Raw genomic sequence first — 56,649 nt, 5'->3', positions numbered from 1 at the left:
CTGCCGGGGCCGAGAATCGAGTCCCGGGCATGGGCCCCGCCACCGAGGAAAGGCGTGAATCTGATCAAGCTGTCATACATCGTGGGCCTGCTGATGGGCTGGCTGCTGCTGGCTACCCTGGCGCAGGCCGACGCCACCCTGCCCGAGCGCGAGGCCGTGGCCCAGCGTATCCAGGCGCTGCAGCCGGACGAGGGGGATGTCCTGAGCGACGCGGCGCAGGTGGAGTTAGAGGCGCTGCAGGCCGCGGAAGTGGCGCTGGCGGCGCTGTCGCGCATCGAGGAGCGGCTGGCGGCGCTGGAGCGGCGCGTCGACGATGCCCCCGGTGAGCTGTTGCGCCTGGAGCGGGCGCTGATCGAGGAGCAGCGAGCGGCGCTGGAGTTGAGCGCCACCGATCTGCATGAGCTGCCGATTGCCGAGCTGGAGGCGCGCCAGCAGGAGGCGATCGTCGAGCTGCAGCAGCTGCAGGAGCAGCTGGCCGAGGTCAATGCCCAGCTGCTGGGGGCGCAGACCCTGCCGGAGCGCGCCCAGCAGGCCATTGCCGAGGCCATGCAGCGTGTCGAACAGGCGCGTCGCGCCCAGGATGAGCTGGAGGGGCAGGGGGTGGCGGCCGACGATGCGCGCCTGATCCGACGCCGTGCCGAACGCCGCCTGGCCGAGGAGGAGCTGCGTTTTCATCAGCTGGAGCTGAGCACCAATACCCGCCTGCGCGAGCTGGCCCAGCAGCGCCAGGAGCTGCTCAATCGCCAGGTGGCCACCCAGGAGGCGGTGCTGGCGACGCTGCAGAGCGTTATCGACCGTCAGCGCCGCCTGGCCTCCGAGCAGGCGATTGCCGATGCGGCGGTGGATGACCCGCTGATTGCCGCCGGACACCCGGTGGTGCTGCGTGCCCAGCAGATCAACCGCGACCTCAGCCTCGAACTGCTGCGCGCCACCGACCGCACCAATAGCCTGGTGCGCGAGGGCATCGAGGTACGCCGCCTGCTCGACCATGTGCGCCAGTTGGAGCGCAGCCTGACCGAGCAGATCGAGGCGGTGCGCGGCAGCATGCTGCTGTCGCGCATCCTGCGCGAGCAGCGCCAGTCGCTGCCTCAGGTCGCCCCGCGCCGCGACCTGCAGGAGGAGATCGCCGACCTGCGGCTGCGCCAGTTCGATCTGGGCCGGCAGCGCGACCTGCTGCGCCAGAGCGAGCGGCTGGCCAATCAGCGCCTGGAAGAGGCCGATGTGGAGGTGACCCCGGCGCTGGTGGATTCGCTGCTGCGGCTCTACCAGTCGCGCCGCGAGCTGGTCGACCAGCTGGAGCAGGTCTATGGCAGCCTGCTGACCGCGGCCATCGACCTGCAGCTCAACCAGCAGCAGCTGATGGAGACCTCCCGTGAGCTGCGCCACACCATCGACGAACAGCTGTTCTGGGTGGCCAATAGCCGCCCCCTGGGGCTGACCTGGCTGCAGCAGTTGCCGGCCAACCTGGTGCTGGAGTGGCGGGAGGGCGAGTGGCGGCGTGTCCTGCCGCACCACTGGCAGCCCCCCGATGCCGGCGCCCTGGCGGGGCTGCCGCCTCTGCTGGCGGCGCTGCTGCTGCTGGGGCTGCGACGGCGCATCAAGGCGCGCCTGGGGCTACTGCACGAGCAGATCGGCCGGCTCAAGAGCGATAGCCAGGGCCATACCCCCCAGGCGGTGGCGCTCAATGCCCTGCTGGCGATGCCGGGGCCGCTGGCGCTGGCGGCCGCCGGTACCGCCCTGGTGGCCGGGGGCGAGGCGCTTTCCGTGAGCCTGGGGCAGGCGCTGTGGCAGCTGGCGCTGGCCTGGGGGGTGATCGCCTGGGCACGTCGCCTGCTGGTGCGCGACGGCGTGGCCACCAAGCACTTCTACTGGTCCGCCGGCTATGTGGCCCGGCTGCGCTCCCTGCTGCGCTGGCTGGGCCTGGCGCTGGTGCCGGTGCTGGGCATTTCGGCGCTGGCCCGGGGAGCCGAGCTGCCGCTGGCTTCGCGTCCGGTGGCGCTGGGGCTGCTGCTGGCGGGGCTGCTGGCGATGAGCGTGATCATGGCGCGGCTGATTCTGGCCCATACGCCCTTCTTCGGGGTCAAGCTGTTCCGCCTGGTGCTGGGGCTGGCGCTGTCGCTGGTGCCGTTGGTGCTGGCGGGGCTGATCGTGGCCGGCTATGAATACACCGCCCTGAGCCTGGTGGGGCGCTTCACGATCACCCTCTATCTGCTTGGGCTGTGGATACTGGTCGAGGCTGCGGTGGTGCGCGGCCTGGCGGTGGCGGCGCGGCGCCTGGCCTTCAAGCGAGCCCTGGCGCGGCGCCGTGCCCAGGTGCTGGAGGGCGGCGAGGGCGGCCTGGAGGTGGTCGAGGAGCCACCGCTGGATATGGAGCAGATCAACCAGCAGTCGCTGCGCCTCTCCAAGCTGATTCTGCTGGTGGGCTTCGCGCTGCTGCTCTACCTGGTGTGGGCCGACCTGCTGGCGGTGCTAGGCTACCTGGAGCAGGTGACGGTCTGGGATGTGGCCGAGCGGCAGGAGGGCGTGGAGCTGGTGACCGGCGCGCTGTCGGTCTCCGATGTCGTTACCGCCCTGCTGATCATCGCCTTCACGGGGATGCTGGCCCGCAACCTGCCGGGGCTGCTGGAAGTGATGGTGCTGTCGCGCCTGGAGCTCAAGCAGGGCAGCGCCTATGCGATCAGCTCGCTGCTCTCTTACGTCATCGTCGGTACCGGCCTGGTGCTGGCGCTGGCCACCCTGGGCGTGGCCTGGAGCCAGCTGCAGTGGTTGGTAGCGGCGCTGGGCGTGGGCCTGGGATTTGGCCTGCAGGAGATCTTTGCCAACTTCGTCTCGGGGCTGATCATTCTCTTCGAGCGGCCGGTACGCATCGGCGACACCATTACCCTGGGCAACCTCACCGGCACGGTGAGCAAGATCCGTATCCGCGCCACCACGGTGATCGACTTCGACCGCAAGGAGATCATCATCCCCAACAAGACCTTCGTCACCGACCAGCTGATCAACTGGTCGCTCTCCGATACCGTGACCCGGGTGGTGCTGACCTTCGGCGTGGCCTATGGCTCGGATCACCGCCTGGTACACCGCCTGCTGCGCCAGGCCGCCGACGAGAACCCGCGGGTGCTGGCCGACCCCGAGCCCCAGGTGTTTTTCATGGACTACGGCGACAGCAGACTCGACTTCGAGCTGCGGGTCTTCGTCAACGCCCTGGGCGACCGGCTCTACGCCACCGACGAGATCAACTGCCGGGTGGGTGAGCTGTTCGCCGAGCACGAGGTGGATATCGCCTTCAACCAGTTGGATGTCTGGCTGCATCGTCCCGATGGGGGCAGGCAGAAGGTGGTGAGCGGGGCGCCACGAGCGGCGGTCGATCCCACTTATCCACCGCCCGGTGCCGCGGGGGACCCCGGCGACTTCGAGGTTGGCGACAGTGACGGGGGCGATGGCGGGCGCTGAGCCGAGCCAGCGCCTTAGAACTTCTTTCACAACCCTGCAGATGAGATGGGTTTGTCCGGGGGCAAGCCTTCGCGAGGGCGCTGTGAACCCTTCCCTGGGCGCTACATTTGCCATCCCTGGCAAATGACCCTCGCTACGCCTTGCCCCCGGCGCCCATCAGCGCTAGGCGTTTTGTTAGTCGCACTTAAGCTCTGTCTGAAAAGTCGGCGGCTGGCGCCTCGCGCACGGCGTGCAGCAGGAACTCCCGGTTGCCATCGCCGCCGCGCAGCGGGCTATCCTGCCAGTGCAGTACCGCCAGGCCCTGGGCCTGGCAGCAGGCGCGCAGGGTGGCTTCTACCTCGGCGTAGCGTGCCGGGTCGGTGACCAGGCCCCGGGCGTTGACGCCGCCTGGGCCCACCTCGAACTGCGGCTTGACCAGCGACAGCAGCTCGCCGCCGGGGCTGAGCAGGGCGGCGATCTCGGGCAGGATCAGCGCCTGGGAAATGAAGGAGACGTCCATCACGGCGAGATCGGGGCCCTCGGCCCCCTGGGCCACGAAGACCTCGCGCAGCCGCGGCTCGGCGGCCATGGCCCGGGCGTTGAGCCCCTCCAGGCAGGTGACCCGGGGGTCGTCGACCAGCGCCGGGTCGAGCTGGTCGTGGCCCACCTCCACGCCGATCACATGGCGGGCGCCGAAGCGCAGCGCGCAGTCGGTGAAGCCGCCGGTGGACTGGCCCACGTCGAGCACCAGGCGGCCGCTGAGATCGAGGCCCAGCGCCTCGATCAGCGCCTCCAGCTTGAGGCCGGCCCGGGAGACGTAGCGCTCCTCCGGGTCCTCCTCCACCGTCAGGGCGACGTCGTCGGGCAGCTTCTCGCCGGGCTTGGCGAGTATGCGGCCGGTATCGGCCAGCCGCACCCGGCCGTGGCGAATCAGCCGCTGGGCGCGGGTGCGTGAACGGGCCAGGCCCTGGGTAACGAGCAGCTGGTCGAGGCGGGGCATGACGACTCCTGCGCCGAGAAAGACGGGGCGTATTATGGCATAATCGATTGATTAGCCGGTTAATGAAAGGGCGGGGTGTGGATCGATCATCGGGTAGGGCGCTGGCGCGCTCGCTGGCCATCGGGGCCCTGGGCGGAGGGCTCTTCCAGGCGCTGGGACTGCCGCTGCCCTGGATGCTGGGGCCGCTGGTCACCAACCTGCTGGTCTCGGCCCGGGGCCTGGACGTGCGCGTGCCGGAGGGCCTGCGTGAGCTGTTTCTGGGCGTGCTGGGGCTGGTGCTGGGTAGCCAGGTCACCCCGCAGTTGGCTGAGCGGGTGGTCGACTGGCCGCTCTCCGCGGGGCTGCTGCTGGCCGGGGTGGCGGCATCCACCGCCGCGGCCGCGGCCTGGTACCGGCGCTGCGGCTTCGACTCGGTGAGCGCCTGGTTCGCCTCGGCGCCGGGGGCCATGACGGCGATGATCCTGATGGGCGAGAAGTGCGGGGGGGGACCCCAAGCGCATCGCCATCGCCCAGTCGCTGCGGATCATCCTGGTGGTGCTGTGGCTGCCGCCGCTGTTCTGGCTGTGGGAGGGCGCCCCCGGTGCCGCGCCCGACGCCGCCGCCCCGGCCACCCATCTGTGGATGCTGCTGGCGCTGCCGGTGTTGATCCCGCTGGGCAATCGACTTCGATTACCCAGCGCCTCGCTGCTGGCGCCGCTGCTGTTTGCCGCGCTGCTCTCTGGCTTCGATGTGGCCAGCCTGCGGCTGCCCGACTGGGGCATGAACCTGATGCTCTGGATACTGGGTAGCGCCATCGGCTCGCGCTTCCGGGGCCTCTCCCGGGCCCGCTTCTGGCGCTATCTGGGCGAGGCCGCGGTGGCGACTCTGCTGGCTTTGGCGGTGCTGGCGCTGTTTGCCGAGCTGATCCACCGGCTGGTCGGGGTGCCCCGTGACGTGGCGCTGCTGGCACTCGCCCCGGGCGGGATTGGCGAGATGGCGATTCTCGCCGTGGCCCTGGACATCAACCCGGTCTTCGTCGCCTTTCACCACCTGCTGCGCATGATCGCGCTGATGGTGGTCGCGCCATTCTGGGCGCGCTGGCTGCAGCGCGGTGCGGTGGGCAGCTGATATGCTGGGCGACTCCGCAATCATCCACGACTGACAGGCAGCGCCCACCGGGCGGACAAGGGAAGCAGGGGATGCTGGAACAGGCACTGGTTCAGATGTTGTTGCTGCTGGGCGCCACGGTGGCCGTGGTGCTGGTCTTCCAGCGGCTAAAGATTCCGCCGAGCCTGGGCTATCTGCTGGTGGGGGTGATGCTGGGCGCGCATACCGCCGGGCCGGTGGTAGCCGATGACAACATCCGGGTGATCGCCGAGTTCGGCATCGTTTTCCTGCTCTTCACCATTGGGCTGAGTTTCTCGCTGCCGCAGATCTATGCGCTGCGCCACACCATTCTCGGCCTGGGCACCGCCCAGGTGGCCTTGACCACCGCGGCGGTGGGGGGGCTGGCCTGGTGGCTGGGCCTCCCCGGGCCGGCGGCCTTCATGGTGGGGGCGGTATTTGCCCAGTCCTCCACCACCATCATCACCAAGCAGCTGATGGAACAAGGGGAGAGCCAGACCCGCCACGGGCGGCTGGGGACCACCATGTCGGTGTTCCAGGACATCACCGCGGTACCCTTCGTGGTGGTGATCCCGGTGCTGGGGGTGGCGGCTGCCCAGGAGGTCGCCGGTGCCCTGGGGCTGGCCCTTGCCAAGGCACTGCTGGCCTTCGTGGTCGTGCTGGTGTCGGGGCGGCTGCTGCTGCGTCCGCTGTTCCACCTGGTGGCCGAGCGGCGCTCCGCCGAGCTCTTCACTCTGACGGTGCTCTTCGTGTCGCTGGTCTCCGCCTGGACCACCAAAACCCTGGGGCTCTCCATGGCGTTCGGCGCCTTCCTGGCCGGCATGGTGCTGGGCGACACCGAGTTTCGCCATCAGGTGGAGTCGACCATTCGCCCCTTCCGGGATGTGCTGCTGGGACTTTTCTTCGTCAGCATCGGCATGCTGGTGGAGCCGGCGCTGATCCCCGAGATCTGGCGAGAGGCGCTGGTCGGCGCTGCGGCCCTGCTGGGGATCAAGCTGGTGCTGGTGACCCTGATCGTGCGCCTCTCCGGCGTGGAGCTGCAGACGGCGTTTCGCACCGGCCTGCTGCTGTCGGTGGGCGGGGAATTCGGCTTCGCGCTGCTGGCCATCGGTCTCGAGGGTGGGGTGATCGACAGCCATCCGGCCCAGGTGGTGCTCACCTCGGTGCTCTTCTCAATGATCCTGGCGCCCTTCTTGATCCGCTATAACCAGCCGCTAGCGGCCTGGCTGTTCGGGCGGGTGAAGCGCAAACCGGTCGAGACCGCGCCGGTGCCCCACGGACTGGAGGAGCAGGGGCACGTGGTGATTTGCGGGTTCGGACGAACCGGGCAGACGGTGGCGCGCTTCCTGGAGAGCGAAGGGGTCGCCTACGTGGCCCTGGACATGGACCCGTCTATCGTTCGTGAAGCGAGGCTGGCCGGCCAGCCGGTCTACTTCGGCGACTCGGCGGATCCCGCCATGCTGGAGAATGTCGGGATCGAGAGGGCCAGGTTGCTGATCGTCAGCCACGATGACCGCCCGGCGGCACTCAAGACGCTGCGTCATGCCGTTCAGCTCCAGCCCGGAATTCCGGCCGTGGTACGCACCCGCGACGAGGGGTCCGTTGCCGAACTGTCGGCGGCGGGGGCCAGTGAAGTCATTCCCGAAACCCTGGAAGCGAGCATGATCCTTACCTCCCATGCGCTCCAGGCCCTGGGTGTCCCGCTCCATCGGGTCACCCGTCACCTCCAGGAGCAGCGAACCAGTCACTACCAGATGCTGCGCGAGCTGTTCCGCGGCAGCCTGGACAACATTCAGGACCCTCGTCCGGCCGGGGAACAGGAGCGGCTGCACTCGGTGGTGCTCAGTGAGGGGAGCCCGGCCATCGGCCAGAACCTGGCGCAGCTGGATACCGAGCGAGACCAGGTGTCGGTAACGGCGCTGGTGCGTGACGATCATCGCCACCGCTACCCGGAAGAGAGCACGCAGGTACTGGCAGACGACGTGCTGGTGCTGCTGGGTACCCAGGACAACCTCGAAGCGGTTGAGCGACGGCTGACCGGGGCCGATACGCCGTCGCAGCCTGAGTGAGATTAGCTCAGCGGGTATTCCTTGCTGAGCGCCTTGATGTGCTCGCTGAGCCCCAGGGCCCGGTTGACGTCAAGCTCCAGGGCGATGCCGGTATCGAGGCTCTCGTCGAGTCCGCCGGCCTGGCTGACCGCCTCGAGCACCTCGCTCGAGCGGCGCGCCTCCACCAGAATCAGGAGCACGCTGCGTGCCGCCATGAACTCCAGGCCGAAGAAGGTCAGGTGGGGCCTGAGCCCCTGACCCTGGGCGTTGTTGATGATGGTGGCGCCGGTGGCGCCCGCCTTCCTGGCGGCGTTCAGCACCCTGTCGGTCTTGTCCTGGTCGACGAAAACCATTAGCAGCTTGAAGTCCATGGTCATCTCTCCGTGTCACTCGTGTCTCGAGCCGGCAGGCTCCCTGTTGCCTATTCTGGCAGAGCCTACCGCGAACGTCCTGACCGGCATCAAGGGGCGCTGCCGGGGCCTTCGTCGGCTTGTAGGTCGGTGGGGGGGATGCGGTCGGCGCCCCAGCTGCGATGGATGTAGCCGATCACCCGGTCGAGCTCCTCCTGGGTGATCTTGGCCAGTTCGCCGCGCTCCAGGGGGTCGTAGTGGAAGATGTAGAGGCGCGAAGCGAACTGCTCGAAGGGCAGCGAGGCCTCGCCGAAGCGCTCGCCGTTGCCGGCGGTGCTGACTCTTACGCCATCGCCCCAGTCCTGGCCGCTGTCGTTGTTGGGGTTGAAGAAGTAGACCCGCATCACCTCGGTGGGGTCCAGCGACACCCGCAGAATGGTGATGGCGTGCCAGCCGATGAAGCGTGCCGTGTTATCGGTGACGGCGATGCCCGCCGGCTGGGGGTGAATCAGCGGCTGGTTGCCGTTGTAGTAGGGGTGGTAGCTGGCATAGAAGTGGCGCAGGAAGTCATCCAACTCGTAGAGCTGGCCGGTGGCCACATCGACGTTGATGCGAAAGCCCCGCCCGGACCACCAGCCGTGGAATTCCGGGTTCACCCAGCGGTGGGGGTCGCCCTCGCGGCCGATGCAGCGGCGGCCCATCTCGGCATAGATGCGATCGAGATGCGGCACCACGATCAGCGACACCGGGTCGAGGTCCATGGGCAAGCTCTGGGCGACGCCGGAGACGCTCGCCATGGAGGAGAGCGGCATGCCCTCGAAGTGCATGATGATATCGTCGTCACGGGCCGCCCAGGCCACCATCTGCAGCAGGTAGTCCGGGTCGTTGTAGGCCCACATGGAGAGCGCCCGGGCCGACTGGCAAGTGGGGTTGTTGCCCTGGCCCACGCCCAGCGGCAGCCCGAGCATGCACAGCACGCCTTCCAGCAGCCGGGCTCGGGGTGAGATCTCCTCGCCGTAGGCCAGGTTGAGGCGGGCCTGGGACCACTCCGACAGGCCGAGCCCGAGCTGTCGCCACATGGCGGGAGCCACCGGCGGCTGATAGAGGATGCCGCGCTCCAGGGTAAGGGCCAGCCCGTAGGCGGCCTGGGCGGTGGCCGGATAGACCGCGCCGCGGATCAGCGCATGCACCAGCTCGCGGTAGCACAGCATGCAGTCACGGCCGGTAGAGGAGAGCCCCAGCGCCTCGGACAGCAGGTGGTCGCTGTAGTCCAGCAGGTGGCGCAGCAGCACCGGATGGTAGGGCGAGACCAGGCCGGTGTCGTGCATGGCCCGGGCGAAGCCGGTCGCCTCGCCCTGCAGGGCTGCGGTATCCATGCTCGACAGCCGCTCGCGGTAGACGTCGACTCCGGGGTCCTCGCGGCACGCCCGGGTGGGGCCGAACAGCGAGCTCACCAGGCGGTCGGCGCCCTGGCCGCTGCCCCCCAGGTCGATGTCGGGATTGGCCTGACAGAGCGCGATCTGGGTGACCATCTGCTTTATCGGTTCGACCTGGATCGGGCGCTGCTCGAGGATCCGCCAGATCTCCTCGATCAGCTTGTCGACGATGTGCTCGTAGCCGATGCGTTCGGCCAGGTGGTGGAACAGGTTGCGCGGAATCTGCGCCAGGCGCCCCTGGCTTTCGCGCTCGGCCTCGGTCGGGGCGCTGAACAGTAACCTGAGGTTCAGCGCCATTGTCTGGGTGAGATAGTGGTGGGACTGCTCCGGAGACACCAGCGGATGAAGGTAGTCGCCCTTGGCCACGGCGAGCAGGCGCAGCTCGCTCAGGGCCTCGATGACCACGGTATTGGCGTCGGCGCTCTGGAGGGCATGAGTGGTGAGGGAGGGCACCAGGTGCTGGGGGGTTTCCCAGTCGGAGCCGAGGAAGATCCCGGCCTCTTCCAGCTCTCTGGAGCGCAATTCGATCGCCGCTGCCCCGCCTTCCTGGAGCAGCACTCGCCTGGCGGTGTCCAGAACCCGCGGCAGCTTGCCCGGCTTGGCGAAATCCCGCGATTCGGCGAGTAGCCGGATCGCTTCATCGAGTTTCGCCAGCAGGCCGGTAAGCTTGTCGCTGCCCGCGGGTTGATCACTGGCATCTTGCGTGTGTCGGTGCGTCGTCACGCCGACTCCTTGTCGTCAGGGCTGTCAGTGCCCCATGACGCCTTGATCAGACGTAGAAATCAAGTTCTTCCATATGCTTGAGCAGTTCCTTCATGCGCGCGGCCTCGTCGCCCTTGAAGTAGATCAGCCCCCAGTGGGTGCCGAAGGCGGTGCGCTTGGTGACGGTCTCTTCGATGGGCGGCGTCAGCTCGTGGGACTCGAAGTAGGGGTCGTCCTCGACCTCCTCGGGGATCTCCAGCTTGCTGACCACGCGGCGGCGCGGGTAGACGCCGAAGCAGCCGGCGTAGCCGTCGGCATCCTCGATCTCCTTGGGGAAGAAGGCCTTGACCTCATCTGCGCTGGTCTTGGGGTCGAACACCAGCATGCTGGCCTGGTAGGCGTTGAAGCCGTAGACCCGCTCGAGCAGTTCGAAGACCTTGAACCCCGGTGGACGGTAGGCCACCTCGCCGAAGTACATCTCGCCGTCGCTGGTGACGAAGTACTCGGGATGGATCAGACCGAACTCGATGTCGAAGGCCTTGATGAGTTTCTCGATCTGGGCGGTGATCTGCGGGCGGTAGCTCTCGAGCTCCGGCGAGGCCGGCACGAACACCGAGTAGCCGAGCGTCACGTACTCGGAAATGTTGAGGAAGGCGATCTTGCCGTTGTGGATCCAGGCCTCCACGGCAAACTCCCAGCCGTCCAGGTGCGACTCCATCAGCACCGGGAACTCCTCGTCGGGGATGGTATCGACTTCGTCCGGGGTGCGGATCACCCGGTGGCCCAGGCAGCCGGCCTTGTCGAAGGCCTTGAGGTGGATGGGGTCGTTGGGGTCGCCGTCGAGCTTGAGCAGGGTCTGGTTGACCCGCTTGAGGAAGCGGATGACGTCGCCCTTGTCGTGGGCTTCTTCGAAGATCCCCACCCGGATGCCGCCGAGCTGGGCGCGGCGCTTCATCAGCGCCTTGTCACGCAGCAGCAGCGACTGACCGTAGAGGCGGGGGTTGTCGAGCAGCAGCGAATTGATGGCGCCCGCCCACTCCACGGTCTCCTCGAACATCGGAATCGCCACGTCGACGCCCATCTCCTTGAGGGTCTCGGCGATCTCCATGGAGCGGTCGTTGAGGCGTTCGAAGTTCCAGGACACATAGGGGATGTCGTGCTTCTGGCAGTACTCTTCCGCCCAGTCGGGAGCGACCACCACGTAGCGCCGGTCGAAGTTCTCGGCGGCTTCGATGGCATTCAGGCTCCAGCCGAGCAGGGCGATATAGCCCTTGTTGGGATCCTTTTTCATGTGGTCTGCCTCCTGTCGCGTGGAAACACCCTAACCTCCCGAATAGCAATGCGGGATCATTCCAATGGGTTAGGGTAGATTCTCCAGCTTACACGAGGGAGCCGCGTCTGACATTGTTGCGATGCAATACAAGGGGAGAAGGGGTCCCGGCTCTTGTGGCGCCGGCGAGCCGCTGGTATAGTGCCAGCCACTCGGCAAGTCATTGATAGCGCGCCGAGTTCGGTGCCGGTTAGACATTGTATAAACCGTCATCGCGCTGTGGTGGCCTCGTCGGTCCTCCCGCAACGCTAAACCGCAAACCCCGCCAGGCCCGGAAGGGAGCAACGGTAGCGGTGGTCGCGTGTGCCGGGATGTGGCTGTCGGGGCCGCCTCCATTTCTGGACAGTGCGGCACTCGCTTGCAGGTAGACGCAAGCTGTTCGCTTCTAGGTGTGACCCCTCCCGGAGAACTCGGCATGAGCCAAGGCAAGGTGCTGGTCCTGCATGGACCCAATCTCAATCTGCTGGGCACCCGCCAGCCGGAGATCTACGGCCATGAGACCCTGGAGGACGTCAACAATGCCCTGCGTGAGACGGCGGTCCTGGCCGGCTGGGATATCGACTGCCGGCAGAGCAACCACGAGGGCGAGCTGATCGACGCCATCCACGCCGCCCGCCTCGACGGGACCCAAGCGATCATCATCAACCCCGCCGCCTACACCCACACCTCGGTGGCCATCCTCGATGCCCTGAACGCCTTCGAGGGCAGGGTCTACGAGGTGCATATCTCCAATGTCCATCAGCGCGAGAGCTTCCGCCACCACTCCTACGTCTCCCTGCGCGCCGACGGCGTGATCGCCGGGCTCGGCACCCGGGGCTACCAGGCGGCGCTGAACGCCGTGATTCGGGCTTCCGCCTGATACACATTTTTTCAACGGTTTTTTCGCGGGCCCGCCTGGCATGGCGGGCCCGCTGCTTTTGGTGTGTTGGTCATCAAGGGGCTGACAGCGCCGGGGGATTGGCTACCTTGAAGGTTAACGTCATCAATAGTCGTTCGCTATCTGGATGAGGGGATTATGCAATGGAGGAACCGGAGACCATGGCCCCGGAGACGCGCAAGAAGCAGGAGCTCAAGCTGTTCCTGTTCATTGCCGTGCTGCTGTTCCCGCTCCTGGCCATCGCCGTGGTCGGGGGCTTCGGCTTCGCCGTCTGGATCTATCAGATGTTCGCCGGCCCCCCGGGCCCGCCGTCCTGACACGAGCTGCTGGAAAACGCTAACTGAGGAGCTATGCGACAGTCCGATAACAACAAGCGTCGTCAATTCTTCCGCTCACTGGGCGGCCAAGGCCCGATAAGACGCCCCCCCTGGACCGCTGACGACTTCACCGACCGCTGTGTGCGCTGCGCGGCATGCATCGATGCCTGTCCGGAGCGCGTGCTGTTCCACGGTGGCGGTGGGTATCCGGAGATCCGCTTCACCGACGCCGGCTGCACGCTGTGCGGCGCCTGCGTGGATGTCTGTGACGCGTCGGTCTTCGATACCGGTCGGCAAGCCTTCCCCTGGCGAGCCCGCATCGAGTCGAACTGCCTGGCCCTGGCCAATGTGCACTGCCAGAGCTGCCAGGACGCCTGCCAATGGCGCGCCATCACCTTCGTCCCACAGCTGGGCCATGCCCCCGCCCCGCGGCTTGCCACCGATGCCTGTACCGGCTGCGGTGCCTGCCAGGCCCAGTGCCCCAATCACGCCATCACGCTGACAAGTGAGGAGATGGTCCATGCCGACTGATGCCTTGCATATCGCAAGCTTGCTGGTCCATGTGCAGCCAAGCCGAGCCCCTGGGCTTGCCCGCTGGCTGGAAGGCCAGCCCGATACCGAGATCCGCGCCGAGGATGCCGCCGGCAAGCTGGTGGTGGTGCTGGAGAGTCAGCACGAGAGACGCATCCTCGAGCTGGTCGATAGGCTCCAGGCGCGACCGGGTGTGCTGGGGGCGGCGCTGGTTTACCACCAGGTGCTCGACCCGGCCACCGCCGATGACGCAGAAGAAACGGCCGAACCACCGCAGCGACACTCAGAGGGGGCCCTGTCATGAAGATGACCCGTCGTGAATTCGCCAAGGCCAACGCGGCGGCCGTGGCGGCGGCCACCGCCGGCATGGCCATGCCGGCCGGTGCCAGCAACCTGATCACCAACGCCGAGCTGACGCGGCTGAACTGGAACAAGGCGCCCTGTCGCTTCTGTGGGGTGGGCTGCAGCGTCATGGTGGCGACCCAGAACGACCGTATCGTGGCTACCCACGGCGACATCCACTCGGAGGTTAACCGCGGCCTCAACTGCGTCAAGGGCTACTTCCTCTCCAAGATCCTCTACGGCGAGGATCGCCTGCGCCAGCCGATGCTGCGCAAGCGCAACGGGGTCTACGACAAGCACGGCGACTTCGAGTCGGTCTCCTGGGACGAGGCGCTGGACCTGATGGCGGAGAAGTTCAAGGCCGCCATTCGCGATCATGGCCCGGAAAGCGTGGCCATGTTCGGTTCCGGTCAGTGGACCATCTGGGAAGGCTACGCGGCCAGCAAGCTGTTCAAGGCTGGGCTGCGCTCCAACAACATCGACCCCAATGCCCGGCACTGCATGGCCTCGGCGGTCTTCGCCTTCATGCGCGCCTTCGGTTCCGACGAGCCCATGGGTGTCTACGATGACATCGAGCACGCCAACGCCTTCGTGCTATGGGGCTCGAACATGGCCGAGATGCACCCCATCCTCTGGACGCGGGTCACCGACCGCCGGCTCTCCTATCCCGACACCCGGGTGGCGGTGCTCTCCACCTACGAGCACCGCAGCTTCGACCTGGCCGACATCCCCATGGTGATGAAGCCCCACGCCGACGTGGTGATCCTCAACTACATCGCCAACCACATCATCCAGACCGGCCGCGTCGACCGCGACTTCGTCGACAACCACACCAACTTCGCCCGGGCGGTGACGAACATCGGCTACGGGCTGCGCGCCGACGACCCGCGCGAGCAGGCGGCGGAGAATGCCGACGATCCCAACCGCTGGACGGAGATGAGCTTCGAGGCGTTCGCCGAGCACGTGGCGCCCTTCACCCTGGAGCGGGCGGCGCGGGAGTCCGGTGTCTCCGAGAGCCGGCTCGAGCAGCTCGCCGAGCTCTATGCCGACCCTGACACCAAGGTGATGAGCTTCTGGACCATGGGGGTCAACCAGCACGTGCGTGGCGTCTGGGTCAACAACCTGATCTACAACCTGCACCTGCTCACCGGCAAGATCTCCGAACCCGGCAACAGCCCCTTCTCGCTGACCGGCCAGCCCTCGGCCTGCGGCACGGCACGGGAGGTGGGCACCTTTTCTCACCGCCTGCCCGCCGACCGGGTGGTCACCAACCCCGAGCACCGTCGCGATGCCGAGGAGATCTGGAAACTTCCCGAGGGCACTATCCCCGATCGTGTCGGCTTCCATGCGGTGGAGCAGAGCCGCCGGCTCAAGGATGGCGACCTCAAGGTCTACTGGACCCAGGTCAGCAACAACATGCAGGCGGGTCCCAACGTCATGCAGGAGATCCTGCCCGGCTGGCGCAATCCCGAGGCCTTCGTGATCGTCTCCGACATCTATCCCACGGCCTCGGCCCAGGCCGCCGACCTGATCCTGCCGGCCGCCTCCTGGGTGGAGAAGGAGGGCGCCTTCGGTAACGCCGAGCGGCGCACCCAGTTCTTCCATCAGCTGGTCACGGCCCCCGGCGAGGCGCGCTCCGATCTCTGGCAGCTGGTGGAGTTGTCCAAGCGCATCCGCGTCGATGCGGTGTGGCCGGCCGAGCTGCTCGACCAGGCGCCGGAGTACCGCGACAAGACGCTCTTCGAGCTGCTCTACGCCAACGGCCAGGTGGACCGCTACCCGCTCTCCGACATGGAGGAGGGCTTCGCCAACCAGGAGTCGGAGGCGCTTGGCTTCTACATCCAGAAGGGGCTGTTCGAGGAGTACGCCCGCTTCGGCCGCGGCAAGGGCAAGGACCTGGATGACTTCGACGTTTATCACCAGACCCGCGGCAAGCGCTGGCCGGTGGTCGACGGCGAGGAGACCCTGTGGCGCTACCGGGAGGGCTATGACCCTTATGTGGAGGCGGGCAAGGGCGTGCAGTTCTACGCCAAGCCCGACGACCGGGCGCTGATCTTCGCGGTACCCGACGAGCCGCCGGCCGAGGCGCCGGATGATGACTACCCCTACTGGCTGTGTACCGGGCGGGTGCTGGAGCACTGGCACACCGGCTCCATGACCCGGCGGGTGCCGGAGCTGCACCGGGCGGTCCCCGATGCACTGCTCTATATGCACCCGGAGGATGCCCGGGCCGAGGGCATGCGCCGTGGCAGCGAGGTGAAGGTGATCAGTCGGCGGGGCGAGGTGCGCCTGCGGGTCGAGACCCGCGGGCGGGTCAGCGTGCCCCGGGGGCTGGTCTATGTCCCCTTCTTCGATGCCAACCGGCTGATCAACAAGGTGGTGCTGGACGCCACCGACCCGATCTCCAAGCAGACCGACTACAAGAAATGTGCGGTGCGGCTGGAGCTGATTAGCCTGGCCTGAGGCCGAGACGCAAGGAGAACGACGATGAAATGGCTTACGATTCCGGCGCTTTCGCTTGCCCTGCTCGCCGCCGGCCCGGCGATGATGGCCGAGGAGCGGCGCGACGCCCCGGCCCCGGATGGCCTGCGCCCGGGCGGCACTCTCAGCCAGGAGCTGCCGGCGCCGCCCCTGGCCGGCCAGCCGCGCCACGCCGGCCGCGAAGTGCTCAACTATCCCGAACAGCCGCCGGTGATACCCCACGGCATCCGCGACTATCAGGTGGACCTGCGCACCAACCGCTGCCTGGAGTGCCATAGCCGTAGCGCCGCCGTTGAGGCCGGGGCGCCGATGGTCAGCATCAGCCACTTCCGGGACCGCCACCAGCAGGTGCTGGCGGCCGTGTCGCCGGACCGCTACTTCTGCACCCAGTGCCATGTGCCCCAGACCGACGCCGGCCCAATTGTCGGCAACACCTTCCTCACGGTGGATGAGGTGCTCAGGGAGATGCTGGAACGCGAGCGGGGTGAGCCATGAAAGACTTCTTCAAGCGCTATTGGCGGATCCTTACCACGCCCAGCCTGCACTTCAGCTTGGGCTTTCTGACCCTGGGCGGCTTCATTGCCGGGGTCTTCTTCTGGGGCGGGTTCAATACCGCGGTGGAGGCCACCAACACCCAGCAGTTCTGCGTGGCTTGCCACGAGATGGAGCGTAACCCCTACCGCGAGATGCAGGGTACCATCCACTACACCAACCGCTCCGGGGTGCGCGCCCAGTGCGCGGACTGCCACGTGCCCCACGACTGGACCCACAAGATGGCGCGCAAGATGGAGGCCTCCAAGGAGGTGTGGGGGTGGATCTTCGGCACCATTCGCACCGAGGAGCAGTTCGAGGCCAAACGCCGTGAACTCGCCGAGCGGGAGTGGTCGCGACTGCGCGCCAACGACTCCCTGGAGTGCCGCAACTGCCACGAGTTCGAGCACATGGACTTCACCGAGCAGAGCCCGCGGGCGGCGCGCGCCCACTCCACCACCCTGGCCGAGGGGGAGGCGACCTGTATCGACTGCCACAAGGGCATCGCCCACGAACTGCCCGACATGGGGCCCGACTTCGAGCCGCATAGCGCCGGCTTGCCGGGCTTCGAGTCCTGGGTCGCGCATCTGGAGCGCGATGGCTAACCCCTTAGGGAAACACTGCCTCACGACAGGTTGACGGATATATCAATAGAGCCCGCTCAGTACCAGCTCGTCGTGGCTGACGATGCCGACGATCTTGCCGCTTGCATCGATCACCGGGGCCAGCGACAGCCCGAAGCGCTGGAAGAGCCGCGCACAGTAGCGAAGCTGCATGGTGGGCGGCACCGAGATGACCGGCTTGCTCATGATTTCATAGACATTGACCCGCTCCGGCGCCCGGTTGGGGGCCATGACCTGCTTGGCGATATCGGTCGGGAGCACCAGTCCGTACTCGTCGTCGTCATCGCGCTTGCGCACGATCAGCACCCGGCTCTGCTGTTTCTGCATGACTTGAAGGGCGTCGGCGACGGTGATGAGCCCGTCCACCAGGCTGTAGTCGGAATGCATCACATCCCGGATGCGAACGATGGGGGGTGACGACATGCTGGCGCTCCTCAGAGTTCGTCCTTGAGGGTTTGGGAAATGCTGAGCATCTGATGCTTCACGCCCAGGGCATCCTCCACGTCGAGTTGAAAGGCGATCCCGGTGCCCGGCGAGTCATCGAACTCGCCCACCTCGGCGATGGTTTCCAGGATGCGCCGGCAGCGATGCTCCTCCACCAGCAGCAGCAAGACGTCTCGCTGGCTGCTCAGCGCCATGCCGAAGATGCCATGGGTCTTCTCGAGCCCCTCGCCGCGGGCGTGGTTGATGACGGTGGAGCCGGTGGCGCCGGCCCGGCGCGCCGCCTCGAGTAGCAGGTCGGTCTTTTCGTCGTCGACCAGGGCCAGTATCAGCTTGAAGTGCATGGGTGGCTCCTCTGCGGGCGGTATCAGGAAGGGGGTGACTCTCGCCGCGAGCTACTTCGTTCCCGCCATTCGGCGATCTGGGCGTAGCCCATCACCGAGATGATCGGAAACAGGCAGGCCAGGGCGATCATGCCGAAGCCGTCCATGATCGGGTCGCGACCCGGGATGGTGGTGGCGAGCCCCAGGCCCAGGGCGGCGATGATGGGTACCGTGATGGTCGAGGTGGTGACCCCCCCGGAGTCGAAGGCCAGCGGAATGATGCTGCGCGGCGAGCGCAGCGTCTGGATGATCACCAGCACGTAGGCCGCCAGCACGAACCACTGCAGGGGCAGCCCCAGCACGATGCGCAGCGTGCCCAGGGTGATGCCGAAGGCCATGCCGAGGGCGACGGCGATGCGCAGCATCAGCGGGTCGATGGTGCCCCCGGAGATTTCCCCGGCCTTGAGCGACACCGCGATCAGTGCCGGCTCGGCAATGGTGGTGCTGGCGCCGATGGTGAAGGCGAACAGATAGACCCAATAATAGTCGTGCCAGCGTCGCTCTGCTCCCTGGGCGAGGGTAGGCAGGAAGTCCTCGGAGGTCAGCTGTTCGGCCATCAACGTGCCCATGGGGAAGAGGGCGGTCTCCAGACCCACGAGAAACAGCGCCAGTCCCACCAGCACCAGGGCAAGGCCGCTCAGCACCTGCTTGAGCTGCTTGATCGGGCGACGGATCACCAGGTATTGAAAGCCGAAGATAATGGCGACAATCGGCAGGAGGTCGAGCAGGGTGCTGAAAAGCACCGTGAGCAGGGTCATCCGCCGACCCCCCCGCTGATGATGCCGAAGAGCAGCACGAAGATGATCGGCATCACCGAGGCGAAGGCGATCAGGCCGAAGCCGTCGAGCATGGGATTGCGGCCCTGAATGGCGGTGGCGAGCCCCACGCCCAGGGCGGTCACCAGTGGGACGGTGATGGTCGAGGTGGTCACGCCGCCGGCGTCATAGGCGATGCCGACGATGGCGTCCGGGGCCTGCAGGGTCAGCAGCAGCACGATGAGGTAGCCGCCGATGATCATCAGGTGCAGCGGCCAGCCCTTGAGGATTCTCAGCACGCCCAGCATCACGGCACTGCCCACCGAAGCCGCGACCACCAGGCGCAGCTCCCAGGCGAACCGCGCTTGAGCGCCGTCCAGGTCGGCAATCTGGCCGGCGTCGGCCATGATCGAGGCCGCCTTGCCGGCAATGGCAATCAGCGCCGGTTCGGCCACGGTGGTGCCGAACCCCAGGGCAAAGGCGAACAGCATCAGCCAGCCAACGCTGCCCTTGCGGGCGAATTCGCGGGCCAGGTTCTCGCCGACGGGAAACAGGCCGAGCTGCAGTCCCTGAATGAACAGCGTCAGCCCCAGTACCACCAGCAGCAGGCCGATGGCGAGGTCGAAGAGTGCCATGCTATCGGGTAGCGGTTGGCGAATCACCACCAGTTGAAAGAAGGCGATGACCAGCACCACCGGTGCCAGGTCGCGCAGGCTGTCGCCAGCCTGCCGCAGCAGTGCGGCCAGCAGGTCCATGGGCCGATGTCCCTTCGCTTCAGTCGAGAGGTCGTTGCTCGGAAAGCTTCTTGATGTGTTCCTTGAGTCCCAGGGCCCGACTGACATCGAGTTCAAGGGCAATGCCCGTCTCGAGGCTGTCGTCCAGCCCGACGCTGTCCACGATGGCCTGCATGACGCTGTCACAGCGGCGCGCTTCGACCAGAATCAGCAGCACGTTGCGCGGGCTAAGAATTTCCAGCCCAAACAGGCCGAAATGCTGCTCGAGGCCCTGGCCGCGAGCGTTGCTGATGATGGTGGCACCCGTCGCCCCCGCATGGCGCGAGGCGTCCATGGCCTGATCGGTCTTGCCCTCGTCGACCATCAGGATGATCAGCTTGAACGCCATCGCCGAGCTGGCGTCAGCGCTCGGCTGGTTGCCCTGTTTCGCTGTTGTCATACATCCCCCGTAAGTTTTTTCCTGGCATTACTTATGACCCTGTGACGAAGGAGGCTTTTCGTCAATGACAAGCGTCAAGGTGCGCTGCCAATTGTTTGACATGAGGTGCCCAGGCGGCTGGCGCGGCTTGCGACACCGCGCCGCGGCCGTCGACCTTTGTCGCATATAGACCTTGGTGGTATAATGCGCTGCAGCAAATGCTTGCGAGAGGAAGAGGCGAACATGACCATCGATACATCCACCACGGCCGGTATCCAGCGCAGTCTTCGCCAGTGTCTCTCTAGCGTGGCGGTGCTGCTCTACCACCACGGCCATGTGCTGGAAACGGTGACGATCCCCCATCGCGGCCTCGACCGCAGCGCCCTGCGGCAGCTGAGCCAGGCGTCGGACGATTGGCGCACCTGCCAGGAAGTCCTCGAACACAGCGAAGCGGCGGCCTACAACGAGTACGACCGCTTCGTGCTTACCAAGCTGGGGCGCGAGCTACTCTTCGACATGTTCGGTGAAGGCGCCGCCGACTGCGCCTGAGAGGCGCTTCGGCGCAAGCCGGAAAACGACAGTGGGGAGGCCACTGGCCTCCCCACTGTGCGTCAGTCCCCCCTTGGCCTACTGCGAGATATCGCGGCCAAAGTATTGCTCACTGATCTCGGCGTAGGTGCCGTTCTCCTGAATGGTGGCGAGTGCCTCGTTGAGCCGGTCGAGCATCTCCCCGTTGCCCTTGTTCACGGCGATGCCGATATCGTCCACGTAGATGGGGTCGCCCAGTGGCTGCACGGCCAGGTTGGCGTTGAGAATGGCGTTCTCGCCGATCTATGAGCGCCGAAAAAAGTTCGGCTATGTGGCGGCAAACGCTGAGCTGTCGCGGATGAAAAAGGCCGCCGACACCGCTTTTCTCAATGAGGTTAGTTCGGTCCCGCTTCAGCAGTGCCTGCGCCACCAGCAAACGGCGTTCAAGCACTTCTTCGAGGGCCGTGCCCGCTACCCGAGATTCAAGAGCAAGCGGCACCGCCAGTCGGCTGAGTTCACGCGCTCGGCGTTCAAGTACTGCGACGGCCAGCTGTTCCTGGCCAAGTGCAAGGCGCCGCTGGCGATCCGCTGGAGCCGAGAGCTGCCCAGCGAGCCGACCACCGTGACCGCTTCCAAGGACTCGTCAGGGCGCTATTTCGTCAGCTGCCTCTGCGAGTTCGACCCCGAGGCGCTGCCTGTCATCCCGAAGATGGTGGGCATTGATCTCGGCCTGAAAGATCTGTTCGTCACCAGCGACGGGCATCGAACCGGCAATCCCCGCCATACGGCAAAGTACGCGGCCAAGCTCGCCAAGGCGCAGCGGCGGCTGAGCAAGAAGCAGCGCGGATCGAAGAATCGCGCCAAGGCTCGGCAGAAAGTGGCCCGACTTCACGCCAAGATGTCCGATTGCCGGATGGACCGCTTGCACAAGCTGTCCCGCCAGATCGTCAACGAGAACCAAGTGATCTGCGTCGAGTCCCTCTAAGTGGCATGGAGTCCATCTCCGTGTCCGGTTCTCGGTGAATTGGGAATCCCCTTCCTTCAGGGAGGGGGGCAGTCAATGTTGGGGTCCTTGTGGGTGTCGTAAGAGCGGGGCGCCGTCAGCAGCGCTCAAGGATCATCGCGATGCCCTGGCCGCCGCCGATGCAGGCGGCCGCGCAGCCGTAGCGCCCTCGTCGGGACGGGAGAATCCGTGCCAGGGTGCCGGCCAGCCGGATGCCGGTGGCGCCCAGCGGGTGGCCGAGCGCCAGGGCGCCGCCCCAGACGTTGACCCGCGCGGGGTCCAGCGCCAGCTCGCCCATGGCGTGGAGCGGCACCGCGGCGAAGGCCTCGTTGACCTCCCAGGCGTCGATCTCGGCGACGGCGAGGCCGGTCTGGTCCAGCACGCGGCGGATGGCGGCGGCCGCCCCGGCGCCCATCCGCTCCGGGGCGACCCCGCAGTCGGCGATGCCCACCACCCGGGCCAGCGGTGTGGCGCCATGGCGCGCCAGGGCCGCCTCGGACATCAGCAGGGCGGCGGCGGCCCCGGAGGTTAGCGGCGAGCTGTTGCCGGCGGTCACCCGGCCGCCTTCCTGGAAGACCGGGTCGAGGCCGGCGAGGCGCTCGGCGCTGGTATCGGCACGAAGGTTGGCGTCCCGGGCGACGCCCTCGCCGGCGGCGTTGGCCAGGGTCAGACGCTCGCCGGCGAAGCGGCCCTCGGCCTCGGCAGCGGCGGCCCGCCGGTGCGAGGTCAGGGCGAAGGCGTCCATGGCCTCGCGCCCGATGCCCGCGGGCTCGGCCAGGCGCTCGGCGGTAAGGCCCATGTTCAGCGCTACGCCGAGCTCCAGCCAGGCGGCGTCGCGCAGCACGGCCGGGCTGGTCAGCACACCCTCCTTGAACAGCGCCGGCCCCATGGGGACTCGGCTCATGTTCTCGAAGCCGCCGGCGATGCCCACCTCGATGGCGCCGGCCTGGATCTCCCGGGCGGTGGCGCGCAGGGCAGCCAGCCCCGAGCCGCACTGCTGGTCGACCTGGCGGCTGGCGCAGCCGCGGCTCCGCTCCCCCAGGCGCTCGGCTAGCCACAGCGGATAGCGCCCCCCGAAGCTCCACTGCTCCTTGACCGGCAGGGCGCAGCCCACGCTGAGGTCTTCTACGGCGGCGCCGTCGAGGTCGCCCCGCGCGAGCAGGGCGTCGATCACCTTGGCCAGCAGGGCGTCGCCGCGGGTGTCGGCCCAGGCGTCCACCTCCGGCTTGCGGGGGTGGGCGCGGGTGAAGGCGCTGCGGGCGTAGTCGGCGAGGTAGACATCTTTCATTGGTTGGTCTCCCGGGATTCGGCCAGGCGCGCCCAGCGGTGGAGGAACAGCGCATAGGTGGTCAGCACGTGGCGGATGGAGTCGATCTCCACGCACTCGTCCACGCCGTGGATGCGCTCGGCCACCGGGCCGTAGCAGGTGCCGTTGATCTCGCCCGCAACGTGGAAGGCGCGCAGGTCGGTGGTGCAGGTGGCGAGGTAGTGGGCCGGCGGTTCGCCGAGCAGCGCCTCGTGGCATGCTGAGAGCAGCCGGATGCCGGGGGTGTCCAGGTCGACCAGGTGCCCCTCGGAGCGGAAGCCGTGGAAGCTGATCCGGGGTGGGGGCGTGGCGTCGTCGAGCTCGGCATGACGCGCGGCGAGGGTTTCGCGCACTCGCTGCATGGCGTCGTCGGGCGTCATGCCGGGCGGGAAGCCGACGCGCCCCTCGAGGATGGCGTGGGCCGGCACGCTGGAGGCCCAGTTGCCCCCCTCCACCCGGCCGATGCTGAGGTTGAAGGGATGCGGGTGGTCGTCATAAAGCGCCGGGCGGGGCAGGGCGTTGATCTCCGCCTCCAGCGCCTTGAGCGCCGGCAGGTACTGCTGCAGGGTCTCGATGGCGTTCTTGCCGGCGGCGGTGTCGAGCACGTGGGCCGGTACGCCGTCCAGGCGCATGCGAAACCACAGCACCCCCACCTGGCCGCTCAGGATACGGGCGCCGAAGGGCTCGGGGATCAGCACAAAATCGCCGCTGTAGCCCTGGTGCAGGCAGGCCAGGGCGCCGTTGCCGGTGCACTCCTCCTCGATCACCGTCTGCAGGGTCAGCGGGAAGTCGATGGCCACGCCGGCCTGGCGCACGGCGGCCACCGCCATGACCATGGCGGCGATGCCGGCCTTCATGTCGCCGGCACCGCGGCCGTAGAGCCAGCCGTCCTGCTCCCAGGGCTCCCAGGGCGGGCGGGTCCACATGTCGGTGGGCTCGGCGGGCACCACATCCAGGTGGCCGTTGAACACCAGGTGCGGGCCGTTGGCCCCGGGGTTCAGTCGTGAGACCAGGTTGTAGCGCCCGGCGCTGTCCCACTCGGTGGGGACGCGATGGGGGTGCTCGGCAAAGCCCGGGGCGTCCAGCGGCACCCGGGTGGCCGGCAGGCCGAGGCGCTCGAACCAGGCCTCCATAGTGTCCAGGGCCCCGTGCTCCCGGCCCAGTACGCTGTAGCCGCGCACCAGGTCGCGGGTCAGCGCCAGGGTGTCGTCCATCAGCGCCTCGCAGGCAGCGACGATGCGTTTCTCGGTGGCATCCAGCATCAGAACCTCCCCAGTCGCGATTCGTCGATGGCAAGCCGCGCGCCGGTGGCGTCGCGCAGCTCGGCAACGCTCAGCCCTTCGGCGATCTCCACGGCCTCGAGCCCCGCGGGGCTGACGTCCATTACCGCCTTGTCGGTGATGATGCGCGACACACAGGCGGCCGCGGTCAGCGGCAGTCGACAGCGCGCCAGTATCTTGGGGTTGCCGTGCTTGTCGTTGTGCGAGCACAGAATCACCAGCCGCTTGACCTTCTGGGCCAGCTCCATGGCGCCGCCGATCCCCGGCGAGAACTTGCCGGGGATCTTCCAGTTGGCCAGGTTGCCGGCGGCGTCGACCTCGAAGGCGCCCATGAAGGTGACGTCGACCCGGCTACGCCGGATCATGGCGAAGGAGGTGGCGCTATCGAAGACGCTGGCGCCGGGGCGGGTGGCGATATAGGCCCCGCCGGAGTCGATCATGTCGTGGTCCGGCGCTTCCCCCTCGCGGCGCGGGCGGCAGCCCAGCACGCCGTTCTCGGAGTGCACCAGCACTTCCATCTCCTCGGGCAGGTAGTGGAAGAGGCGGGTCGGCAGACCGATGCCGAGGTTGACGATCTGGCCGGGGATCACCTCCCGGGCGGCCCGGGCCAGGATGCGCTGAGTGTCAGAGGCCATGGGGGCGCACTCCCTGTTCACTGGTGGCTCGGTCGACCCGCACCACCCGGCTGACGAAGGCGCAGGGGGTGTGGACGCTGTCGATGGGCAGTTCGCCCGGTGCGTCCAGGCGATAGGCCTGGGCGATCACCTGGTCGGCGGCCATCGCCATCAGCGGGTTGAAGTTGCTGGCGGTGGCGCGGTAGATCAGGTTGCCGTAGCGGTCGGCCCGCTCGGCGTGGATCAGGGCGACGTCGGCGTGCAGGGCGGGTTCGATCCCCCAGGGGCGGCCGTCGATCTCGATCTCACGGCGCCCCTCGGCGATCTCGGTGCCCTGGCCGATGTCGGTGAGAAAGCCGCCGTGGCCGGCGCCGGCGCAGCGGATCTTCTCGGCGAGCAGCCCCTGGGGGTGAAAGCTCACCTCGAGACTGCCCGCGTTCATTGCCTCGATGGCGGTGCGGTTGAGCCCCAGGTGGGAGGTGATCAGCCGCCGGACGCGCCCGGCCTCGATCAGCCGGCCGATGCCGATGCCGGGTTCGTTGGCATCGTTCTTGATCAGGGTGAGTCCGCCCTGGCCCGATTCGAGCAGGGCGTCGAGCAGCGCGAAGGGGGTGCCCGGCGAGCCGAAGCCGCCGACCATGATGGTGGCGCCCTCCGGGATGGCGGCCACCGCCGTCTCGAGGTCGCAGACCTTTCGATTGAGCAGCGTCATGACGGGCGAGCCTCCATCGGTTGGGGCGAGACGACGGTGGCCTCGTCGGCCAGTGCCCGGTCGAAGCGCGCCATGGCACGACCCAGCCGCTCGAGCAGGGTCTCCACCTCGTCGGTGCGAATGGTCAGCGGCGGGGTGACCAGGACGTGGTCGCCGGCCACGCCGTCCAGGGTCCGGCGGGGATAGATCAACAACCCCTCCTCCCTGGCCAGGGCGGTGAGCTGGGCGAAGCGGTTCTGCTCGGCCGGGAAGGCCTCGCGGGTCGCGGGGTCGGCCACCAGCTCCACGCCCCACAGCAGGCCCAGACCGCGCACCTGGCCGACCCAGGCATAGCGCTCGGCCAGCGCCCGCAGGCCGGCGCCGAGCTGCTCGCCCCGCGCCCGGGTATTCTCCAGCAGTCGCTCGCGGCGGATCGCCTCGATCACGGCCAGGCCGGTGGCGCAGGCCAGGGGGTTGCCGGCATAGGTGTGGCCGTGCTGGAAGCCGCCGCTGGCCATCACCTCGTCGACGATGTCGTCCCGGGCCAGCAGCGCCCCCACCGGGTAGTAGCCGGCGCCCAGCCCCTTGGCGGTGGCCAGCAGGTCGGGGGTCACCCCGTAGTGCTGATAGGCGAACCAGGCGCCGGTGCGGCCCACGCCGGTGAGCACCTCGTCGAGGATCAGCAGGCAGCCGAACTCGTCGCACAGCGCGCGGATGCCCTTCAGGTAGCGCTCACCCAGCAGCCGGGCGCCGGTGCTGGCGCCGCCCACCGGCTCCAGCACGAAGGCGATGATCGACTCGGGCCCGGCGGCCTCGATGGCCGCCCGGGTCTCGGCCAGCACCCGGTCCACATGGGCGCCGTCATCGCGGTCGGCATGGCGGTAGAAGTCCGGTCCCGGGACCTTGAGCGAAGCCCGGGTGAGCTCGGCGAAGGGAGCCTCCAGGGGCCGGTAGCCGGTGACGCCCAGCGCCCCCAGGGTGCTGCCGTGGTAGGAGGGGCGCAGCGAAACGAAGCGCTGCCGCTGAGTCTCGCCGGTGGCGACGAAGTACTGGCGGGCCAGCTTCAGCGCCGACTCCACGGCCTCGGAGCCGCTGGAGACGAAGAACACCTTCTGTAGGGCGCGGTCGGTGAGCGCCACCAGGGCGCGGCCCAGGGCCAGCGCCGGGGCACTCTCGAACTGGGTCCGGTAGGTGAAGGCGACCCGGTCGAGCTGGTCGAGCATGGCGCTGCGGATATCCAGCCGGCCGTGGCCGAGGTTGCAGGCGATGGCGCCGGAGCAGCCGTCCAGGTAGGCCTTGCCGGCGGTGTCCCAGAGGGTGACGCCATCGGCGTGGCTGACTTCCGGCAGGGCCGGGCCGGCCTGGTAGAACAGCGGGGAGTCGGTCATCGAGGCTTCCGTTTGTCGTTATGGGGTGTTGGGAGACTCCTTGCAGTCTAGGTAGCGACATCAACATATTTCAATATATGATGTTTTTATTGATTTCGATGAGTAAAAGTCATGGCTGATGTGAATATTCACTCGCTCAAGGCGCTGGCGATCTTCAAGTCGCTGTTCGAGGCGGGTAGCGCCTCCCAGGCGGCGCGCACCCTGGGCATCACCCAGTCGGGGGTCAGTCGTTCGCTGGCGCAGCTCGAGCGGAACCTGGGGATTGAGCTCTTCCTGCGGGAGAAGAACCGCCTGGTCGCCACGCCGGAGGCCCGCGAGCTGTACGACGAGATCCTTCGGCTGATGGGCAATATCGAGGAGCTGCGCCACAGCGTGCTGGCGCTCAAGGAGTTCGGCACCTCGCGGCTGCGCATCGCCGCCATTCCCGGCCTCTCGTTCGGCTTCGTGCCGCGCCTGGTGGCCGCGCTGCTGGAGGAGAGTCAACGCTTCAGCATCAGCCTGGACATGATGTCCAGCCATGAGGTGCAGCTCGCCGTGGAGTCGAGCCATGCCGATATCGGCTTCGTTACCCTGCCGGTGACCTCCCGCTTGCTGCGGGTGGAGCCGTGGCTGACCACTCAGGCGGTCTGCCTGCTGCCAGCGGGGCATGCCCTGGCCGAACGCGAGCGGATCGAGGTCCAGGACCTGCGTGACCAGCACCTGGTGATCAGCAACCAGCCGAGCCTCGGCACCAACCCCTTGCTCGAGCTGATCGCCCGTCACGGTATCCATATCGCCGGCAAGACCGAGGCCAATATCGGTACCATCGCCGCGCTGGTGGCCAACCGGGTGGGGATCACGGTGATGAACCCGGTCACCGCCCGGGATCAGCTTTCGCCCCACGACGGGGTGGTGATCCGCCCCTTCACGCCCTCCATGACCTTCAGCTTCGGCCTGGTCTATCGCGACGACTGGAAGCGGGCGCGGGCCCTGGACTTCATTCGCGGGCGGGGCAGAGCGCTGCTGGCCGACTATACGCCGGCCGGGCAGCCGTGATCTCGAGTGGCCGGCAGTTGGGTCTGCCGCCCGTGGCGCCAGGCGGTGCTTGACGATTGCACGGGCCAGTGACCCCGGCGCGCTTTCCGCGGCTTCCCCCAGTCGCTAGAATGGGGGATTGCCGTCGACCGGCGCGTTCGGCTCGCCCGAGTGCCCAGGCTGTTCTTATTCGTTGCAAGGATTTCGCGCTGCATGAGCTATCAGGTACTGGCCCGCAAGTGGCGGCCGCGCACTTTCCATGAGCTGGTGGGCCAGGAGCATGTCCAGCGCGCGCTGGTCAATGCCCTGGACCAGGGGCGGCTGCATCACGCCTACCTGTTCACCGGCACCCGCGGCGTGGGCAAGACCACCCTGGCGCGGATCCTCGCCAAGTGCCTGAACTGTACCGCCAAGGGAGACGGCGACGAGGCGGTGACCTCGACCCCCTGCGGCGAGTGCGCCAGCTGCCGGGCCATCGACGAGGGGCGCTTCGTCGACCTGATCGAAGTCGACGCCGCCTCGCGCACCAAGGTCGAGGACACCCGCGAGCTGCTCGACAATGTCCAGTACGCGCCGACCCAGGGGCGCTACAAGGTGTATCTCATCGACGAGGTGCACATGCTCTCCACCAGCAGCTTCAACGCGCTGCTTAAGACCCTGGAAGAGCCGCCGCCCCACGTGAAGTTCCTGCTGGCCACCACCGACCCGCAGAAGCTGCCGGCCACGGTGCTGTCGCGCTGCCTGCAGTTCACCCTCAAGAACATGCCGCCCGAGCGCATCGTCGACCATCTGGCCCGGGTGCTCGAGGCCGAGCGGGTGGGCTGCGAGGAGAGCGCCCTGTGGCTGCTCGGCAAGGCCGCCGACGGCTCCATGCGCGACGCCATGAGCCTCACCGATCAGGCCATCGCCTTCGGTCAGGGGCAGGTGCGCCATGCCGACGTGGCGGCCATGCTCGGCACCCTGGACCATCGCCATGTGCTGGCGCTCACCGAGGCACTGGCCGAGGTGGATGCGCCCCGGGTGCTGGCCGAGGTCGCCCAGCTCGCCGAGCAGGGGCCCGACTTCGCCGCGGTGCTCGACGATATCACCGGCGTGCTGCACCGCCTGGCGGTGGCCCAGATGGTCCCCGAGGCGGTGGACAACGGCCACGGCGACCGCGACGCCCTGCTAGAGCTCGCCTCGCGCTTCACCCCCGAGGACGTACAGCTCTACTACCAGATCGGCATCCAGGGGCGCGGCGACATGGCCAATGCCCCGGATCTGCGCACGGCGCTGGAGATGACCCTGCTGCGCATGCTGGCGTTTCGCCCCCAGGGTGTGCCGCAGCCGGCGAGGACCCCGCTGCCGCTGCGCGGCCGGGCGCCCGATGGCCAGGGCGGTGCCGACGCCCCCGAGGAAACCGCCGCGGCACCCGGCCAGCCGGTGTCGCCCTCTGCCGCGGCGCCATCGCCCGCGGCCAGCGCCGCCCCGACCAGCGCCGCTCCGGCCAGCGCCGCTCCGGCCTCGCCGGGCCCGAGTGAGGCGGAGCTTGACGCGCCGCCGCCCTGGGAGGCGCTGCCGCAGGATGAGTCCGCTCCCCCGGAATCTTCGCCCGTGCCTCAGGCAGCCACGGCGCCGGTCATGGCGTCGGAGCAGGCCGAGTCTCTGCCTGCCCGGGGCGAATCCCCGGCAAGCGCCTCGGCCCCAAGTGCCGCCCCCGAGCCAGCCGCCTCGGTGGAGCCCGCCTTCGAGGCGTCGCAGCCCGCCCCGGCGCCGGCCTCGTCCGCCCCGGAACCGGCCACGTCGACGCCAGAGGCGAGCGAGGCTGTGCCGGGACGCTTTACCCACGCCGACTGGCTGGCGCGCTTCGATGCGCTGGGCCTGGGCGGGCTGACTCGCAACCTGGCAGCCCACTGCGTGGTCGAAGCCGATGACGGCAGCCGGCTGACGCTGCGTCTGGACCCCTCCCAGGCGGCCATGAACGCCGAGGTACACGTGCGGCGCATCCGCGAGGCCCTGGCCTCCATCGAAGTGTCCCGCCAGCTGCAGATCGAGGTGGGGCCGCTGCCCGCCGAGGTGGAGACGCCCCGGCAGCGCGCCGAGCGGATCGCCGCCGAACGCCACGCCGTGGCGGTTGACGCCCTGGAGCGCGACCCCCATGTACGCCAGCTTCAGGAAGCCTTTGGGGCACGCCTGATCACATCCACTGTCAAGCCAGCGGACGCCGCGCCGCCGGCCTGATGGCCACAGCGACGACTCGCCAATCGAGAGGATATCCCCATGATGAAAGGTGGAATGGGCAACCTGATGAAGCAGGCCCAGGAAATGCAGGAAAAGATGCAGCGCGCCCAGGAAGAGGTGGCCAAGGCCGAGGTGACCGGTGAAGCCGGCGCCGGCATGGTCAAGGTCACCATGAATGGTCGCCATGACGTCAGCAAGGTCGACATCGACCCCAGCGTCATGGAAGAAGACAAGGAGCTGCTCGAGGACCTGCTGGCCGCTGCGGTCAACGACGCCGTGCGCAAGGTCGAGGCCAACTCCCGTGAGAAGATGGAAGAAGCAACGGCGGGGTTGAATCTGCCGCCGGGTTTCAAGATGCCATTTTGACACTGCTGAAACTGGCTGCGCTCGATCATGCTGCGTTAAAAATCATCTCAAATGCTCATTTACTACGTGTAAACTCCGCGTTTTCGAGGATTTTTGCCTTGCCTGATCATCGCTCGCCTAGTTTCAGCGAGCGTCAACGTAGCAGAGACGATCCATGAGCTTTTCCCCCCTGGTCGAGCGACTGATGGAGGCGCTGAGGGTGCTGCCCGGCGTTGGGCCCAAGACCGCCCAGCGCATGGCCATGCACCTGCTGGAGCGTGACCGCGACGGCGGCCGGCGCCTCACCGAGGTGCTGGGGCTGGCGCTGGAACAGGTCGGCTACTGCCAGCGCTGTCGCACCCTCACCGAGGAGGAGATCTGCGCGCTTTGCACCAGTGCTCGCCGCGACGATGCGCTGCTCTGCGTGGTAGAGTCGCCGGCCGACCAGTTGGCCATCGAGGAGGCCGGCGGCTTTCGCGGGCGCTACTTCGTGCTGCACGGCCACCTCTCGCCGCTGGACGGCATCGGCCCCGAGGACATCGGCCTCGACCAGCTCGAGGCACGGGTCGCCGAGGGCGGCGTGGAGGAGGTAATCCTCGCCACCAACCCCACGGTGGAAGGGGAGGCCACCGCCCACTACATTGCCGCCCAGCTCGCCGCCCAGGGCATCAAGCTGTCGCGACTGGCCTATGGGGTGCCCATGGGCGGGGAGCTGGAATACGTCGACGGCGGTACCCTCAGCCGCGCTTTCAATGGTCGCCTGCCCTTTCGTGGCGACTGACGCCCTCTGCCGGAAAACTGCATGACCCTGACCCCCGAGATACGCTGGATCGATACCCCCGAGGCCCTGGACGCCGCCTGCGCCGAGGTGGCGGATGCCGCCGTGCTGGCCGTGGACACCGAGTTCTTCCGCGAGAAGACCTTTCACCCGGTGCCGGCGCTGATCCAGTTCGCCGCCGACGAGACGGCCTATCTGGTCGACCCCCAGGCGCTGGACTGTACCGAGGCGTTTCGGCGCCTGCTCGGCGAAGGGCCGCTCAAGCTGCTGCACGCCAGCAGCGAGGACCTGGAGGTGTTCGCCCACTGGGCCGGCGTGCCGCTGGCCCCGCTGGTGGATACCCAGATCGCCCAGGCGCTGCTCGGCGACGACCCGGCGATGGGCTACCAGCGCCTGGTGGCCCACTGGACCGGAGAGACCCTGCCCAAGGACGAGACCCGTTCCGACTGGCTGGTACGGCCGCTCTCCGACTCCCAGTGCCTGTACGCCGCCTTGGACGTGGTCTTCCTGCTGAAGGTGTGGCAGTACCAGCGCGAGGCGCTGGAGCGGCTGGGGCGCATGGCGTGGCTCGAGGCGGACTGCCGCGAGCTGGTGGCCCAGGCGCTGCGCAGCGCCGAGGCCGACGGCCAGTGGTACCGTCGCCACCGCCAGCTGTGGCGGCTCACTCCCGTTCAGATCGAGGCGTACCGGCGGTTGACCACCTGGCGGGAAGGGGAGGCGCGTCGGCGCAACCTGCCGCGGGGCTGGCTGGTCAATGACCGGGTGCTCTATGGCATTGCCGAGCGCATGCCGGGCAATCGTCATGCGCTGTCCGGCGTGGACGACATCAAGCCGAGCCTGATCAAGCGCGATGGCGATACGCTACTGGCGCTGGTCGAGCAGGCCCGGGCGTGCGAGGCGGCGCAGCTGCCCGCGGCGCTGCCGTCGCCCATGGAGCCCGAGTTCAAGAAGCGGCTCAAGGCGCTCAAGCGGGTGGTGACCGCCGAGGCGGAGCGCCTCGGTGTGGCCCCCGAGGTGCTGCTGCGCCGCCGCGACCTGGAGGCGCTGGTGGTCGCCGACCTGGAGGGCGAGCCGCTGCCGCTGCCCGGTGGCTGGCGCGGTGAACGACTGAATACGGGCCTGACCCAGGCCCTGGAAGAGGTGGCGCAATGAGTGACGATCGGATGCGGGGCGACAAGCTGCTGTGCGAGGTCTTCAAGAGTCCGCGCAAGGACGAGATGTACCTCTACGTGGACAAGCGTACGGGGCTCGCCGAGGTCCCCGAGGCGCTGCTGGAACGCTTCGGCGAGCCGCGCTCCGCGATGACCCTGATCCTGAGCGCCGACAAGCGCCTGGGCCGGGCGAAGGCCGCCGATGTGATGGCGGCCATTCGCAACAAGGGCTTCTACCTGCAGATGCCCCCGGCCAAGGAGGAGTATCTCCTCGACCTCTACCGTACCCCCACCGAGGCGCGCTATTGATCCACCCCCCCCCGGGTCAGCCCCGTCGTCGTTTCTGCAAGATGGCAGGACAAACGGGAGATATCATGAGAGAGCGGTTCTGGGAGCAGTACCCCCTCGAGGAGCTCACCGCCGAAGAGTGGGAGGCGCTATGCGACGGCTGCGGCCAGTGCTGCCTGCTCAAGTTCCAGGACGAGGAGACCGGCGAGCTGGCGGTGCTCAACCTGGCCTGCGAGCTTCTGGACGTGCACAGCTGCCGCTGCGGCGACTACCCGAACCGGCTCGAGCGGGTGCCGGACTGCACGCAGCTGACGCCGGCGCGCATCGACGAGTTCCGCTGGCTGCCCCGCTCCTGCGCCTATCGGCGGGTGGCGGAGGGGCGCAAGCTGGCCCGCTGGCATCCGCTGCTCTCCGGCGACCCGGAGCGGGTCCACCGCAAGGGCATCAGCGTGCGCAATTTTGCGGTGTCGAGCCGCGGGGTGCCCGAAGAGCACTATGAGGACCATATCATCGCGGTGATCCCCATCGATTGACCCGCACTGCGTCGATGCGACAGTCGACGCAACCGCCGGGGCTGGCCCCCGGCGCCCCTCGCGGGCCGTTCATGGCTCGCCGCTTTCCACACCCAGCGCCCAGAGGATGAAAGCGTCCTGGCGGGCGTTTTCGTGCCAGGCCCTGAAGCGGCCCGAGGCGCCGCCGTGGCCGGCCTCCATGTCGGTGTGCAGCAGCACCGGGCCGCGGGCGGTGCCGAGCTCGGTCAGCCGGGCGTAGAGCTTGGCGGGTTCCCAGTAGGGCACACGGGTGTCGTGCCAGCTGCCCTGCAGAAAGACCGTGGGGTAGGGTTGCGCCGAGAGGTTGTCCAGCGGCGAGTAGCTGCGGATCTGTCGGCGCGCAGCAGGCTCGCCCGGATTGCCCCACTCGCTGTATTCGGCGGTGGTCAGCGGCAGGTCCGGATTTTCCATGGTACGCAGCACGTCGACGAAGGGCACATCCAGTACCGCGGCGCAGAAGGCCCGTGGCGCCAGGTTGAGGCTGGCGCCGACCAGCAGGCCGCCGGCGCTGGCACCATAGGCGGCGATCCGCTCGCCGTCGCTGATGCCCTGTTCCACCAGGGCGTCCCGGGCGGCGAGAAAGTCGCGAAAGCTGTTCTGCTTGTGCTCCAGCTTGCCGGCCAGGTACCAGGGTTCGCCGCGGTCGCCGCCGCCGCGCACATGGGCTACCGCAAAGGCCACGCCGCGACTCAGCAGCTCCAGGCGGGCGACCGAGAACCAGGGGTCGAGCACCTCGCCGTAGGCGCCGTAGCCATACAGCAGGGTGGGCAGCGGGTGGCCCGCCAGGTCGGCGCGCATCACCACCGAGACCGGAATGCGTTCGCCGTCATGGGCGCGGGCCCAGATTCGCTCGCAGCAGAGCGCCTCCGGGGGAAGGTCGCCGTAGATGCGCAGTCCCTTGAGCAGCTGTCGCTCACCGCTGTCCAGGTCGTGCTCCTGCCAGCGGGGGGGCAGGACGAAGGATTCCTCGCGCAGCCGCAGGCGCCGACTGTCGAAGTGCGGCATATCCCCCAGGGCGAGGCTGCAGGGAACCTCCGGTAGCGGCAGTCGTGTGTCGCGGGTGACGGTGTGCCGTGCGTCCAGTTCGAGAATGCGCACGTGCACCTGGGCCTCCTGGTGGTCGCGCTCGCCGATCACCAGCCCCCAGGCGAAGGCGTCCACGCTTTCCAGGGTGACATCGTCGCGGTGGGCGATCAGCGGCTGCCAGTTGGCCTCGGGGGTGGCCTCCTTCACCGTGTCGAGGCAAAAGTGAGTGGCCTGTCGGTTGTGCAGCACATAGAAGTGCCCCGGACGATGATCGATGGCGTATTCGACCCCGCTCTCCCGGGGGCGGAAGCAGCGCGGCGGCGCGTGTGGCGCACGTGCGGGGAGCAGGTGGCACTCGCTGGTATCCTTGGAGGCGCTCTCCACGACCAGCCACTCGCGGGAGCGGGTCTTGCCCAGCCCCAGCCAGAATTCCGGGTCTTCCTCGCGCAGGATCAGCGCCTCCTCGACACGTCTGCCGTCGCGCAGCCGGAGTCGCCAGACGCTGTCGGGTCGCTGGGTATCATCGAAGCGGGTGAACAGCAGGGTGGCGTCGTCCTCGGCCCAGCAGAGGTCGGGGCCTATCTCCTCCAGCAGCCTTGCGGGCTCGCCATCGGGGAGGCGCTTTAGGTAGAGCGAGAAGCGTTCGTCGCCGCTGGTGTCCTCGGTCCAGGCCAGCCAGCGTTCATCCGGCGAGAGCGCCATGTCGCCGACGTCCAGGAAGGCATGTCCGGCGGCTCGGGCCTGTAGGTCGAGTATCTGCTCCGGGGCATCGGGCGCGCCATTGGGGTGACGCCACCAGACCGGATAGTCCGCCTCCACGGCGGTTTCGCTCCAGTAGGTGTAGTGATCCAGTGCGCTTCGCAGGCCATGGACGGCGAGATCCCGCCGGGCCAGATGGCCGTGATAGAGCCGCTCCACCAGGTCGGCCAGTGGGTGGAGCCAGGCGCGGGACTCGTCGTTGGCGGCCTCGAGGAAGGCGCTTACCTCGGTGTCGTCGCGCTGCTCCAGCCAGTGCCAGGCTGGGTCGTCGGCGCGCCGGAAGCGCTCGACAGGCGACTCGCTGGGCGGGGTTGTTGGGGCAATCTCACTCGGCGGCTGTGCTTTCATCGGGTCGCGTGTACCATAATATAGAGAAGGGTTTCCATTCGTCGCGGCCCGGCCAGGCGGCCGGCGCGCTGCTACCGGGAGGTGTTACCGAAGGTGTCGATGCTGACTTCCGATTCGATGTCCCTACTATGGCTGACCTATCTGGGTTTGTCGCTGATTGTGCTGCTGACCGGCTACCTGGGGCTGGCCTTCCTGCCGCGACTGCTGCGGCTGCCGATCACCTGGGCCGTGGCGGGAATGCTCTGGGTACCCACCCGCTTCCGCCTGCCGCTGGTGGAAGAGGGGGAGTTCTACACCGGCCTGGCACCGGCCCTGGTGGTGGCGGCGGTGGCCTTTCTCGAGCGCAACACCGCGGTGCTGACCACCTCGGGCCTGCTGGTCGTGTCGGGTGCGGCGCTCGGCGTGGCGCTGGGGCTTGCCCAGTGGTGGGCCTTTCGTCCGGGTGATACGTATCGTGACATGGACGATGTAGGGCGCGATGGCCGTGACGGCGGGCAATCCCGCGAGCCGCGCGAGCGCCGGGAGCCGGTGATCGGCTAGGGAGCCCCCGATGGGCTGGAACTGGATACGCGGATGTCGCCGGCTGGCAGCGCTGGCCGGTACGACTCTGTTGACAGTCAGCCTGCTGGCGTCTCCGCTGCCGGCGGCTCCACCACAGGAGTCACCGGATGTGCGGGTGATCGTCGATGTCTCGGGCAGCATGCGTCACAACGATCCGGAGCAGCTTGCGGCCGATGCCCTGGAACTGCTGGTGGCCCTGCTCCCGGCCGGCGTCTCCGCCGGGGTCTGGACCTTCGGCGAGACGGTGGCCAATCCGTTGCCGCTGGGGCGGGTCGACGCCGAGTGGCGCGAGCGGGCGCTGGCCCTGAGACCGCGGCTGGTGGACTACCAGCCGTTCACCGATATCGAGGCGGCGGTGCGCGAGGCCGCCCGCGCCGAGGCCGACGGCTGGCGACACCTGGTGCTGTTGACCGACGGCATGATCGACTTGCCGCCCTGGCGTGGCGCCAAGCCGGAGATCGACGCGGCCTCGCGCCAATCCCTGCTGGACACGCTGGCGCCGCGGTTGGCCGAACAGGGCGTCGTCGTGCACGCCATCGCCTTCTCCGAGGAAGCCGACCTTGACCTGGTGGAGCGACTGGCGCGCCAGACCGCAGGCCTTTCGGCGCCGGTCGATGCGCCCGATGCCCTGCTGGGTGCCTTCGTGAATATCGTCGATCGTATCTTTGCGCCGGAACGGGTGCCATTGAGTGAAGGCAGCTTCCTCATCGAACCGGGGCTGGAGAGCTTCACCGCGCTGCTGTTTCATGAGGGGGCGTCACCGACGCTGATCGCCCCGGACGGCAGCCGCCACGCCGCCGCCGCCGTCCCGGAAGGCTGGCGCTGGCGCTGGCGCAGCGAGCCCCGCTATGAGCTGATTCAGGTACCGGAACCGATGCCCGGTCAGTGGCGTCTCGAGGGCCACCTGGGCCAGGACAGTCGCATTACCGTGGTGTCGCCGCTGAGTCTGCAGACCGCCGGACTGCCGGGCACCCTCTATCTGGGGTTCGATGTGCCGGTGCAGGCCTGGCTGGTTCGGGAGGGCGAGCGGCTGGTCGGTGAGGATCTGCCGCCTCACCTGCAGGTGACGGCCGAGCTGCGTGACGAGGCGGGTCGGGTTCAGTCGGCGATGGTGCTTGAGCCCGTTGACGGCCGCTTCGCCGGGGTGCTTCCGGCACCGGCCCTGACCGGGACGGCGCAGCTGGTGGTGTTCGCCGAGGGCCAGGGACTGCGTCGCCAGCGCAGTCAGCCGGTCAATGTCCAGCCGGCCATCGCGGCGCAGCATGATCCGGCGGCCAATCGGGTGTTGCTCAGGGCCGAGCATCCGCTGCTGCACGGCGACAATGCCCGCCTGCACGGCGAGCTGCAGGGCGAGCGCCTGGTGGCCGAGGCCCTGGAGGAGCGGCGCTGGGTCATAGCGCTGCCCGACCTGGATGCCGAGCTCAGCCAGCCGCTGATGCTGCGGGCGCAAATCACCCTGGAGGGCCGAACCCGGGAGCTGCGCCTGCCACGCCTGATACTGTTTCCGGACGGCGCGACCGGCATCGACCAGGCCGGCGCGGCGCCGGTCCTGGCGGTGGAGCGCTTCCATGAGGAGCTGACGCCGGTGCGGGAGCCCCCGCCGGCCGACACCCTCGGGGCGGCGGAGCGTCTCATTGCAGCGGTCGACGGGCTCTGGCAGCGGGCCTGGCGGCAGTGGTACGGCACATACCCGCAACGGCAGCGGCTATGGGAAGCGTATGGTCGAGATCCACGGCTCTGGGCGGCGGCGCTGCTGGCGGTCGGGCTGGCCCTGTTGGGGCTCAAGTGGCGTCGCCGGCGCCGGACGACACGGATCATTCACCGGGAGGAGCCGCATGTGTGAGCTACTGGGCATGAGCGCCAATGTGCCCACCGATATCTGTTTCAGCTTTACCGGCTTTTTGCATCGCGGCGGGGGCACGGGCCCCCATCGCGATGGCTGGGGCATCGCCTTCTATGAGGCGGGCGGCTACCGTGATTTTCGCGACCCCCACCCGTCGGTGCGTTCGCCGATCGCCAGGCTGATCTGCGACTACCCGATCAAGTCGCATATCGTCATCAGCCATATTCGCCAGGCCAATGTGGGCGAGGTGCGGCTCGCCAATACCCACCCCTTCACCCGCGAGATGTGGGGGCAGACCTGGTGCTATGCCCACAACGGCCAGCTGGAGGGCTGGGCGTCGCTGCCGCTCTCCTTCTACCGCCCGGTGGGTGATACCGACAGCGAGCATGCCTTCTGCTGGCTGATGGGGGAGCTGCGGCGCCACTTTCCCGAGCCCCCGCCGCAGGACGAACGGGAGGCGCTGTGGCGGCAACTGCATCGGCTCTGCGAGCGGCTGCGCGGCCTGGGAGTCTTCAACCTGCTGCTGGCGGATGGGGACTACCTCTACACCTACTGCTCGACCAAGCTGGCGCATATCACCCGCCGGGCGCCGTTCGGCAAGGCCGAGCTCTCCGATGCCGAGCTGACCGTGAACTTCGCCGAGCACACGACCCCCGACGACATCGTGTCGGTGGTCGCCACCGAACCCTTGACCAGCAATGAGGAGTGGGTGCGCATGCAGCCGGGGGAGCTGCTGGTGTGGCGGCAGGGCAAGATTCTGGCGCGCTACGCCGCCGCCTAGGCTCTGTCCGAAAACTGGCTGCGCTCGACCAGACGGCGTTAAAAATCGGCTCGTGCGCGAGTCCGATCAAAGTACTCATTTACACCCCGCAAACTCGCACGCGAGCCCGGTCCGCCTTTTCGCCGATTTTTGCCTTGTCTGGCCTTCGCTCGCCGACTTTTCAGACAAAGCCAAGTGTTGTGCCAGCGTGGAGGGGCCGGCTTGCCTTTCATCGGCGGATTGCCCACGTTGAGGGGGATCATGGCGGGCGTGCGCCGTACCTGGCGGTTTGCAAACATATGTTTCAATCGGCCGTTTTACAGTGCGGCGGCGCTTGGTATATCGTAGGGGCCGTTGCAGAACAACAACTGTCGATGCTCTGGGGATGGCCCACGACATCGACGATGCCGTGGAGAAACTGCTTATGAGTGAGCACGCCAGCGCCCCGATCCTGACCGGCCCCGAGCTAGAGGGCATGGAGGATTATCGCTCGGTCATGGATGTCTTCCATGCCGCCGTCAAGCGCTTCGCCGACAACCCGGCCTTCAGCTGCATGGGCCAGACCCTTAGCTTCGCGGAGCTGGATCGGCTGTCCGCCGATTTCGCCGCCTGGCTGCAGCATGAGACCGAGCTCAAGCCGGGCGACCGTATCGCCATCCAGCTGCCCAACGTGCTGCAGTTTCCGGTGGCGGTATTTGGCGCCATGCGCGCGGGGCTGGTGGTGGTGAACACCAACCCGCTCTATACCGAGCGCGAGATGGCCCACCAGTTCAAGGACTCCGGAGCGCGGGCCATCCTGATTCTGGCCAACATGGCCGACAAGCTGGAGAAGGTCCTCGATCGCACCGACATCGAGCACGTGCTGGTCACCGAGCTTGGGGATCTGCACGGCTTCCCCAAGCGGCAGCTGATCAACGCCGTGGTCAAGTACGTCAAGAAGATGGTGCCGGCCTATTCGCTGCCCATGGCGGTGCCGTTTCGCCAGGCGCTGAAGGCGGGCGCCGCACGCAAGCATCGCGAGGTCGAGCGTGAGCTGGACGACATCGCCGCGCTGCAGTACACCGGCGGGACCACCGGCCTGCCCAAGGGCACCATGCTGACCCATCGCAATCTGGTGGCCAATATGTTGCAGGCGCGCCAGGCCATCGGCCCGGGCCTCCACGAGGGCAAGGAGGTGGTGATCGCGCCGCTGCCGGTCTATCACATCTACACCTTCACGGTGAACTGCCTGTTTTTGATGGAGACCGGCAACCACTCGGTGCTGATCACCAACCCCCGCGACCTCGACAACTTCGTCAAGGAGCTCAAGGGGCTGCGGTTCACCGGCTTTATCGGCTTGAATACCCTGTTCAATGCCCTGTGCAACCGCGAGGATTTCCGCAGCCTCGACTTCTCGAAGCTGCATCTGACCATCTCCGGCGGCATGGCCTTGACCAAGGCGGCGGCCCAGCGCTGGGAGGAGATCACCGGCTGCCCCATCGCCGAAGGCTATGGCCTGACCGAGACCTCGCCGATCGTCAGCTTCAATCCCATCGACGCCATTCAGCTCGGCACCATCGGCAAGCCGGTGGCCGCCACCTCGGTCAAGGTGGTGGATGTCGATGACAAGGCGCTGCCGTTCGGCGAACCGGGCGAGCTGTGCGTCAAGGGGCCCCAGGTCATGAAGGGCTACTGGAACCGCGATGAGGAAACCGCCAAGGTCATGAGCGACGACGGCTGGTTCCATACCGGTGACATCGCCGTGCTCCAGGATGACGGCTATATCCGCATTGTCGATCGCAAGAAGGACATGATTCTGGTCTCCGGCTTCAACGTCTATCCCAACGAGATCGAGGATGTCGTAGCCGCCCATCCCGGGGTGCTGGAGTCCGCGGCGGTGGGGATACCCGACGAGAACAGCGGCGAAGTGATCAAGCTGTTCGTGGTCGCCAAGGACGACAGCCTCGATGCCGAGACCCTGCGCGACTGGTGCAAGAAAGAGCTGACCGCTTACAAGGTGCCCAAGGTCGTCGAGTTCCGCGATGAGCTGCCGAAGACCAACGTTGGCAAGGTGCTGCGTCGCCAGCTGCGCGACGAGGAAGTGCAAAAGACCCAGAAGGCAGAAGAAGTCTGAGGGCATAGCGGCGGCCTCGCAGGGCGATAGCCAGCGACAATCGCCGGAATTGGCCGCCGCCGCGTCGTCGGCGTTACAATGTCCTGCCCGTTCCGGCCTGGCCGGGGCGGGCAGGTTTTTTTCCACTGCTCGAGGATCTCGTGACCACCGCCACTCGCCCCGATTCCGCTCCCCTTCGTGAAGAGTCCGCCGAGCTCGAGCGCCTGCGTCAGGCGCTCGACGGCGTCATGCTGCGTGATCGTGAGCCGCTGAGCCGGCGGCTGGGCGGCCTGGCCCGGCGACTCGAGCAGGGCAAGCCCGTGGATCGCGGCCTGGCGGAGGTTCGGCGCGCCCTGGAGCGCTCGGCGGCCCAGGTCGAGCGGCGCGTGACCCGCCCGGTCACCCTGGCCTATCCCGAGGCACTGCCGGTGGCCGAGCGCCGCGAGGACATCCTCGCCGCGCTGCGTGATCACCAGGTGGTGGTGGTGGCCGGCGAGACCGGCTCCGGCAAGACTACCCAGCTGCCCAAGCTCTGCCTGGAGCTGGGCCTGGGGCGCCGCGGACTGGTCGGTCACACCCAGCCGCGTCGCCTGGCGGCGCGCTCGGTGGCCGCGCGCCTGGCCGAGGAGATGGCGGTCCCGCTGGGCGAACAGGTCGGCTACCAGGTGCGCTTCACCGACCAGACCGACGAGGACACCCTGGTCAAGCTGATGACCGACGGCATCCTGCTGGCCGAGACCCGTCACGACCCGGATCTGAGGCGCTACGAGGCGATCATCATCGACGAGGCCCACGAGCGCAGCCTCAATATCGATTTCCTGCTCGGCTACCTCAAGCGCCTGCTGCCGCGTCGCCCCGACCTCAAGGTGATCATTACCTCGGCGACCATCGACGTGGCGCGCTTCGCCGAGCACTTCGCCCTGCCCGGCGCCAACGGCGAGCCCAGGCCCGCCCCGGTGGTGGAGGTCACCGGGCGCACCTACCCGGTCGAGGTGCGCTACCGCCCGCTGGTGCGCGACGCCGAGGACGAGGCCGACCGCACCCTGCAGGAGGGCATCCTGCAGGCGGTGGAGGAGATCGAGGCCATCGAGCGTGACAAGCGCTGGTTCCACGGCCCCCGCGATATCCTGATCTTCCTGCCCGGCGAGCGTGAGATCCGTGAAGCCGCCGACACCCTGCGTCGCGCCGACCTCAAGAGCACCGAGGTGCTGCCGCTCTATGCCCGGCTCTCCAACGCCGAGCAGAATCGCGTCTTCGCCCCCCACGCCGGGCGGCGCATCGTGCTGGCCACCAACGTGGCCGAGACCTCGCTCACCGTGCCCGGCATCCGCTACGTGATCGACCCGGGGCTGGTGCGTATCAGCCGCTACAGCTACAAGGCCAAGATCCAGCGCCTGCCGGTGGAGCCGATCAGCCAGGCCAGCGCCAACCAGCGGATGGGCCGCTGCGGCCGGGTCGCCGAGGGGGTCTGCATCCGCCTCTATGACGAGGAGGACTTCCTCGCCCGCCCCGAATTCACCGACCCCGAGATCCGCCGCACCAACCTGGCGTCGGTGATCCTGTCGATGCTGTCGCTCAAGCTGGGCGATATCGAGGCCTTTCCCTTCGTCGACCCGCCCGATGCCCGCTTCATCAAGGACGGCTTCCGGCTGCTGTTCGAGCTGGGTGCGGTGGATGGCGGCAATCGCCTGACCCCGACCGGCCGCCAGCTGGCGCGGCTGCCCATCGACCCGCGCCTGGCGCGCATGGTGCTGGCCGGGGCCGAGCAGGGTGGGCTGCGCGAGGTACTGATCGTGGTCTCGGCGCTGGCGGTGCAGGACCCCCGCGACCGCCCGGCCGACAAGCGCGAGGCCGCCGACCAGGCCCATCGTCGCTGGCGCGATCCCGACTCCGACTTCATGGCGCTGCTCAATCTCTGGGATGGCTTCGAGGCCGCCCGCAGCGAGCTCTCCGGCAACCGCCTGCGCCGCTGGTGCAAGGAGCACTACCTCAACTACCTGCGCCTGCGCGAATGGCACGACACCTTCCGCCAGCTGCGCCAGCTGCTGCGCGAGATGCAGATCGAGGTGCCGCCGCCCGCACCGCTCCCCGATGCGGATCGGTCGGCCGATGATGCGCGTCTGCGCGAAGTGCGGCGACAGGGCGCTGCGCGCCTGCACCGGGCACTGCTGCCCGGGCTGCTCTCGCACCTGGGCCTGCTCACCGAGAACCGCGAGTACCTGGGGGCGCGCAACCGCAAGTTCATGATCCACCCCGGCTCCGGGCTGGCCAAGAAGCCGCCCAAGTGGGTCATGGCCGTCGAGCTGGTGGAGACCTCACGACTGTTCGCCCGCACCGTGGCCAGGATCGACCCCCAGTGGATCGAGCCGCTGGCCGGCCACCTGGTCAAGCGCAGCTACAGCGAGCCCCACTGGGAGATGAAGCGCGCCCAGGTGGTGGCCAATGAGCAGGTCACGCTGTTCGGGCTGCCCATCGTCGCCGGCCGCAAGGTGCACTACGGCCCCATCGATCCCGCCGAGTCGCGGGAGCTGTTCATCCGCCGCGCCCTGGTGGAGGGCGAGTTTCGGACCAGGGGCGCCTTCTTCGCCCACAACCGGGCGCTCATCGAAGAGGTCGAGGATCTCGAGGACCGCGCCCGTAAGCGCGATATCCTGGTCGATGAAGAGGCCCTGTTCGCCTTCTACGATGCGCGGATTCCCGAGGGAATCTGCACCGGCAAGGGCTTCGAGCACTGGCGCAAGCAGGCCGAGCGCGACGATCCCGATGTGCTCAAGTTCGATCGTGCCGCCCTGCTGGCCCGGGATGCGGAGGAGGTGACCCAGGCCCAGTATCCCGACGCCCTGGTGCTCGGCGGGGTGCGCTATCCGCTCAGCTATCGCTTCGAGCCGGGTGCTGTCGATGACGGTGTGACCCTGACGGTGCCCGCCGCCATGCTGCCGCAGCTGCCGCTGGCACGACTGGAGTGGCTGGTGCCGGGCCTGCTGCGCGACAAGTGCATCGCCCTGCTCAAGTCGCTGCCCAAGTCGATTCGGCGTCAGGTGGTGCCGATTCCCGACTGGGTGGACGCCGCCCTCGAGACCCTGGTGCCCGACGACGTGCCCCTGACCGAGGCGCTGGGAGAGTTCCTGCGGGTGAAGACCGGGGTGCGCCTGCACCCCGACGACTGGCACGCCGAGCAGCTCGAGCCCCACCTGGTGATGAACCTCAAGGTGGTCGACCATCGCGGCAAGGAGCTGGGACAGGGGCGCGATGCGCGCGAGCTGGAGCGCCGCTTCGAGGCCGCGGCCGGGGAGGGCGCCCGGGCGCTGGCCGCCGAGGTCAGCAGCGAGCCCAGGGTGACGTCGCTGCCCGAGGCGCCGCTCCCCGAGTCGCGGGTGACCACCCAGGCGGGGATTCGCGTCGAGGCCTACCCGGCGCTGGTGCCGGAGGGTGAGGCGTTTCGCATCGAACTGTTTGACCATCCGGGCAAGGCGGTGCAGGCCCACCGGCGCGGCGTGGCGCGGCTGGCCATGGCGCGGCGGCCCGAGGCGGTGCGCGCCATCGAACGACTCAAGGGCCTCAATACCTGTGCGCTGCTGTTCGCCAAGGTGGGCAGCAAGCGGCAGCTCATCGAGGATGTGGTTCAGGCGGTCTTCCTCCAGAGCCTGGACCCGGCGGCGCTGCCGCGCTCCGAGGCGGAACTGGAGGCGCGCCTCGGCGAGGTCGAGGGCGATCTGCTGCCGCGTGCCGAGGCGCTGGTGGCCACCCTGCAGGCGGCCCTGGAGGGCCATCTGGCGGTCACCAAGGCGCTGAAGGGCAATCTCAGCCTGGCCCTGGCGCTGGTCTACAGCGACCTCAAGGCCCAGATGCAGCGCCTGGTACACCCCGGGTTCGTGACCGAGGCCGGCGAGTGGCTCGAGGAGTACCCGCGCTACATGGAAGCCGCGCTGATCCGCCTGGAGAAGGCGCCGCGGGAGCGTATGCGCGACCAGATGAACATGCAGGCCGTCCAGGACTTCGAGGCGCGCCTGGTCGCCCGACGCGACAGCCAGCGGCGCGGCGGCTACGAGGACCCGGCGCTGGTGGAGTTCGGCTGGTGGATCGAGGAGCTGCGGGTCTCGCTGTTCGCCCAGCAGCTCGGCACCCGGATGCCGGTCTCCGCCAAGCGGCTCGAGAAGCGCTGGGCCGAGATCACCGGCTGATGCCCAAGGAGCTGTCGCCGACCATTGACAGCGCTAATGCACATCGCACATCGGCCGATAGCCGATGTGAGGAAGGCGGCCAGCGGGTCGCCAAGGGAGAGCACCATGACAGACGTCGTGATCACCGGCACGGGGCTTTATACGCCGGCGCACGCCATCGACAATGACGCCCTGGTGGCGTCGTTCAACGCCTGGGTCGATGACGAGAATGCCCGCCACGCCGCGGCCATTGCCGCGGGTGAGCGCGAGCCCCTGGCCCACTCGAGCAGCGAGTTCATCGTCAAGGCCTCGGGGATTCACAGCCGCTACGTGATGGATGCCGAAGGCATCCTCGATCCCCAGCGCATGTGTCCGCGCCTGCCCCGGCGGAGCAACGAGGAGCCGTCCATCCAGTGCGAGATGGGTCGCGCCGCGGCCAGTGACGCCCTGGCCGCGGCCGGGGTGGCCGCCGCCGATATCGAGCTGGTGATCGTCGCCTGCTCCAACCTGGAGCGGCCCTATCCGGCGGTCGCCGTGGAGCTGCAGGCGGCCTTGGGCGCCGGCGGCTACGCCTTCGACATGAACGTGGCCTGCAGCTCGGCCACCTTCGCCATCGAGACCGCCGCCAACGCCATTCGGGCCGGCAGCGTCAAGCGCGCGCTGGTGGTGAGCCCGGAGATCTGCTCCGCCCACCTCAATTTTCGCGACCGCGACAGCCACTTCATCTTCGGCGATGCCTGTACCGCCATCGTGCTCGAGGCCGACGAGGTGGCCACCGCCGAGGCCCGTTTCGCGGTGCTCGGCACCCGGCTGGTCACGCGCTTCTCCAACGCCATTCGCAATAATGCCGGTTTCCTCAACCGTGTCACCGACAGCGACCCGCTGGCGGCCGATAAGCTGTTCGTCCAGGAGGGGCGGCGGGTGTTCAAGGAAGTCTGCCCGATGGTGGCGGCGCTGATCGGCGAGCACCTGGCGAGCCTCGAGCTTGGCGGTGGCGACCTGTCGCGGCTGTGGCTGCATCAGGCCAATCGTCACATGAACGACATGATCGCGCGTCGCGTGCTGGGCCACGAGCCCGAGACCGGGCAGGCGCCGATCATCCTCGACCGCTATGCCAATACCAGCTCGGCGGGCTCGATCATCGCCTTCCACCTGCATCGCGAGGATCTCGCGCCCGGTGCCCTGGGGGTGGTGTGTTCCTTCGGTGCCGGCTACAGTGCCGGCAGCGTCGTGGTGCGTCGCCAATGAGGCCATGGCAGCCAATACCTTGCAGGGAGGCGGTTTCAATGGGACAGACGCGCAAAGGTTCCATCATTCAAACCCTGATGACGCTGGCCATGGTGGCCGTGCTGGCGGGCTGTGCCAGCAACATACCCGCCGAGGAGCGCCATCCGGACGACCCCTGGGAGGGCTTCAACCGGCGGGTGTTCGTGTTCAACGATGCCCTCGACCGGGCGGTGCTCAAGCCGGTCTCCCGGGGCTATCGCACCGTGACGCCGCAGCCGGTGCAGACCGGGGTGGGCAACTTCTTCTCCAACCTGGGGGAGATCCGCACCGCGCTCAACAGCCTGCTGCAGGGCAAGCCGGGCAACGCCGGCATCGCCAGCTCGCGGTTTTTGATCAATACCACCGTGGGCATCGGCGGGCTGTGGGACTTCGCCACCCATATGGAGATCACCGGCCGCGACGAGGATTTCGGTCAGACCCTGGGGGTCTGGGGCTGGGAGGAGTCGCGCTACCTGGTGCTGCCGTTCCTCGGGCCCAGCACCGTGCGTGATACCACGGGCCTGCCCCTAGACACCGTCACCTATCCTACCTATTACGTGGAGGATGACGTGTGGCGCATCGGGCTGACGGCGCTGCGGGTGGTGGACATGCGAGCCGGCCTGCTTGACCAGGAGGAGCTGATTCACGGCGACCGCTATGTCTTCATCCGCGATGCCTACCTGCAGCGACGCCGCTTTGAGATCAGCGATGGGGAGCTGGGCGATGACCCCTTCGCCAGCGACGACTTCGACTTCGATTTCGACGATGCGGATTTCGATGACACTGACTTCGCAGATTGAGGCAGCTCGCCCATGGATGTCCACAAGCCGTTGATCGGCGTACTCGATGAGCCTGGCGACTACCGGGATGCCCTGGCCGACACCATCGCCCGTGACGGCCTGGCGGTGCTGGCCGCCGAGCGGCTCGAGGACCTGCCGCCGGAGACCTCGCTGGTGGTCGCCCATGCCCGGGCGATCCCCAGCCTGGAGTGGGCGAGTCTGACCGAGCGCCTGCCCACCGTGGTGGTCAGCGATTCCCGGCTGGATGCCGACCTGCTCACGGCGGTGGACGTGGGGCTGGTGGACTATGTCGTCGAGCCCATGCGCCATGGCCAGCTGCTGAGGCGCATGATCCGCAAGGCCATCGAGCTGCACCGGCTGGAAGAGGAGCGCGACCGGGACCGCGAGCGCCTGGCCGAACTCAACGAGAGTCTGGAGACCCACCTGGCCCTGCTGCGGCTGGATCAGCAGGCGGGCGGCCAGATTCAGCGCAAGCTGCTGCCTCCCCACGCCCAGACCCTGGGCGGGGTGACCTGCGACTACTGGCTGATGCCCTCGCTCTATCTCTCCGGTGACTTTCTCGACTTCCAGCGCTTCGACGACCGCTTCAGCCTGTTCTATTTTGCCGATGTGTCGGGCCATGGCGCCTCATCGGCCTTCGTCACGGTGCTGCTCAAGTACCTGTACAACCGCTGGCTGAGTGAATGGGACGGCGAGCATCCGGATCGGCTGCCGGCCCGCTGGCTGAGGGCGCTGAACCGGGAGCTGCTGGATACCGGGATCGGCAAACATGCGACCCTGTTCATCGGAGTCATTGACCATCGGGAGCACTGCCTCCACTATTCGCTGGGCGCCCAGCTGCCCAAGCCGCTGCTGGTCAGCGATGGTTGCATCGAGGAGCTGCCGGGGGAGGGCATGCCGGTGGGACTCTTCCCGGACGTCGACTATCCACGTTTGTGTCATACCCTTCCACCGAACTTCAGGCTATGGTTGTGTTCGGATGGAGTATTGGAATGCCTGCCGGGCGAGACGCTCGACTTGCGGCTCAGGGAACTCGAGCGACGCGTCCTGACCTGCACGACGCTGGAACAGCTACGTGACAGCCTTGCCCTGGCGCTTCCCCGCGACATCAATGTCGGAGAGGATCACAGCGGCGAGGATCTGCCAGACGACCTGACGATCATGATGTTGAGCGGATTTGGCGATGATCATAGATGAAGGCCGCGTCAAGGCGGCGTTCGACTCCGGTGTCTTCGTACTCAAGCTGTGTGGCGATGTGCGATTGACCCTCTGTGCCACCCTGGACAACCAGGCCGAGCAGCTCTCGGAAACGCCGGGGCTGAAGGCGCTGATCATCGACCTGCGCGAAGCCACCAACGTGGACTCCACGGCGCTGGGCTTCCTGGCCAAGGTGGCCATGGCGGTGAGAGGCAAGATCGAGCATAAGCCGACCATCGTGGCCGACAATCCCGATGTGCAGCGCATGCTCGAGGTGATGGGCTTCGCCCAGTTCTTCACCCTGGTCGAGGCGCCCTTCACCGAAGCCTGCCAACTCTGCGATCTGCCCGAGGTGCCGGCGGACATGGAACAGACCCGTCGCCGGATTCTCGAGGCCCACCGTATCCTGATGCGCATGAACGAGCACAACCGCGAGGAGTTCCAGCCGCTGGTAGCGATGCTCGAAGCCCAGGAGGCGGCCTCGCAGGGTCACTGACGCTTACCCCCGTCCCACCATCTCTCCACGGCGCCTGCCGGCCCTGCTCGGAGGGGATCACCGATGCCCCCTCCTGATTACGCATAAGACTCAGTAGACGCCTTGGCGAAGGCGGCAACGTTGGTGGTTTACCCCTTGCGCAGTTCCCCCAGCAGGGCTTCCAGCTTGCGCTGATCGTCGGTGAACTTGCGGATGCCCTCGGCGAGCTTCTCGGTGGCCATGGCGTCCTCGTTGAGGGCCCAGCGGAATTCCGCTTCGTCATGGGGCTCCGGCGCCGAGGTTTCGGCGCCCACCGGGGTCAGCCGCCGGGTCAGGCTACCCTGAGTATCGGCCAGCTCGCCGAGCAGCGCCGGGGAGATGGTCAGCCGGTCGCAGCCGGCCAGGGCCAGGATCTCGCCGCTGTTGCGAAAGCTCGCGCCCATCACGATGGTCCGGTAGCCGTGGCCCTTGTAGTGCTCGTAGATGCGCTTGACCGAGCGCACCCCGGGGTCGCGGTCGCCGGTAAAATCGGCCTCCGGTTCCCGCGCCTTGTGCCAGTCGAGGATGCGTCCCACGAAGGGGGAGACCAGGGTCACCCCGGCGTCGGCGCAGGCCTGGGCCTGGGTGAAGCTGAACAGCAGGGTCAGGTTGGTGCGAATGCCTTCGCGCTCCAGCTGGCGGGCGGCGCGAATGCCCTCCCAGGTGGCGGCGACCTTGATCAGGATGCGCTCAGGGCCGACGCCATGGCGGTCGTAGCGCTCGATCAGTGAGCGGGCCCGGGCCAGGCTGGCGTCGCTGTCGAAGGAGAGCCGGGCGCTGACCTCGGTGGACACATAGCCCGGTACCAGGCCGGCGATCTCGCTGCCGATCTCCACGGCCACGGCGTCCAGGGCATCGTCGATGTCGGTGCTGTGGCGGGCGATCTCGGCCAGGCGGGCGCGCCGGTCGGCCTGCTGGGCGGCCTGCAGGATCAGTGACGGATTGGTGGTGGCATCCTGGGGGGAAAAGCGGCGAATCGCTTCCAGGTCGCCGGTGTCCGCCACCACGGTGGTCATCTGCTTGAGTTGTGACAGCAGGTCGTCTGCCATGGGGCAAGGCTCCAGTTGAGGTTGGTAGGCGTGTCGTCCACTTTATCAAGACACCCGAGCCGCTGACAGCGGCAAAACGGGCGGGGAGGCGGTCGTGCTCCATCTGGGCTATTATTAGCGCCCTAGCTATTTACCCCTTTCGCCGACCCGGGAGCCGCCTTGAGCCTCAACCCTCGTCGCGTGGCGCTGCTGGTGGCGGCCAATACCGCCCTGGCCCCCTTCGCCATCGATGCCTACCTGCCCGCCATGAGCGTGCTGGCCGACCATGTGGGCGCCAGCATCCATCACACCGAACTCTCGATCAGTGCCTTTCTGGCCGGGTTCGCCATCGGCCAGCTGCTGTTCGGCCCGCTCTCCGACCGCCTGGGCCGCAAGCCGGTGCTGCTGGCCGGGCTGCTGGCCTTCCTGTTGGCGAGCCTGGCGATCACCACCATCGATTCGCTGACCGAGCTGCTGGTCTGGCGCTTCGTTCAGGCCCTGGGCGGCGGCGCCTGCGTGGTCAACTCGGCGGCCATCGTGCGCGACTGCTTCAGCGGCCGCCAGGCGGCCAGCGTCATGTCGACCATGGCGATGATCATGATGCTGGCGCCGCTGGTGGCGCCTCTGGTGGGCAGCGGGCTGCTCTATCTCGCCGACTGGTGGCTGATCTTCGTGTTCCTGGCGGTCTATGCGGCCTTCCTGCTGTGGCTGATGGGGACCCGGCTCCCCGAGACTCGCGCCCCGGGACAGCCCGTGGCCTCCTTTCGCCAGGTACTGCGCAACTATGCCAGCGTGCTGCGTCATCGCGAGGGGCTTGGCTATATCTGCGCGGTGGCGGCCTCCTTCGGCGGGCTGTTCGCCTTCGTCACTGCCTCGCCCTATGTCTACCTGGAGCACTTCGGGCTGTCGCCGGCGGTGTACCCCTTCGTGCTGGGGGTCAACGTGGTGGTGATCGCGCTCTCCAACCAGCTCAATATCCAACTGCTGAACTCCCGCTCGCCGCAGCAGAACCTTCTCCTGGGGCTCGGCGTGCAGCTGGCGATGGCGCTCTGCCTGGCCCTGGCCGCCGCGGCGGGGCTGGCGTCCCTGCCGGTGGTCGTGGTGCTGGTGATGTTCTACTCGGGGATGATCGGCCTGATCACGCCCAACGCCATGTCGCTGCTGCTCGACCAGTTCGGCCACATGAGCGCCACGGCCACGGCCATGATGGGCTTCATCAAGTTCGGTGCCGCGGCCCTGGCCGGGGTCATGGTGGGGGCCTTCGAGATCGAGAGCCTGTGGCCGATGGTGCTGACCATGCTGGTGGCATCGCTGGTGGGCAACGCCGGCCTGAGGCGCCTGGCGGGCACGCCGGCCCATGCCTGATCCCCTCAGGCGAGCCTGACTGTCACACAAGCTTCATCAAACCGCCGGCAAATGTCACTGAAGTGTCATCCGGTCTCCCTATAGTCGCAGCCATCGGTCATCGAGAAGCGTGATCGAGATCCCAACGCTGCGACTAGTGCCGCACGAAACCTGGAGACCAAGATGAAACTCAAGCTCATCGCTGCCGCCGTTATCGGTGCCTCGTTCGTCACCACCACCGCCATGGCGGATCGCGTCGATCCCAATCTGCCTGTCTATGAGGCCGTGAGCGGCATCTCCGGCAACATGACCAGCATCGGCTCCGACACCCTGAACAACCTCATGACCCTCTGGGCCGAGGAGTTCGCCGGCTTCTATCCGAACATCAACATCCAGATCCAGGGCGCCGGCTCCAGCACAGCCCCCACCGCCCTGACAGAGGGTACCGCCCAGTTCGGCCCCATGAGCCGCGAGATGCGCACCTCCGAGATCCAGGCGTTCGAGGATCGCTTCGGCTATCCGCCCACCCTGGTGCCGGTGGCCATCGACGCCCTGGCTGTCTACGTCAACCAGGACAACCCCCTGGAGAGCATCACCCTGCCCCAGGTCGATGCCATCTTCTCCGACACCCGCCGCTGCGGTTACCCGGAAGATATCACCCGCTGGGGCCAGCTGGGCCTGGAGGGCAGCTGGGCAAACCGCGACTTCACCCTCTACAGCCGTAACGCCGTCTCTGGCACCTATGGCTTCTTCGCCGAGAACGCCCTGTGTGGCGGCGATTTCAAGGACGCCATCAACGAGCAGCCGGGCTCCGCCTCCGTGGTGCAGGGCGTGAGCGAGTCGATCAACGGCATCGGTTACTCGGGTATCGGCTACATCACCTCCCAGGTGCGGGCGGTGCCGGTGGCCCGCGACGAGGGTGAGCAGGCCTACGAGGTGGATTCCGAGAACTACCCGCTTTCACGCTTCCTGTTCGTCTACGTCAACAAGCACCCCAACGAGGAGCTGGCGCCGCAGCAGGCCGAGTTCCTGCGCATGGTGCTCTCCCAGCAGGGCCAGGAAGTGACCGCTCGCGACGGCTACATCCCGCTGCCCGAGACCGTGGCCAGCCGCGTGCGTGGCGAGTTGGGCATCGACTGATCGGTTGGTTGCACGCGTGACACCCTTGAAATAAACGAGGGGGCGCTTCGGCGCCCCTCTTGCATTGTGGGGGGCTTGTCACACGCCTGTCATGGACGCTGCTTACCCTCTACCTATCTTTCCACCTGTCGGGATTGCCCATCCATCATGAATGACATGTCCCAGCTCCCCTCGTCGGGCCAAGGCAGATCGCTGCTGCCCAACCCCGAACAGCGCGAGCGCCTGCGGCGCAAGCGTGCGTTCAGGGACAAGGCCTCACGCTACGGGATAGGCGCTGCCGGCATCGGGGTCGTGCTCGCTCTTGGCATGATCTTCGTCTACCTGTTTTCCGAGGTCATGCCGCTCTTCACGTCGGCCCAGGTGTCGACCGAGCAGACCTATGCCGTTCCCGGAGTGGCAAGCAGCGAGACGCTCGAGCACCTGACCATCGATCGCTACGACACCCTGGGTGCGAGCTTCACCGACACGGGACGCATCACCTTCTTCGAGCTGGAGGGGGGGAGTGTGCGCTCGTCGTTCGAGATGCCGCGCCCCGAAGACGCCACTCAAACGACCTTCGCCACCGGCTTCGCCACCTCGCGGGCCTTTGCCTATGGCTACGACAACGGCGAGATCTCGCTTGGCCAGGTGGAGTATGCGATCACCTATCCGGACAACCTGCGCCATATCGAGCCGGAACTGACCTTTCCTCTCGGCGAGACACCGCTGACCCTGGACGAGGCGGGGCGGGCGATACAGGTGCTGGGCCTGCAGGTCAGCGATCGCGGCATCTATGCGGCAGCCGAACTCGAGGACGGCACCCTGACGGTGACCTCCTTCGATCGTCGCGAGAACATCATGACCGGGGAGGTGACCGTCGAGCAGACCAGGGCAGAACTGCCCGGCTTCGACGGTCGTGCCCGGCAGATCCTGATCGATAACCGCTTTCGCCACCTCTATGTCTCCGACGATGCCGGCTATATCCACCACTACGATATCGGCAACCTCGATAATCCCCGCTATCGTGGCGCGGTGCAGGTGACCGACAGCGGTCATGTGTCGGAGATGGTCCATCTCAACGGCACAGTATCGATCATCGCGGGCACCTCGGACGGACAGATTCGCCAGTACTTTCCGGTCCGGGATGAGCAGAATCAGCACGACTTGACCCATATTCGCGACTTCGCCCGCTATGAAGCGGCGATCACCCATATCGAGGCGGAATATGCGCGGCGAGGCTTCCTGGTAGGCGATGCGCGGGGCAAGCTGGGGATTCATCACGCCACGGCATCGGCCGACGTCTTCGATGCACCTAAGACCGACGGCCCGCTGGCGCGTATCGCCATTTCGCCGGTCAACACCATGGTGCTGCTAGCCGACGAGAACCACCGGCTTCAGGTGGCCAGCGTCACCAATCGCCACCCGGGGATCTCCTTCTCCTCGCTGTGGCAGAAGGTCTGGTACGAGGGCAGCAGCCAGCCACGTTTCGTTTGGCAATCCTCGGCGGGCGGCGACGAGTTCGAACCCAAGATGAGCCTGGTGCCGCTGACCCTGGGCACTCTCAAGGCGGCCTTCTACGCCATGCTCTTCGCCACGCCGCTGGCGCTAATGGGGGCCATCTATACCGCCTACTTCATGTCGCCGAAGCTGAGGGGCAAGGTCAAGCCCACCATCGAAGTCATGGAGGCGCTGCCCACGGTGATCCTCGGCTTCCTGGCCGGACTGTGGCTCGCCCCCTTCATCGAGAACCGGCTGCCCGCGGTGTTCAGCATCCTGATCCTGATGCCCATCGCCATGCTGGCCTTCGCCTACCTCTGGAGTCGCCTGCCCGAGCGGCTGCGGGCGCTGGTGCCCGATGGCTGGGAGGCGGTGCTGCTGATGCCGACCATCATTCTGGTCGGTTGGGCCTGCGTCACCGCGAGTCCCTATGTGGAGATCCTGTTCTTCGACGGCAGCCTGCGCCAGTGGCTCACCGATAGTGGCTTCAGCTACGACCAGCGCAACGCCCTGGTGGTGGGGATCGCCATGGGCTTCGCGGTGATCCCGACGATCTTCTCCATCGCCGAAGACGCGGTGTTCAACGTGCCCAAGCACCTGACCCAGGGCTCCCTGGCGCTGGGCGCCACCCGCTGGCAGACCGTGGTCGGCGTGGTGCTGCCCACCGCCAGCGTGGGCATGTTCTCGGCGGTGATGATGGGCTTCGGCCGGGCGGTGGGGGAGACCATGATCGTGCTCATGGCGACCGGCAACAGCCCGATCATGAACTTCAATATTTTCGAAGGCATGCGCACCTTGTCGGCCAATATCGCCGTGGAAATGACCGAAGCCGCCGTGGGGTCCAGCCACTTCCGGGTGCTGTTCCTCGCGGCTCTGGTGCTGCTGGCCATGACCTTCGTGGTCAACACCCTGGCCGAGATCATTCGCCAGCGCCTGCGCAAGCGCTACGGCAACCTCTGATTCCGGGAGACTTCGATGAAACGTTGGTGGAAAAGCGGTGCCCCCTGGGTCTGGTTGAATGCCGGCGCGGTAGCGGTCTCGATCATCATGGTGCTGGGGCTGATTGGCCTGATCGCCGTGCGCGGCCTCAGCCACTTCTATCCCAGCGAGATCGTCGAGTTCCAGGTGGGCGATCCGGAGCGGGGTATCGGCCAGATGGTGATGGGCGAGCACGTACGCTCCGAGACCATCCCGGTTCCGGTAGCGCGGGATGCCGGTATCGCCGTGCCCCCCGAGCTCGATAACGATGACCTGGTGGTCCGGCACCTGATCAAGCAGGGCAACCGCGATGTCACCGGTCAGGACTTCGCCTGGTACGCCGAGCTACAGATGTCCGAGTGGCAGGCACCGCCGGATGCCATGCGCCTGGAGCGTCGCGAGTGGGGCGATTTCTACGGTTACCCGCTGCGAGTGGTTGAGGATGGCGAGGTGGTTGCCGAGGGTGAGGGCCTCTGGGAGGCGCTGCAGTCGCGGGTCGATCGCGCCAATACCCTGTTCCGGGAGCTTCGCCGGATCGAGCGCAACGACGTGGGCGTGATCAGTGCGGACATGGAGGCGATGCGCCTGCGCGAGCGGGCCCTGCAGCGCGATCCCAACATCGCGCCCGAGGCGCTTCAGGCGGAGCTGGGACAGATTCAGGAGCGGCAGGCCGAGCTGCAGGAGGCGTTCCAGACCCTGCGCGGCGAGATCGATATCCTGCGGGACGAGCTCTACCGTGACACCCTGGTGGCGTCGGTCGTTAGCGGGCAGGAGGTGGCGATTCGCCTCGGCGATATCGTGCGGGCCGTGCAGCCCAACAGCCTCTCGCTTTCCGCCAAGGCGGTGGAGTACGTGCAGCAGTTCTGGGCCTTCGTCAGCGGCGAGCCCCGGGAGGCCAATACCGCCGGCGGCATCTTCCCAGCGATCTTCGGTACCGTCACCATGGTGCTGCTGATGTCGATGATCGTCAGTCCCTTCGGCGTGCTGGCCGCCATCTATCTGCGCGAGTACGCCAGGCAGGGCCCACTGCTGCGCCTGATTCGGATCTCGGTCTACAACCTCGCCGGGGTGCCCTCCATCGTCTATGGCGTCTTCGGCCTGGGTTTCTTCATCTACACCCTGGGCGGCTCCATCGATGACCTCTTCTACGCCGACCGCCTGCCATCGCCGACCTTCGGCTCCCCGGCGCTGATCTGGGCCTCGCTGACCCTGGCGCTGCTGACCCTGCCGGTGGTGATCGTCTCCACCGAGGAGGGGCTGGCGCGGATTCCCTCCTCGGTGCGCCACGGCAGTCTGGCGCTGGGGGCCACCAAGTCCGAAACTCTGTGGAAGGTGGTGGTGCCGCTGGCCACCCCGGCGATGATGACCGGCATGATACTGGCCATCGCCCGGGCCGCGGGCGAGGTGGCGCCGCTGATGCTGGTCGGGGTGGTCAAGCTGGCGCCGACCCTGCCGGTGGACGGAACCTTCCCCTTCATCCACCTGGATCGCCAGATCATGCACCTGGGCTTCCATATCTACGACGTGGGCTTCCAGAGCCCCAACGTCGAGGCCGCCCGCCCGCTGGTCTACGCCACCGCCCTGGTGCTGGTGATCCTGATCATCGTGCTCAACCTGACCGCCATCAGCATCCGCAACCGGCTGCGCGAGCGCTACCGCGCCGCCTCGGACTGAGCCACGCCGACCGACTCATGACCCGGCGGCCCAGGCCGCCGGTGACCGGAATATGAGGAAAGAGACCATGACCTCGATGACGACCGCTCCCCGCCCCGTTGCCAGCCATGCCAGCCCCACCACCGGCATCAAGGATGTGGCCTTCCAGGTGCGCGACCTGAGCCTCCACTACGGCAAGGATCAGGCGCTCAAGAGCATCTCGCTGGATATCCCGCGCCACCAGGTGACCGCCTTCATCGGCCCCTCCGGCTGCGGCAAGTCGACCCTGCTGCGCTGCTTCAACCGCATGAACGACCTGGTGGACATCTGCCGCATCGAGGGCAAGATCCTGCTCGACGGCGAGGACATTTACGACCGTGGCATCGACGTGGCCGAGCTGCGTCGCAAGGTGGGCATGGTGTTCCAGAAGCCCAACCCCTTCCCCAAGTCGATCTACGAGAATGTTGCCTACGGCCTGCGCCTGCAGGGGGTCAACAACAAGGCGGTGCTCGACGAGGTGGTGGAGCGCTCGCTGCGCGGCGCCGCCCTCTGGGACGAGGTGAAGGACCGCTTGAACGACAACGCCTTTGGGTGCGCCAGGCAAAGCCTGGTCATCCGGGAAACCGAGGAGGTGGAAAGGATGAGTTGAAACCCAGTGGGTGAAAGTCCCACCCGGTCAAGGTTAGCCACCAGCCGGTAGCGAGTCTTGCGT

The 56,649-nt window shown here is 67.4% G+C and carries 47 protein-coding genes, 1 other RNA gene and 3 pseudogenes; 34 read left to right on the top strand and 17 right to left on the bottom strand.

Annotated elements, in window-relative coordinates; all coding sequences use genetic code 11:
• Positions 1-54 precede the first annotated feature (54 nt).
• Positions 55-3,453: a mechanosensitive channel MscK gene (gene mscK, locus HOP52_RS05845; protein ID WP_309675044.1), complete on the top strand. Its 3,399-nt coding sequence runs from the start codon at positions 55-57 to the stop codon at positions 3,451-3,453.
• Between the two features lie 184 nt (positions 3,454-3,637).
• Here the strand turns inward: mscK and HOP52_RS05840 are convergent, their stop codons facing one another.
• Entirely contained in the window at positions 3,638-4,432 is a 795-nt protein-coding gene (locus tag HOP52_RS05840) for a TlyA family RNA methyltransferase (RefSeq protein ID WP_238976438.1), read from the bottom strand.
• Between the two features lie 62 nt (positions 4,433-4,494).
• Here HOP52_RS05840 and HOP52_RS05835 point away from each other — a divergent pair.
• Positions 4,495-5,539: pseudogene (locus HOP52_RS05835) on the top strand (AbrB family transcriptional regulator).
• 71 nt (positions 5,540-5,610) lie between these two features.
• Complete coding sequence (locus HOP52_RS05830) at positions 5,611-7,605, top strand: monovalent cation:proton antiporter family protein (protein ID WP_238976437.1); 1,995 nt, start codon at positions 5,611-5,613, stop codon at positions 7,603-7,605.
• Between the two features lie 2 nt (positions 7,606-7,607).
• Here the strand turns inward: HOP52_RS05830 and HOP52_RS05825 are convergent, their stop codons facing one another.
• The 3 genes from HOP52_RS05825 to HOP52_RS05815 form a co-directional block, all read right to left on the bottom strand.
• A complete protein-coding gene (locus HOP52_RS05825) occupies positions 7,608-7,955 on the bottom strand; it encodes a P-II family nitrogen regulator (protein WP_238976436.1) in 348 nt (115 codons plus the stop codon).
• A gap of 89 nt (positions 7,956-8,044) precedes the next feature.
• Positions 8,045-10,093 carry a hypothetical protein gene (locus tag HOP52_RS05820; RefSeq protein ID WP_238976435.1) on the bottom strand — a complete coding sequence of 683 codons (2,049 nt, stop codon included), beginning with the start codon at positions 10,091-10,093 and terminating at the stop codon, positions 8,045-8,047.
• 46 nt (positions 10,094-10,139) lie between these two features.
• A complete protein-coding gene (locus HOP52_RS05815) occupies positions 10,140-11,363 on the bottom strand; it encodes an ATP-grasp domain-containing protein (protein ID WP_238976434.1) in 1,224 nt (407 codons plus the stop codon).
• A 268-nt stretch (positions 11,364-11,631) separates the two neighbouring features.
• Between HOP52_RS05815 and ffs the strand changes: the two genes are divergently transcribed.
• The 8 genes from ffs (at position 11,632) to HOP52_RS05775 (ending at position 17,086) form a co-directional block, all read left to right on the top strand.
• Positions 11,632-11,728: signal recognition particle sRNA small type (gene ffs / locus HOP52_RS05810), an RNA gene on the top strand.
• 89 nt (positions 11,729-11,817) lie between these two features.
• Positions 11,818-12,261 (top strand): type II 3-dehydroquinate dehydratase, encoded by a 444-nt coding sequence (gene aroQ / locus HOP52_RS05805; protein WP_238976433.1) that lies wholly within the window; start codon positions 11,818-11,820, stop codon positions 12,259-12,261.
• A gap of 161 nt (positions 12,262-12,422) precedes the next feature.
• Positions 12,423-12,596: a periplasmic nitrate reductase, NapE protein gene (gene napE / locus HOP52_RS05800; protein ID WP_238976432.1), complete on the top strand. Its 174-nt coding sequence runs from the start codon at positions 12,423-12,425 to the stop codon at positions 12,594-12,596.
• 33 nt (positions 12,597-12,629) lie between these two features.
• Positions 12,630-13,127, top strand: a complete 498-nt coding sequence (napF, locus tag HOP52_RS05795) for a ferredoxin-type protein NapF (protein WP_238976431.1) — start codon at positions 12,630-12,632, stop codon at positions 13,125-13,127.
• On the top strand, positions 13,117-13,431 hold the full coding sequence (locus HOP52_RS05790; protein WP_238976430.1) for a chaperone NapD: 315 nt from the start codon (positions 13,117-13,119) through the stop codon (positions 13,429-13,431). The genes napF and HOP52_RS05790 overlap by 11 nt, the downstream gene beginning before the upstream one ends.
• A complete protein-coding gene (napA, locus tag HOP52_RS05785; protein WP_238976429.1) occupies positions 13,428-15,932 on the top strand; it encodes a nitrate reductase catalytic subunit NapA in 2,505 nt (834 codons plus the stop codon). Before HOP52_RS05790 ends, napA begins: the two co-directional genes overlap by 4 nt.
• 24 nt (positions 15,933-15,956) lie before the next feature.
• Positions 15,957-16,445, top strand: coding sequence for a nitrate reductase cytochrome c-type subunit (locus HOP52_RS05780; protein ID WP_238976428.1), 489 nt, complete (start codon positions 15,957-15,959; stop codon positions 16,443-16,445).
• A complete protein-coding gene (locus HOP52_RS05775; protein WP_238976427.1) occupies positions 16,442-17,086 on the top strand; it encodes a NapC/NirT family cytochrome c in 645 nt (214 codons plus the stop codon). Before HOP52_RS05780 ends, HOP52_RS05775 begins: the two co-directional genes overlap by 4 nt.
• Before the next feature lie 42 nt (positions 17,087-17,128).
• Here the strand turns inward: HOP52_RS05775 and HOP52_RS05770 are convergent, their stop codons facing one another.
• Genes HOP52_RS05770 through HOP52_RS05750 form a run of 5 tightly spaced genes read right to left on the bottom strand, consistent with a single transcriptional unit; the run spans position 17,129 to position 19,856 of the window.
• Positions 17,129-17,527 carry a CBS domain-containing protein gene (locus HOP52_RS05770; protein WP_238976426.1) on the bottom strand — a complete coding sequence of 133 codons (399 nt, stop codon included), beginning with the start codon at positions 17,525-17,527 and terminating at the stop codon, positions 17,129-17,131.
• 11 nt (positions 17,528-17,538) lie between these two features.
• Positions 17,539-17,889, bottom strand: a complete 351-nt coding sequence (locus HOP52_RS05765; RefSeq protein WP_238976425.1) for a P-II family nitrogen regulator — start codon at positions 17,887-17,889, stop codon at positions 17,539-17,541.
• Positions 17,890-17,912: 23 nt separating this feature from the next.
• Positions 17,913-18,686, bottom strand: coding sequence for a DUF1538 domain-containing protein (locus tag HOP52_RS05760; protein ID WP_238976424.1), 774 nt, complete (start codon positions 18,684-18,686; stop codon positions 17,913-17,915).
• Positions 18,683-19,438, bottom strand: a complete 756-nt coding sequence (locus tag HOP52_RS05755) for a DUF1538 domain-containing protein (protein WP_238976423.1) — start codon at positions 19,436-19,438, stop codon at positions 18,683-18,685. Before HOP52_RS05755 ends, HOP52_RS05760 begins: the two co-directional genes overlap by 4 nt.
• 19 nt (positions 19,439-19,457) lie before the next feature.
• Positions 19,458-19,856, bottom strand: coding sequence for a P-II family nitrogen regulator (locus tag HOP52_RS05750; RefSeq protein ID WP_238976422.1), 399 nt, complete (start codon positions 19,854-19,856; stop codon positions 19,458-19,460).
• 222 nt (positions 19,857-20,078) lie between these two features.
• On the opposite strand from HOP52_RS05750, the gene HOP52_RS05745 reads away from it, so the two are divergent.
• On the top strand, positions 20,079-20,384 hold the full coding sequence (locus tag HOP52_RS05745; protein ID WP_238976421.1) for a hypothetical protein: 306 nt from the start codon (positions 20,079-20,081) through the stop codon (positions 20,382-20,384).
• A 78-nt stretch (positions 20,385-20,462) separates the two neighbouring features.
• Here HOP52_RS05745 and HOP52_RS05740 read toward each other — a convergent pair whose 3' ends face one another.
• Complete coding sequence (locus tag HOP52_RS05740) at positions 20,463-20,630, bottom strand: transporter substrate-binding domain-containing protein (protein WP_238976420.1); 168 nt, start codon at positions 20,628-20,630, stop codon at positions 20,463-20,465.
• A gap of 43 nt (positions 20,631-20,673) precedes the next feature.
• On the opposite strand from HOP52_RS05740, the pseudogene HOP52_RS05735 reads away from it, so the two are divergent.
• Positions 20,674-21,345 (top strand): annotated as a pseudogene (locus HOP52_RS05735) (RNA-guided endonuclease InsQ/TnpB family protein); the annotation flags it as partial.
• A 118-nt stretch (positions 21,346-21,463) separates the two neighbouring features.
• Here the strand turns inward: HOP52_RS05735 and HOP52_RS05730 are convergent.
• The 5 genes from HOP52_RS05730 to HOP52_RS05710 are packed head-to-tail and all read right to left on the bottom strand — an operon-like array spanning position 21,464 to position 26,645.
• Positions 21,464-22,654, bottom strand: coding sequence for an acetyl-CoA C-acyltransferase (locus HOP52_RS05730; RefSeq protein WP_238976419.1), 1,191 nt, complete (start codon positions 22,652-22,654; stop codon positions 21,464-21,466).
• Positions 22,651-23,934, bottom strand: coding sequence for an ArgE/DapE family deacylase (locus HOP52_RS05725; RefSeq protein WP_238976418.1), 1,284 nt, complete (start codon positions 23,932-23,934; stop codon positions 22,651-22,653). The genes HOP52_RS05730 and HOP52_RS05725 overlap by 4 nt, the downstream gene beginning before the upstream one ends.
• Positions 23,934-24,587: a 3-oxoacid CoA-transferase subunit B gene (locus HOP52_RS05720; RefSeq protein ID WP_238976417.1), complete on the bottom strand. Its 654-nt coding sequence runs from the start codon at positions 24,585-24,587 to the stop codon at positions 23,934-23,936. The genes HOP52_RS05725 and HOP52_RS05720 overlap by 1 nt, the downstream gene beginning before the upstream one ends.
• On the bottom strand, positions 24,577-25,278 hold the full coding sequence (locus tag HOP52_RS05715) for a CoA transferase subunit A (protein WP_238976416.1): 702 nt from the start codon (positions 25,276-25,278) through the stop codon (positions 24,577-24,579). The genes HOP52_RS05720 and HOP52_RS05715 overlap by 11 nt, the downstream gene beginning before the upstream one ends.
• The gene (locus HOP52_RS05710; RefSeq protein WP_238976415.1) at positions 25,275-26,645 is read right to left on the bottom strand and encodes an aminotransferase family protein; all 1,371 of its coding nucleotides are present in this window, start codon (positions 26,643-26,645) and stop codon (positions 25,275-25,277) included. Before HOP52_RS05710 ends, HOP52_RS05715 begins: the two co-directional genes overlap by 4 nt.
• A 111-nt stretch (positions 26,646-26,756) precedes the next feature.
• On the opposite strand from HOP52_RS05710, the gene HOP52_RS05705 reads away from it, so the two are divergent.
• From HOP52_RS05705 to HOP52_RS05675, 7 genes are all read left to right on the top strand, one after another.
• Positions 26,757-27,680: a LysR family transcriptional regulator gene (locus tag HOP52_RS05705; protein WP_238976414.1), complete on the top strand. Its 924-nt coding sequence runs from the start codon at positions 26,757-26,759 to the stop codon at positions 27,678-27,680.
• Positions 27,681-27,872: 192 nt separating this feature from the next.
• Positions 27,873-29,879 (top strand): DNA polymerase III subunit gamma/tau, encoded by a 2,007-nt coding sequence (dnaX, locus tag HOP52_RS05700; protein ID WP_238976413.1) that lies wholly within the window; start codon positions 27,873-27,875, stop codon positions 29,877-29,879.
• Between the two features lie 39 nt (positions 29,880-29,918).
• Positions 29,919-30,245 (top strand): YbaB/EbfC family nucleoid-associated protein, encoded by a 327-nt coding sequence (locus HOP52_RS05695; RefSeq protein ID WP_238976412.1) that lies wholly within the window; start codon positions 29,919-29,921, stop codon positions 30,243-30,245.
• A 154-nt stretch (positions 30,246-30,399) separates the two neighbouring features.
• A complete protein-coding gene (recR, locus tag HOP52_RS05690) occupies positions 30,400-31,005 on the top strand; it encodes a recombination mediator RecR (protein WP_238976411.1) in 606 nt (201 codons plus the stop codon).
• 21 nt (positions 31,006-31,026) lie between these two features.
• Entirely contained in the window at positions 31,027-32,154 is a 1,128-nt protein-coding gene (gene rnd / locus HOP52_RS05685) for a ribonuclease D (protein WP_238976410.1), read from the top strand.
• Positions 32,151-32,462, top strand: coding sequence for a YcgL domain-containing protein (locus HOP52_RS05680; RefSeq protein ID WP_238976409.1), 312 nt, complete (start codon positions 32,151-32,153; stop codon positions 32,460-32,462). Before rnd ends, HOP52_RS05680 begins: the two co-directional genes overlap by 4 nt.
• Before the next feature lie 65 nt (positions 32,463-32,527).
• Positions 32,528-32,974, top strand: a complete 447-nt coding sequence (locus HOP52_RS05675) for a YcgN family cysteine cluster protein (protein ID WP_238976408.1) — start codon at positions 32,528-32,530, stop codon at positions 32,972-32,974.
• A gap of 69 nt (positions 32,975-33,043) precedes the next feature.
• On the opposite strand, the gene HOP52_RS05670 is transcribed toward HOP52_RS05675, so the two are convergent.
• Positions 33,044-35,125, bottom strand: a complete 2,082-nt coding sequence (locus HOP52_RS05670; protein WP_238976407.1) for a S9 family peptidase — start codon at positions 35,123-35,125, stop codon at positions 33,044-33,046.
• A gap of 99 nt (positions 35,126-35,224) precedes the next feature.
• Between HOP52_RS05670 and HOP52_RS05665 the strand changes: the two genes are divergently transcribed.
• The 9 genes from HOP52_RS05665 (at position 35,225) to HOP52_RS05625 (ending at position 48,300) form a co-directional block, all read left to right on the top strand.
• Complete coding sequence (locus HOP52_RS05665) at positions 35,225-35,665, top strand: hypothetical protein (RefSeq protein WP_238976406.1); 441 nt, start codon at positions 35,225-35,227, stop codon at positions 35,663-35,665.
• A gap of 10 nt (positions 35,666-35,675) precedes the next feature.
• On the top strand, positions 35,676-37,529 hold the full coding sequence (locus HOP52_RS05660) for a vWA domain-containing protein (protein ID WP_238976405.1): 1,854 nt from the start codon (positions 35,676-35,678) through the stop codon (positions 37,527-37,529).
• On the top strand, positions 37,522-38,310 hold the full coding sequence (locus HOP52_RS05655) for a class II glutamine amidotransferase (protein WP_238976404.1): 789 nt from the start codon (positions 37,522-37,524) through the stop codon (positions 38,308-38,310). The genes HOP52_RS05660 and HOP52_RS05655 overlap by 8 nt, the downstream gene beginning before the upstream one ends.
• Before the next feature lie 403 nt (positions 38,311-38,713).
• Positions 38,714-40,402, top strand: a complete 1,689-nt coding sequence (locus HOP52_RS05650) for an AMP-binding protein (protein ID WP_238976403.1) — start codon at positions 38,714-38,716, stop codon at positions 40,400-40,402.
• Positions 40,403-40,542: 140 nt separating this feature from the next.
• Positions 40,543-44,562 (top strand): ATP-dependent RNA helicase HrpA, encoded by a 4,020-nt coding sequence (gene hrpA, locus HOP52_RS05645; protein ID WP_238976402.1) that lies wholly within the window; start codon positions 40,543-40,545, stop codon positions 44,560-44,562.
• Between the two features lie 105 nt (positions 44,563-44,667).
• Positions 44,668-45,789 (top strand): beta-ketoacyl-ACP synthase III, encoded by a 1,122-nt coding sequence (locus HOP52_RS05640; RefSeq protein ID WP_238976401.1) that lies wholly within the window; start codon positions 44,668-44,670, stop codon positions 45,787-45,789.
• A gap of 38 nt (positions 45,790-45,827) precedes the next feature.
• Complete coding sequence (locus HOP52_RS05635) at positions 45,828-46,607, top strand: MlaA family lipoprotein (RefSeq protein ID WP_238976400.1); 780 nt, start codon at positions 45,828-45,830, stop codon at positions 46,605-46,607.
• 12 nt (positions 46,608-46,619) lie between these two features.
• Positions 46,620-47,804, top strand: coding sequence for a PP2C family protein-serine/threonine phosphatase (locus tag HOP52_RS05630; protein WP_238976399.1), 1,185 nt, complete (start codon positions 46,620-46,622; stop codon positions 47,802-47,804).
• The gene (locus tag HOP52_RS05625; protein WP_238976397.1) at positions 47,791-48,300 is read left to right on the top strand and encodes an STAS domain-containing protein; all 510 of its coding nucleotides are present in this window, start codon (positions 47,791-47,793) and stop codon (positions 48,298-48,300) included. Before HOP52_RS05630 ends, HOP52_RS05625 begins: the two co-directional genes overlap by 14 nt.
• A gap of 128 nt (positions 48,301-48,428) precedes the next feature.
• Here HOP52_RS05625 and tal read toward each other — a convergent pair whose 3' ends face one another.
• Complete coding sequence (gene tal / locus HOP52_RS05620; protein WP_238976396.1) at positions 48,429-49,367, bottom strand: transaldolase; 939 nt, start codon at positions 49,365-49,367, stop codon at positions 48,429-48,431.
• 159 nt (positions 49,368-49,526) lie between these two features.
• Between tal and HOP52_RS05615 the strand changes: the two genes are divergently transcribed.
• The 5 genes and pseudogenes from HOP52_RS05615 to HOP52_RS05595 all read left to right on the top strand — a co-directional run.
• Positions 49,527-50,711: a multidrug effflux MFS transporter gene (locus tag HOP52_RS05615; protein ID WP_238976394.1), complete on the top strand. Its 1,185-nt coding sequence runs from the start codon at positions 49,527-49,529 to the stop codon at positions 50,709-50,711.
• Between the two features lie 162 nt (positions 50,712-50,873).
• A complete protein-coding gene (locus HOP52_RS05610; RefSeq protein ID WP_238976392.1) occupies positions 50,874-51,830 on the top strand; it encodes a PstS family phosphate ABC transporter substrate-binding protein in 957 nt (318 codons plus the stop codon).
• Between the two features lie 156 nt (positions 51,831-51,986).
• Positions 51,987-54,266, top strand: a complete 2,280-nt coding sequence (locus HOP52_RS05605; RefSeq protein ID WP_238976391.1) for an ABC transporter permease subunit — start codon at positions 51,987-51,989, stop codon at positions 54,264-54,266.
• A gap of 15 nt (positions 54,267-54,281) precedes the next feature.
• Complete coding sequence (gene pstA / locus HOP52_RS05600) at positions 54,282-55,958, top strand: phosphate ABC transporter permease PstA (protein ID WP_238976389.1); 1,677 nt, start codon at positions 54,282-54,284, stop codon at positions 55,956-55,958.
• 76 nt (positions 55,959-56,034) lie between these two features.
• Positions 56,035-56,574, top strand: a pseudogene (locus tag HOP52_RS05595) (phosphate ABC transporter ATP-binding protein); the annotation flags it as partial.
• Positions 56,575-56,649 lie beyond the last annotated feature (75 nt).

It is taken from the genome of Billgrantia campisalis, assembly GCF_022341425.1.
Taxonomy (GTDB): domain Bacteria; phylum Pseudomonadota; class Gammaproteobacteria; order Pseudomonadales; family Halomonadaceae; genus Halomonas; species Halomonas campisalis.
This window is presented reverse-complemented; position numbering and strand designations above follow the sequence as displayed.

Excerpts from the sequence above, each read along its gene's own strand:
- HOP52_RS05840 (WP_238976438.1), bottom strand. The coding sequence starts at position 4,432 with ATGCCCCGCCTCGACCAGCTGCTCGTTACCCAGGGCCTGGCCCGTTCA.
- HOP52_RS05830 (WP_238976437.1), top strand. The coding sequence starts at position 5,611 with ATGCTGGAACAGGCACTGGTTCAGATGTTGTTGCTGCTGGGCGCCACG.
- HOP52_RS05825 (WP_238976436.1), bottom strand. The coding sequence starts at position 7,955 with ATGGACTTCAAGCTGCTAATGGTTTTCGTCGACCAGGACAAGACCGAC.
- HOP52_RS05815 (WP_238976434.1), bottom strand. The coding sequence starts at position 11,363 with ATGAAAAAGGATCCCAACAAGGGCTATATCGCCCTGCTCGGCTGGAGC.
- aroQ (WP_238976433.1), top strand. The coding sequence starts at position 11,818 with ATGAGCCAAGGCAAGGTGCTGGTCCTGCATGGACCCAATCTCAATCTG.
- napE (WP_238976432.1), top strand. The coding sequence starts at position 12,423 with ATGGAGGAACCGGAGACCATGGCCCCGGAGACGCGCAAGAAGCAGGAG.
- napF (WP_238976431.1), top strand. The coding sequence starts at position 12,630 with ATGCGACAGTCCGATAACAACAAGCGTCGTCAATTCTTCCGCTCACTG.
- HOP52_RS05790 (WP_238976430.1), top strand. The coding sequence starts at position 13,117 with ATGCCGACTGATGCCTTGCATATCGCAAGCTTGCTGGTCCATGTGCAG.
- napA (WP_238976429.1), top strand. The coding sequence starts at position 13,428 with ATGAAGATGACCCGTCGTGAATTCGCCAAGGCCAACGCGGCGGCCGTG.
- HOP52_RS05780 (WP_238976428.1), top strand. The coding sequence starts at position 15,957 with ATGAAATGGCTTACGATTCCGGCGCTTTCGCTTGCCCTGCTCGCCGCC.
- HOP52_RS05775 (WP_238976427.1), top strand. The coding sequence starts at position 16,442 with ATGAAAGACTTCTTCAAGCGCTATTGGCGGATCCTTACCACGCCCAGC.
- HOP52_RS05770 (WP_238976426.1), bottom strand. The coding sequence starts at position 17,527 with ATGTCGTCACCCCCCATCGTTCGCATCCGGGATGTGATGCATTCCGAC.
- HOP52_RS05765 (WP_238976425.1), bottom strand. The coding sequence starts at position 17,889 with ATGCACTTCAAGCTGATACTGGCCCTGGTCGACGACGAAAAGACCGAC.
- HOP52_RS05760 (WP_238976424.1), bottom strand. The coding sequence starts at position 18,686 with ATGACCCTGCTCACGGTGCTTTTCAGCACCCTGCTCGACCTCCTGCCG.
- HOP52_RS05755 (WP_238976423.1), bottom strand. The coding sequence starts at position 19,438 with ATGGACCTGCTGGCCGCACTGCTGCGGCAGGCTGGCGACAGCCTGCGC.
- HOP52_RS05750 (WP_238976422.1), bottom strand. The coding sequence starts at position 19,856 with ATGACAACAGCGAAACAGGGCAACCAGCCGAGCGCTGACGCCAGCTCG.
- HOP52_RS05745 (WP_238976421.1), top strand. The coding sequence starts at position 20,079 with ATGACCATCGATACATCCACCACGGCCGGTATCCAGCGCAGTCTTCGC.
- HOP52_RS05730 (WP_238976419.1), bottom strand. The coding sequence starts at position 22,654 with ATGAAAGATGTCTACCTCGCCGACTACGCCCGCAGCGCCTTCACCCGC.
- HOP52_RS05725 (WP_238976418.1), bottom strand. The coding sequence starts at position 23,934 with ATGCTGGATGCCACCGAGAAACGCATCGTCGCTGCCTGCGAGGCGCTG.
- HOP52_RS05720 (WP_238976417.1), bottom strand. The coding sequence starts at position 24,587 with ATGGCCTCTGACACTCAGCGCATCCTGGCCCGGGCCGCCCGGGAGGTG.
- HOP52_RS05715 (WP_238976416.1), bottom strand. The coding sequence starts at position 25,278 with ATGACGCTGCTCAATCGAAAGGTCTGCGACCTCGAGACGGCGGTGGCC.
- HOP52_RS05710 (WP_238976415.1), bottom strand. The coding sequence starts at position 26,645 with ATGACCGACTCCCCGCTGTTCTACCAGGCCGGCCCGGCCCTGCCGGAA.
- HOP52_RS05705 (WP_238976414.1), top strand. The coding sequence starts at position 26,757 with ATGGCTGATGTGAATATTCACTCGCTCAAGGCGCTGGCGATCTTCAAG.
- dnaX (WP_238976413.1), top strand. The coding sequence starts at position 27,873 with ATGAGCTATCAGGTACTGGCCCGCAAGTGGCGGCCGCGCACTTTCCAT.
- HOP52_RS05695 (WP_238976412.1), top strand. The coding sequence starts at position 29,919 with ATGATGAAAGGTGGAATGGGCAACCTGATGAAGCAGGCCCAGGAAATG.
- recR (WP_238976411.1), top strand. The coding sequence starts at position 30,400 with ATGAGCTTTTCCCCCCTGGTCGAGCGACTGATGGAGGCGCTGAGGGTG.
- rnd (WP_238976410.1), top strand. The coding sequence starts at position 31,027 with ATGACCCTGACCCCCGAGATACGCTGGATCGATACCCCCGAGGCCCTG.
- HOP52_RS05680 (WP_238976409.1), top strand. The coding sequence starts at position 32,151 with ATGAGTGACGATCGGATGCGGGGCGACAAGCTGCTGTGCGAGGTCTTC.
- HOP52_RS05675 (WP_238976408.1), top strand. The coding sequence starts at position 32,528 with ATGAGAGAGCGGTTCTGGGAGCAGTACCCCCTCGAGGAGCTCACCGCC.
- HOP52_RS05670 (WP_238976407.1), bottom strand. The coding sequence starts at position 35,125 with ATGAAAGCACAGCCGCCGAGTGAGATTGCCCCAACAACCCCGCCCAGC.
- HOP52_RS05665 (WP_238976406.1), top strand. The coding sequence starts at position 35,225 with ATGCTGACTTCCGATTCGATGTCCCTACTATGGCTGACCTATCTGGGT.
- HOP52_RS05660 (WP_238976405.1), top strand. The coding sequence starts at position 35,676 with ATGGGCTGGAACTGGATACGCGGATGTCGCCGGCTGGCAGCGCTGGCC.
- HOP52_RS05655 (WP_238976404.1), top strand. The coding sequence starts at position 37,522 with ATGTGTGAGCTACTGGGCATGAGCGCCAATGTGCCCACCGATATCTGT.
- HOP52_RS05650 (WP_238976403.1), top strand. The coding sequence starts at position 38,714 with ATGAGTGAGCACGCCAGCGCCCCGATCCTGACCGGCCCCGAGCTAGAG.
- HOP52_RS05640 (WP_238976401.1), top strand. The coding sequence starts at position 44,668 with ATGACAGACGTCGTGATCACCGGCACGGGGCTTTATACGCCGGCGCAC.
- HOP52_RS05635 (WP_238976400.1), top strand. The coding sequence starts at position 45,828 with ATGGGACAGACGCGCAAAGGTTCCATCATTCAAACCCTGATGACGCTG.
- HOP52_RS05630 (WP_238976399.1), top strand. The coding sequence starts at position 46,620 with ATGGATGTCCACAAGCCGTTGATCGGCGTACTCGATGAGCCTGGCGAC.
- HOP52_RS05625 (WP_238976397.1), top strand. The coding sequence starts at position 47,791 with ATGATCATAGATGAAGGCCGCGTCAAGGCGGCGTTCGACTCCGGTGTC.
- tal (WP_238976396.1), bottom strand. The coding sequence starts at position 49,367 with ATGGCAGACGACCTGCTGTCACAACTCAAGCAGATGACCACCGTGGTG.
- HOP52_RS05610 (WP_238976392.1), top strand. The coding sequence starts at position 50,874 with ATGAAACTCAAGCTCATCGCTGCCGCCGTTATCGGTGCCTCGTTCGTC.
- HOP52_RS05605 (WP_238976391.1), top strand. The coding sequence starts at position 51,987 with ATGTCCCAGCTCCCCTCGTCGGGCCAAGGCAGATCGCTGCTGCCCAAC.
- pstA (WP_238976389.1), top strand. The coding sequence starts at position 54,282 with ATGAAACGTTGGTGGAAAAGCGGTGCCCCCTGGGTCTGGTTGAATGCC.